Source organism: Curvibacter soli (assembly GCF_029211125.1).
Lineage (GTDB): Bacteria > Pseudomonadota > Gammaproteobacteria > Burkholderiales > Burkholderiaceae_C > Curvibacter_A > Curvibacter_A soli.
Window position 1 is genome coordinate 1 of the sequence record NZ_JARGEN010000039.1, and the last position, 54,546, is coordinate 54,546.

Genomic DNA, 54,546 nt, shown 5'->3' on the forward strand with positions numbered 1-54,546 from the left:
CTGTCAGACTACTTGCGTCAGGAACTCAGAAGTCCATCGCTCTCCATGGCTTTTGCGTAAGTCCTAGTGATGCTGAACTCCACCTTCGGGTTCACTTCCCTGGCGCCGGCCATGAAGGCGTTCATCAGGCGGTTGACTTCGGGGATCGGGAAGCCGCCGACCATGCCGATCTTGTTGGTCTTGGTCATGCCGCCCGCAATCATGCCGGTCAGGTAGGCGGGCTCCTGGATGTAGTTGTCGAACACGCTGAGGTTGGGCGCCTGCGGCTTGCCCGAGGATCCCATGACGAACGCGGTCTTGGGGAAGTCCTTGGCTACCTTGCGCGCGGCGGCCTCGACGCCGAAGATCTCGCCGAAGACGAGCTGGTTGCCCGCGTTGGCGTATTCGCGCATCACGCGCTCGTAGTCGGCGTTGGAGACGTTCTCGGTGGCCTGGTACGCGATCTCGCCGCGCGCCTCGGCGGCCTTGAGCGCCAGGTGGATGCGGCTCACCCACTGCTGCTCGAACGGTACGGTGTAGATGGCGGCGACCTTGAGTTTGGCTTGCGCGAAGGCCATGCCAGGGGTTGCGGCCAGGGCGCCGGCGATGGCCAGCGAGGTGGCCAGCAGGTGGCCGGTGAAGAAGCGGCGGGTGCTCATGGTTAACGGTCCTCAGGGTTGGTTGACTATATTTTTCATAGCTGCAATCGCAGGTTTTGCCTGCGCTGCGGGGCTATTTGGTACCGAAAATTCGGTCGCCGGCATCGCCCAGGCCGGGCAGGATGTAGCCGTGGTCGTTGAGCTGGCGGTCGATGGCGGCGGTGTAGATCGGCACGTCCGGGTGCGCGGCCTGCAGCGTGGCCACGCCCTCGGGCGCGGCGAGCAGGCAGACGAACTTGATGGACTTGGGGTTCAGCTCCTTCAGGCGATCCACCGCCGCGACGGCGGAATTGCCGGTGGCGAGCATCGGGTCCACCACCACCACGTCGCGCTCATGCATCTCGGAGGGCATCTTGAAGTAGTACTCGACGGCGGTGAGCGTCTTGGGGTCGCGGTACAGGCCGATGTGGCCCACGCGCGCGCCAGGCACCACGCTGAGCATGCCTTCGAGGATGCCGTTGCCCGCGCGCAGGATGGAGACCAGCACCAGCTTCTTGCCGTCGATCACCTTGCTCTTCATGGCCTCCAGCGGGGTCTCGATGTCGATTTCCTGCATCGGCATGTCGCGCGTGACTTCGTAGGCCATCAGCATGGCCAGCTCGCCCAGCAGGCGGCGGAAGCTGTTGGTGGAGGCATCCTTGCGACGCATCAGCGTGAGCTTGTGCTGCACCAGCGGGTGGTCGATGACGTGTACGTTGCCCATTGTGGTTCTTGTCCTCTCCAGGTTGCCAAAAATCGGTAGGACTTGCGCAAACAAGGCCGCGCCAGCCATTGCGACCAAAGGGCAGGCGTCTAGCCCGGACCCGTTTTGCGGAAGTCGTGATCAGAAAACAGTGCCGTCGCTCTCGATGTTCAGCGGCGGCGTACCGCCACGCAAGCGCTGTGCCAATTCGCGCCCCGCGGCCCAGGTGCCGCCTTCGAGCACGCAGGCCAGCGGCATCTGCGCCTCGCTCAGGCCCAGTTGCGTGCGCACCAGCGGCGCCAGCTCGTCGAGCAGCGCGACGGTGAGGGCGCGCCATTCCACGATGGGTTCGTCGCCCGCGTGCAGGCGCTGCTCGGGCAGGCTGGCGTCCCTGGGTTCGAGCACGCGGGCGTCGAGGAACAGGCCGCCGTTGCGGTATTCGGGCAGGCCGGTGAGCTGGTCGAGTCCGCGCACCTTCACGCCGGCCCACTCGAACGGCTCCAGCAGCGAGTAGGTGAGCCACTGCGAGAGCTTGTGGAACGGCATCCAGCCATCCGACAGGCCCGGCCCGCGTGCTTCGGGGTGGCGCCAGCAGTCGCCCAGATAGGCGGTGGCCCCTTGCGCGCCGCCGATCGCGTTCTGCGCCGGCCAGATGGGGCCCAGCGACTGCAGCAGCGTGGAGAGGATGTCGTGCGCCTGCACTTGCGCGGTGGGCGGCACGGCGTGGTGGTCGGTGCCGCTGAGCTCGTCGAAGATGTGGCCGGGGCGGCCTTCCTCGCCGAAGTTCGCGGCGTCCTCGGACAGCACTTCGCCCAGGCGGCGCAGCAGCGTGGCGCGGCCCTCCAGGCCCACCAGCGGATTGTCGCCGCGCACCTGCAGCGCCTGCGCCAGCCGGTCGGCGTCCAGGGCGCGCAGGCCCTGCGCATCCACCCGCAGGGGGTTGCGAGGGTCGCTGGAGAACAGGCCTGCGGTGAAGGCGTGGAAGCTGGCCACGCCCAGCCCTTCGGAGCGCGCGAAAGTCTTGCCCGTGGCGTTTTCGGTGTAGCGCCATTGCGGCCCGGCGCCCGCGTCGAGCAGCACGCTCGCCACGGCGAGATCGATCTGCGCGCGTGCGCGTTCGGGCGGCAGCGCGCTGCCCAGCAGCGCATCGAGCTGCGCGCGGCGGTCCACGCCGCCGGCCTCGAAGTGGCGCCAGCGGCTGTGGAAGGGTATGGCGCCACCGGGGTAGCGGCGGTGCGTGGCCTCCACCACGGCATTCACGGCGGCGGGCATGGCCGTGTCGCAGACCGTGAACCAGCGCGACTGGCCGGCGCGGGCGTGCGCCAGCAGCGCCTGGGCGCGGCGGCGCACTTCGCGCGTGGTGGCCAGCAGCGCGGCGGCATCGCCGGGCGTGGCGGCCAGCGCCGCGGGGTCGTCGGCGGAGAAGGCGGAGACGGCGGAGGCGCAGACGGGGTCGGGGTCGGGTGCGGTGGGTGCGCGGGTCATTCGCCGAGCCCTCGGCCCTTGACCTGCTTGAGTTCTTCCGCATCGGGCACATGGCCGGGCGTGAAGTAGCCGGCGGCCATCTTGGCGTCGATCTCCACGCGCGCGTCGGCGGGTACCAACTCGTCGGGAATGTTGACGCGCTCGCCCACCTCGATGCCGGAGCCGGTGATGGCGTCGTACTTCATGTTGCTCATCGAGACCAGGCGGTGGATCTTCTTCACGCCCAGCCAGTGCAGCACGTCGGGCATCAGTTCCTGGAACCGCATGTCCTGCACCCCGGCCACGCATTCGGTGCGGGCGAAATACTGGTCCGCCGTGTCGCCGCCCACCTGGCGCTTGCGCGCGTTGTAGACCAGGAACTTGGTCACCTCGCCGAGGGCGCGGCCTTCCTTGCGCGAATAGGCCACCAGCCCCACGCCGCCGCGCTGCGCGCCCTGTATGCATTCCTCGATGGCGTGCGTGAGGTAGGGCCGGCAGGTGCAGATGTCGGAGCCGAACACGTCCGAGCCGTTGCATTCGTCGTGCACGCGCGCGGTCAACTCGACCGCGGGGTTGGCCAGGTCCTGCGGGTTGCCGAAGATGTAAATGGTCTGCCCGCCGATGGGCGGCAAAAACACCTCCAGGTCGGAACGCGTGACCAGTTCGGGGTACATGCCGCCGGTTTCCTCGAACAGCACGCGGCGCAGGTCGGTTTCGCTGCAGCCGAAGCGCTGCGCCACGCCGGGCAGCCACCACACGGGCTCGATGGCGGCCTTGGTCACCAGGGCCGCGCCGCCTTCGGTGAGGAATTTGCCGTCGGCCTTCAGCCGGCCCTTCTGCAGCGCCTCGATGACCTCGGGCAGGATCACGTGCGCCTTGGTCACGGCGATGGTGGGGCGGATGTCGTAGCCCGCCGCCAGTTCGGTCGAAAACACGTCGGCCACCATGGCGCCCCAGGGGTCGAGGCTCACGATCCTGCCGGATTCGCTCCACTGCGGGTAGGGGCCGATCACGTCGGTGGGCGAGGTGTTGGTCAGGTCGGCCCTGTGCTGCGGGTTCAGCGCTCCGGCGGCCACGGCCAGCGCCCGGTACACGCTGTAGCTGCCGCTGTGCGTGCCGATCACGTTGCGGTGCGCGCGCCTCGTCGTGGTGCCCACCACGGGCCCGCGCTCGGCGGCGGTGGCCGCGCCCCAGTGGATAGGCAGGGCGCCCAGGCCGCCGCTGTGCGACGTGAGCCGGATATGGCGCGGAGCGGCGGGGGAGGCGGCAACTTCAGCAGACATGACGTGTCCTCAAAAAATGCAATGTAGCGATGCCGGACGGGCCTGGCAAGGCGTGTTGACCATCTGGTCAAAATACACGCAAGAACGGTGCCACGCTGGAGTGCCCAGCGGGTGCGCCTTGGCCGACAACCCTCGGCGCGCCGGTGTGCAGTGTTCAACGCCAAGCAGCACATGAAACCGCGCCTTTTGCCGCATGGCGGCGTTGCAAATCCTCGCGATAGCGACGGCTATCGCTGTGATCGCCGTGGTTTGCGCCTTGCCCTGCGCCAAAACGCATCGCTTTTATTGGTGCCGCCAAGCATCGAACACTGCACTAGTCGGTGAGGAAGCGCGCCAGCCGCCCCAGGTCCACGTTGCCGCCGCTGATGATGATGCCCACGCGCTTGCCGGCCAGTTCCAGCCCGCCGTGGCGGGCGCCCGCATAGGCCAGCGCGCCCGTGGGCTCGACCACCATCTTCATGCGTTCGGCGAAGAAACGCACGGCCTCGACCAATTGCGCGTCGCTGGCGGTGAGGATGCCGTCCACGTCGCGCCGCAGGATGGCGAAGGTGAGGTTGCCCAGCGCCTGCGTCTGCGCGCCGTCGGCGATGGTCTGGGGCACGGGGATGCGCACGATTTCGCCCTTGGCGAGCGACTGCTGGGCGTCGTTGCCGGCTTCGGGCTCCACGCCCCAGACTTGGCAGCCGGGGCTCCGGGCGCGCGCGACCAGTGCGCAGCCCGACAGCAGTCCGCCGCCGCCGAGGCAGACGAACAGGTGGTCGAGCGGACCGGTTTCCTCGATCAGCTCCATGGCCGACGTGCCCTGGCCGGCGATGATGTGCGGGTGGTCGAACGGCGGCAGCAGCGTCATGCCACGCTCCGCGGCCAGCCGGCGGCTGATGGCTTCACGGTCTTCCTTGACGCGGTCGTAGGTGACCACCTGGGCGCCGTATTCGCGCGTGGCAGCGAGCTTGGCGGCGGGCGCGTCCTCGGGCATGACGATCACGGCGGGGATGTCGAGCAGGCGCGCCGACAGTGCGACGGCCTGCGCGTGGTTGCCCGAGGAGAACGCCAGCACGCCGCCCTTGCGCTGCGCGTCGCTGAACTGCGAGAGCGCGTTGAAGGCGCCGCGGAACTTGAAGGAGCCTGCGCGCTGGAAGTTCTCGCACTTGAAGAACACCTGGGCGCCGAGCAGCGCGTCGGCCATGCGCGAGCGCCGCACGGGCGTGCGCTGGGCATGGCCTTGCAGGCGCCGCGCGGCGGCTGCTACGTCGTCGTAGGTGGGCAGGGTAGGCGGCATGGGGACTCCTTGGGACGAAAGATGGCGGCGCAAGGGTCAGCGCTTGCCGCCGAAGATGCCACCCAGCACGCCGCGCAATATCTCCTTGCCCACGGACGTGCCCATGGTGCGCACCGCCGACTTGGCCATGGTCTGCACCAGGCCGTCGTGCTTGGCGCCGCGCGGGCCGGTGGCGCCGAACAGCAGGTCGTTGAGTACGCCGCCCATGCCCGGGCCTTCCGGCGCCGCTCCGGGTCTGGGCGCGGCAGTGGATGTGCTTTGCGTGCGGGCCCGGAGCTTCTCGTAGGCCGATTCGCGGTCCATGGTTTTCTCGTACACGCCCGCCACCAGCGAGCCCGCGATCAGCGTCTGCCGCTGCTGTGGCGTGATGGTGCCGATCTGGCTGCCCGGCACCAGTACGTAGACGCGCTCGGTCACGCCGGGGCGGCCCTTCTCGTCGAGCAGGCTCACCAGCGCCTCGCCCACGGCCAGTTCGGTGATGGCGCGCTCGATGTCCAGCCCGGGGTTCTGGCGCATGGTGGTGGCCGTGGCCTTCACCGCCTTCTGGTCGCGCGGGGTGAAGGCGCGCAGTGCGTGCTGCACGCGGTTGCCCAGTTGCGCCAGCACCGTGTCGGGGATGTCCAGCGGGTTCTGGGTGACGAAGTACACCCCCACGCCCTTGGAGCGCACCAGGCGCACCACCAGCTCGATGCGCTCGACCAGCACCTTGGGCGCCTCGTTGAACAGCAGGTGCGCTTCATCGAAGAAGAACACCAGCTTGGGTTTCTCGGGGTCGCCGATCTCGGGCAACTGCTCGAACAGCTCGGAGAGCATCCACAGCAGGAAGGTGGCATAGAGGCGCGGCGCGTTCATGAGCTTGTCGGCGGCCAGGATGTTCACCACCCCCTTGCCGCCCACCGACTGCATGAAGTCACTGATATTGAGCATCGGCTCGCCGAAGAACTTGTCGCCTCCCTGGCTTTCGATCTGCATCAGCCCGCGCTGGATGGCGCCCACGCTGGCGGCACTGATGTTGCCGTACTGGGTGGTGAACTGGCTGGCGTTGTCGCCGATGTATTGCAGCATCGCGCGCAGGTCCTTCAGGTCGAGCAGCAGCAGGCCGTTGTCGTCGGCGATCTTGAACACCAGGTTCAGCACGCCGGCCTGGGTGTCGTTGAGGTCCAGCATGCGCGCCAGCAGCAGCGGCCCCATGTCGGAGACGGTGGCGCGCACCGGGTGGCCCTGCTCGCCGAACACGTCCCACAGCGTGGCCGGGCAGGCCAGCGGCACGGGCGCGGGCAATCCGCGCTCGGCCAGCGTGGCGGCCAGCTTTGGCGCCAAGCTGCCCTGTTGGCTGATGCCGGTCAGGTCGCCCTTCACGTCGGCCATGAACACCGGCACGCCGATCTTCGAGAAGCCTTCGGCGAGCGTTTGCAGCGTCACCGTCTTGCCGGTGCCGGTGGCGCCGGTGATAAGGCCATGGCGGTTGGCCAAGCCGGGCAGCAGAAAGCATTCGGCGCTGCCGTGCTTGGCGATCAGCAGTGGTTCGGTCATGGAAACTCCCGCGGCAAGGGGCAAAAGTAAAATCAGGCTCCAAGGTTAAATCAAGACAGAAGGAATTTCCCGTGGCTGGACACAGTAAATGGGCGAATATTCAGCACCGCAAGGGGCGCCAGGATGAAAAGCGCGGCAAGGTGTGGACGCGCGTCATCCGCGAAATCATGGTGGCCGCCCGCGCTGGTGGTGGCGACCTGAACGCCAACCCGCGCCTGCGTCTGGCCGTGGACAAGGCCAAGGCGGCCAACATGCCCGCCGACACCATCAAGCGCAACATCGACAAGGCCACGGGCAACCTCGAAGGCGTGACGTACGAGGAAATCCGCTACGAGGGCTATGGCATCGGCGGCGCCGCCATCATCGTGGACACCATGACCGACAACCGCGTGCGCACTGTGGCCGAGGTGCGCCATGCGTTCAGCAAGTACGGCGGCAACATGGGCACCGAGGGCTCGGTGGCGTTCCAGTTCAGGCATGTGGGCCAGCTCGTGTTCGCCCCCGGCACGAGCGAGGACAAGGTGATGGAAGTGGCGCTGGAGGCCGGCGCCGAAGACGTCATCGCCGACGAGGACGGTGCCATCGAAGTGCTGGCGCCGCCCGCCGGCTTCGAGGCCGTGCGCGACGCGCTCGAAGCCGCGGGCCTGAAGCCCGAGGTGGCCGAGGTGACGATGCGCGCGGAGAACACCATCGACCTCGAAGGCGACGACGCCGCGCGCATGCAGAGGCTCATCGACATACTGGAGGACCTCGACGACGTGCAAGAGGTCTTCCACAACGCTGCCATCTGACCATGCGCCGCGACAACGTTTGCAACCGGAGGCCCGCATGAAGGTTCTCGTCATCGGCGGCGGCGGCCGCGAGCATGCGCTGGCCTGGAAGCTGCGCCAGTCGCCGCGCGTCACGCAGGTCTATGTGGCGCCCGGCAACGGCGGCACGGCGCGCGACGAGCACTTCGCCAACGTGCCCGTCACCGACCCGGCGGCGCTGCGCGCATGGGCCCAGGCCGAGAAAGTCGCGCTGACCGTGGTCGGCCCCGAGGCGCCGCTGGCCGCCGGCGTGGTGGACGAGTTCCGCGCCCATGGCCTGCGCATCTTCGGCCCCACCAAGGCCGCCGCGCAGCTCGAAAGTTCCAAGGCGTTCAGCAAGGACTTCATGCAGCGCCACGGCATTCCTACCGCCGAATACCAGACGTTCACCGATGCGGCAGCGGCGCATGCGTACGTGGACCGCAAGGGCGCGCCCATCGTCGTCAAGGCCGACGGCCTGGCCGCGGGCAAGGGCGTGGTGGTGGCCCTGACGCTGGCCGAGGCGCACGAGGCCATCGACTTCATGCTGCTCGGCAACAGACTGGGCGTGGTGCACAACGATGGCGGTGCGCGCGTCGTCATCGAGGAGGTCCTGCAGGGCGAGGAAGCCAGCTTCATCGTGCTCTGCGACGGCAAGAACGTGACCGCGCTGGCCACCAGCCAGGATCACAAGCGCCTGCTGGACGGCGACCAGGGCCCCAACACGGGCGGCATGGGCGCCTATTCGCCCGCGCCGGTGGTCACCGCCGACGTGCACGCGCGCGCCATGCGCGAGGTGATCCTGCCCACCATCCGCGGCATGGAGCAGGACGGTATTCCGTACACGGGCTTCCTCTACGCCGGCCTGATGATCGACGCCCAGGGCCATCCGAAGACGCTGGAGTTCAACTGCCGCATGGGCGACCCCGAGACGCAGCCCATCCTGATGCGGCTCAAGAGCGACCTGGCGGAGGTGCTGGGCGCCGCCGTGGACGGCAGGCTCGACCAGGTGGAACTGCAATGGGACCGCCGCACCGCGCTGGGCGTAGTGCTGGCCGCGCACGGCTACCCGTTCGACCCGCGCAAGGGCGACACCATCACCGGCCTGCCTGCCGATACCGACGACGCCATGGTCTTCCACGCCGGCACGGTGCGGCAGGCCGACGGCAGCATCGCCACCAGCGGCGGGCGCGTGCTGTGCGTGACCGCGCTGGCCGAAAGCGTGCGCCAGGCGCAGCACCGCGCCTACGAGGTGGTGCGCGGCATCCACTTCGACGGCATGCAGTACCGCCACGACATCGGCCATCGCGCGGTGAAATGACGCTCACCCCCGAAGCAGCGCACGCTGCCGCGTGCAGCCGCTCCATGCGGCCACCAGAGGCGGCTGCTCCTGCGGACCGTCCGCGCCTGCGCGGGCAGGCTTGGAGCCGCGGCCCTCGCCCCCGCAAGTGGGCACACCCGGCAGGCCGGCAAAGTCGGGCCTGCGGGTGCCGCTGGATGGGCGCGCGCCGGTTTCAAGCCCTGTTTTACCAATGATGACTTCATCCATGGACGACATGCGCGGCTGGCTGCTCGGCTTGCAGCGGCGCATCACCGGCGCGCTGGCAGCCATCGAGGCGGCGGGCGAGGGTGCCGCCGCCTTCCTGTCCGACCCCTGGCACAAGCCGCCCGGCGAGGCGCTGCAGGGCGACGGCGTGACCATGATCCTCGAAGGCGGGCGCGTGTTCGAGCGCGCGGGCTGCGGCTTCTCGCACGTGCGGGGGCCACGGCTGCCGCCTTCCGCCACCCAGCATCGGCCCGAGTTGGCCGGCGCGCCCTTCGAGGCCCTGGGCGTGTCGCTGGTTTTCCACCCGCGCAATCCCTATGTGCCCACGGTGCACATGAACGTGCGCATGATCGCCGCCACGCCCGCCGGTGGCGCGCCCGTGTGCTGGTTCGGCGGCGGCATGGATCTGACGCCGTTCTATGGCTTCGACGAGGATGCCGTGCATTTCCACCATGCCTGCCGCGCTGCGCTCGCGCCCTTCGGCGCGCACCTGTACCCGCGCTTCAAGCAGTGGTGCGACGAATATTTCTACCTGCAGCACCGCGGCGAGCAGCGCGGCGTGGGCGGCATCTTCTTCGACGACTTCGCCGAACTGGGCTTCGCGCGCAGCATGGAGATGACGCAGGCCGTGGGCGATGCCTTCCTGGGGGCCTACCTGCCCATCGTGGAGCGCCGCGCGGGCATGCCCCATGGCGAGCGCGAACGCGCGTTCCAGCTCTATCGCCGGGGCCGCTACGTCGAATTCAATTTGGTGTGGGACCGCGGCACGCATTTCGGCCTGCAGTCGGGCGGGCGCACCGAATCCATCCTGCTGTCCATGCCGCCGCTGGCCGCGTGGGCCTACCAGCGGCCCGTGGAGCCCGGCTCGCCCGAGGCCGAGCTGGCCCGCCGCTATCTGGTGCGCCGCGAATGGGTGTGAGCCCGCCCGCCAGTGCCGGGGAGCGCATCGGCAAGGCAGAAGAAGCGCCGGCTGCGCAATTGCGCATCGGCGTGTATGGCGGCGCGTTCGACCCCCCGCACCGCACCCACGTTGCGGTGGCGCGCTGCGCCGTCGAGCAGATCGGGCTCGACGCGCTGCACGTGCTGCCCACGGGCCAGGCCTGGCACAAGCCGCGCGCGCTGAGCCCGGCGAAACAGCGGCTGGCGATGACGCAACTGGCCTTCGCCGGCCTGCCGCATACCGTGGTGGACGGGCGTGAAATCGCGCGCCGGGGCCCTACCTACACCATCGACACGCTGGAGGAGCTGCAGGCCGAACATCCCGCCGCGCAGCTCTACCTCGTGATCGGCGCCGACCAGGCCGATGCGCTGCACACCTGGCACCGCGTCGGCGACATAGCGCGCATCGCTATAATTTCGGTAGCTGCACGCGCAGATGGAACAAGCGCTGCAGGCCCATTTGGCATCAAGAATCTGCCGCAGGCGCGCTGCCTGCGCCTGCACCTGCCGCCCACCGACGTGAGCGCCACCGACATCCGCAGCCGCATTGCGCAGGGCATGGGAATCGACCAACTGGTTCCCTGCGCCGTTGCGCGCTATATTGAACGACATCACCTCTACCAGACCGCCTGATGACGACACTCCTCCAATCGGAATCCGCCACCAAGAAAGATACCCAGAAGCTCCAGCGCGCCATCGTCGATGGCCTGGAGGACGTGAAGGGGCAGGATATTCAGGTCTTCGACACCGAGCACCTGTCGCCGCTGTTCGAGCGCGTGATCATCGCCTCGGGCACCTCCAACCGCCAGACCAAGGCGCTGGCCGCGAGCGTGCGCGACGCGGTGCGCGGCGCCGGCTTTCCCAAGCCGCGCGTGGAGGGCGAGGAGAACGGCGAGTGGATCATCGTGGACTGCGGCCAGGCCGTGGCGCACATCATGCAGCCGGCCATCCGCCAGTACTACCACCTCGAGGAGATCTGGGGCGACATGCCGGTGCGCCTGAAGCTCGGCGCGCCCAAGCCCGTGGCGGCCGAGAAGCCCGCGCCGCGCAAACCCGCGGCGAAGAAGGCGGCTGCCGCGCCCAAGGCGCAGGACAAGCCCAAGGCCAAAACCAAGGCCGCACCCGTGACCAAGGCCGCGCCCGTGAAGAAAAGCGCTGCCAAGCCTGCCGGCAGGACGGTTGCCAAGAAGGCCGCCGCCCCCAAGCCCACGGCTCCCGCCAAGGCCATGAAGACACTGGTGGTGAAGCCCGCGACCAAGAAGTTGGCGACCAAGAAGTTGGCGACCAAGAAGAGCGCCGCCAAGCCCGCAGCCAAATCTGCCGCCAGGAAGACCGCCACGCGCAAACCCGCCGCGCGCTGAGGCCCGCGCGCCATGAAGCTGGTCATCGTCGCCGTCGGCCAGCGCATGCCCGAATGGGCGCAGACGGCCTGCGACGACTATGCCAAGCGCTTCCCGCCCGAACTGCGCGTGGACATCCGCACCGTCAAGACCGAGCCGCGCGGCGCCAAGTCGCAGGGCACACTGCTTGCCGCCGAGCGCGAGCGCATCGAGGCGGCCATCCATTCCGGCACGAACCGCGGCGCGCGCATCGTGGCGCTCGACGAGCGCGGCACCGCCCTCACCACCCTGGCGCTCGCCGCGCGGCTGCGCGACTGGCAGCAGGGCGGCGACGACGTGGCGCTCGTGATCGGCGGGCCCGACGGGCTGGAACCCGCATTGCGCCAGGCCGCGCACGAGCGCATCCGCCTGTCCGACATGACCCTGCCGCACGCCATGGCGCGCGTGCTGCTCGTCGAGCAGCTCTACCGCGCCTGGTCCGTCAACGCCGGCCACCCGTACCACCGGGAATGATCCTAAAAACGGCAGTTGACCGCTTTGTATTCCTTGACAAGCCGCATGCAATCGAGCGTTGACGGCGCCGATGGGGTTCACCTCGTGGGTGAGAGCGCCATGCACCTGCCAGCACCGCGCTCGGCGCGCCATGCGGCGTTGCTCCTCCTTGCGGGCACCAAGCCCGCCGCGTCGTCGCGTCTTGCCTGGCACCCCGATCACGGCACCGGCAGGCGCATCCAACCGCCGTTTCCAGGATGATCGGGGTATTGCTCCTGTATCGATAGCTGCCACCGCAGGTAGGTAAAGCGCTGGGGGCCGATTTGGCTTATAAGAATTCACCATCCATGACCGGTTTCATCTACCTCGCCTCCCAAAGCCCGCGCCGCCGCCAGCTGCTCGACCAGCTCGGCGTGCGCCACGAACTGCTGCTGCCCAATGTGTCCGGCGAGGTGCCGGGCGACGTGCAGGAAGATGCCGAGGCCATCGAGGCCGTGCTGAAGAACGAAGCGCCCGCCGCCTACGTGGAGCGCGTCACGGGCCTGAAGCTCGACGCCGCCATGGCGCGCCGCGCAAGGCGCGGGCTGGCCGACGCGCCCATCCTGTGCTCCGACACCACGGTGGCGCTGGGCCGGCGCATCTATGGCAAGCCCGCCGACGCGGCGGACGCGGCGCGCATGCTGGGCGAGCTGTCGGGCACCACGCACCGCGTGCTGACCGCCGTGGCGCTGCAGCGCGGCACCAAGCGGCTGCAGGCACTCAGCGTGTCGCAGGTGCGCTTCGCCCCGCTCACGCCCGCGCAGATCGGCGCCTACGTGGATTCCGGCGAGCCCATGGGCAAGGCCGGAGCCTATGCGGTGCAGGGCAGGGCGGCGGCCCATATCGCCCATATGAGCGGCAGCTACTCGGGCATCATGGGCCTGCCCCTGTACGAGACGGCGCAGTTGCTGCGCGCCGCAGGCTTCGCTGTTTGATGGCGAAGGTTTACCCTGGAAACGGCAGTTGACCGCTTCGTATCCCTTGCCAGGCCGCATGCAATCGAGCGTTGCCGGCTTCGATGGCGTTCACCTCGTGGGTGAGAGCGCTATGCACCTGCCGTTTCCAGGTTTACTCGATGTCCAGATGGTGCAGCGAGAACGCGCCCGCCTTGCGGTCGGCGAAATAGCATTCGAGCGTGGTGCGCACCGTACGGAAAGCCAGCTCGTCCCACGGAATCTCGTCCTCGGCGAACAGCTTCGCCTCGATGGTTTCGTGGCCCGGGTAGAAGCTGTCGTCTAGCAGCCGCGCCAGATAGAACAGGTGCACCTGGCCCACGCGCCGCACGCTCAGCAGCGTGAACAGGCGGCCCATCTCGATCTGCGCGCCGGCCTCCTCGTCGGTCTCGCGCTGCGCGCCCTCGGCGGTGGTTTCGCCCAGCTCCATGAAGCCTGCGGGCAGCGTCCATTTGCCCCAGCGCGGCTCGATGTTGCGCTTGCACAGCAGCACCTTCTGCCCCAGCACCGGCACCGTGCCCACCACGGTGAGCGGGTTTTCGTAATGGATGGTGTGGCACTGCGGGCACACGGCGCGCTCGCGCGTGTCGCCGTCGTCGGGGATACGGTACGCCACGGCGGCGCCGCAGTTGCGGCAGTGGCGGATGGGCGTGCGGCCCATGACAACCGGCGGCGGCTGCAAGGGGCCGGGCGAGTCGGGCGCGGGCGGCTGCGCGGGGGCGGAATGCTGCATGGCATGGAGTCTACCGGGCGGCGGCACGGAACGCGCTATCCTTGGTGTCTCCATGAAGCTCTACAGCTATTTCCGCTCCTCGGCGTCGTACCGCGTGCGCATCGCACTGCAGGTCAAGCAGATCGCCTACACCTACCTGCCCGTGCATCTGGTGCGCGGCGAGCACCGGCAGCCGCCCTACAGCGCGCTGGCCGCCGACACCCTGGTGCCCCTGCTGGAGCTAGACGATGGCACGCGCATGGGCCAGTCGATGGCCATCATCGAATACATCGACGAAACCTGGCCCGCGCCGCCGCTGCTGCCGCCCGATGCCCTGGGCCGAGCCCGCGTGCGCGCGCTGGCGCAGATCGTGGCCTGCGAGATCCACCCCCTCAACAACCTGCGCGTGCTGAAGTACCTGACGCGGGAGGTCGGCGTGGACGAGGCCGCCAAGACGGCGTGGTATCACCACTGGGTGCGCGGCGGGCTGGAGGCGTTCGAGCGCCAGTTGGTCCTGCTGGCCGAGGCGCGGGCCGCCGTGGGGCTGCCGCCATCGAGGCTGTGCTATGGCGAGCAGCCCACGCTGGCCGATTGCTGCCTGGCGCCGCAGATCTTCAACGCGCAGCGCTTCGGCGTGGATCTGTCCGGCCTGGAGCGCACGATGGCCGCATATGCGGCCTGCATGGCGCTGCCGGCGTTCCAGCAGGCCCACCCGGCGGCTTGTCCGGACGCGCAATGACCATGGCGCGGCCTGCCGCCATTGCGGACTGGCTGGTGCCCAACTGGCCCGCGCCACCCGGCGTGCGCGCGCTGTGCACCACGCGCGCGGGCGGCGCCAGCGCGGCTCCGCGCGACAGCCTGAACCTCGGCGACCACGTGGGCGACGCGCCCGAGGCGGTGCGCGCCAACCGCGAGTTGCTGCGCGGCGTGGTGCCCGGGCCGGTCTTTCTGCGGCAGGTGCATGGCACGCAGGTGGTGGAACTCGCCCCCGGCACGCCCGACGGCACGCAGGCCGACGGCTGCACCGCGCACCGGCCAGGCGTGGCCTGCACCATCATGGTGGCCGATTGCCTGCCCGTGCTATTTGCGCGCGGCGACGGCACTGCCGTGGGCGCGGCGCACGCGGGCTGGCGCGGGCTGGCCGGCGGCGTGCTGGAGGCGGTGGCCGGAGCGCTGGGCGCCGGTGGCGAATGCATCGCATGGCTCGGGCCCTGCATCGGCCCCAGCGCCTTCGAGGTGGGGCCGGAGGTGCGCGATGCCTTCACGCGGCACGATGCCGCGGCCGCCGCGTGCTTCGCGCCGCACGCCGCGCATGCGGGCAAGTGGCTGGCCGACCTGCCCGCGCTGGCGCGGCGGCGGCTGCGCGCGGCGGGCGTCGCGGCGGTCCATGGCAACGACGGCGGCCCCGCGTGGTGCACGGTGGCGAATCCGCTACGGTTCTTCTCGTACCGGCGCGACGTGCCCGCCCTCGGCGGCGCGGGCCGCTTCGCCGCCTGCGTCTGGCGCGAGTGAGGGCGCAGGCGCCCGGCGCGCGCGCCGGGCGCGGCGGCGCGCGGGCGTGCCCAGCACATAAACCACGATGGCCAGCGGCAGCAGGCCATACAGCACGAACGTGACCGCCGCGCCCAGCAGGCTCCCCTGCGGGCTCGCCGCCTCGGCGACGGCCATCATCGCGGTCACGTACAGCCAGGCAATGACAACCAAGTGCATGACATGCTCCAAAGGCTCTGCAACAATGGTATACATGTCGCGCAGCATGCTGCGGCACTACATTCAGCAAGGAGACAGCGCTCGTGCATTCCAATGCGGCCTGGGCCCAAGGCGCCCAGCAATTCCAGCGGACCATGGAAGACGGGTGGAAGCAGGCGCTGGATGCACTCCAGCATCTGCTGCCGACCACGGGCACCCAGCCGCCCTTCGTGCCGCCGGCCAAGGCCGAAGCCCTGCGCCTGCAATACGTCGAAGAGGCTGCCGCGTTGTGGAACGAGTGCCTGCGCGGCAACCCCGTGAGCCACGACCGCCGCTTCAGCGGCCCGGCCTGGGCGCACAACCCGGTGGCTGCGTTCTCGGCAGCGGTCTACTCCCTCAACACGCGCACGTTGCTGGCCCTGGCCGACGCCGTGGAGGCGGACGACAAGACGCGCGCGCGCATCCGCTTCGCGGTGGAGCAGTGGGCGGCGGCGCTGGCGCCGAGCAACAGCCTGGCCGGCAACGCGGACGCGCAGCAGCGCGCCATAGAAACCCATGGCGAGAGCATCGCCCAGGGCGTGCGCAACCTGCTGCACGACCTGCGCCAGGGCCACGTGAGCCAGACCAACGAGAGCCTGTTCGAGGTCGGACGCAACGTTGCCACCACCGAGGGCGCCGTGGTGTTCGAGAACCCGCTGTTCCAGCTCATCGAATACAAGCCGCTCACGCCCCGGGTGTACCAGCGCCCGCTGCTGCTGGTGCCGCCGTGCATCAACAAGTACTACATCCTCGACCTGCAACCCGACAACTCGCTGATCCGCTACGCGGTGGAGCAGGGCCACCGCACCTTCGTCGTGAGCTGGCGCAACCCGGACGAATCGCTGGCCGACAAGACCTGGGACGATTACGTGCAGGACGCAGTGATCGAGGCCGTCGAGCGCGTGCGCGCGCTGACGGGCGCCGACGCCATCAACGCGCTGGGCTTCTGCGTCGGCGGCACGCTGCTTGGCACGGCGCTGGCGGTGCTGGCGGCGCGCGGCGAGAAACCCGTGGCCTCGGCCACCTTCCTCACCACCTTCCTCGACTTCAGCGACACCGGAGTGCTCGACGTGTTCATCGACGAGGCGTTCGTGCGCTTCCGCGAGATGCAACTGGGCGAGGGCGGGCTGCTCAAGGGGCAGGAGCTGGCATCCGCCTTCAGCTTCCTGCGGCCCAACGACCTGGTGTGGAACTACGTGGTGGGCAACTACCTCAAGGGCGAGACGCCGCCGGCCTTCGACCTGCTGTACTGGAACAGCGACTCCACCAACCTGCCCGGGCCGTTCTACGCCTGGTACCTGCGCAACACGTATTTCGAGAACAACCTCGTCAAGCCGGGCCGCGCGGTGGTTTGCGGGCAGAAGGTGGATTTGCGCAAGGTCGATATTCCCGTCTACATCTACGGCTCGCGCGAGGATCACATCGTGCCCATCGGCATGCATGGCGGGGGGGCCTATGCATCCACGCAATGCCTGCCGGGCCCCAAGCGCTTCGTGATGGGGGCTTCGGGCCACATCGCGGGCGTGATCAACCCTCCATCGAAGAACAAGCGCAGCCACTGGCTGCGCCCAGACGGCAAGCTACCGCCCACGCTGGCGCAGTGGCTGCAGGGCGCGCAGGAGCACCCCGGGAGCTGGTGGCCCGACTGGGCCGCCTGGCTCAAGGCGCATGCCGGCAGGCAGGTTGCCGCGCCGAAGTCATACGGTGCCGAGCCCATCGAGGCTGCGCCGGGCCGCTACGTGCGGCAAAAAGCCTGATGCATGGCCCGGACCGCAACGAGGGGCAATCCCCGCAGCTTGCATCGCAACGACAAATCAACGACAAAGAAAGACGCCATATGGAAGACATCGTCATCGTCGGGGCCGCCCGCACCGCTGTAGGCAAGTTCGGCGGCAGCCTGGCCGGCATCCCCGCCACGGCGCTCGGCGCCACCGTGATCCGCGCACTGCTGAACCGTACCGGCGTGGGGGACGAGCAGATCGGCGAGGTCATCATGGGCCAGGTGCTGGCCGCGGGCGTGGGGCAGAACCCGGCCCGCCAGGCGCTGCTGGGCGCCAAGCTGCAGCACCAGACGCCGGGCCTGACCATCAACGCCGTCTGCGGTTCGGGCCTCAAGGCCGTCATGCTGGCGGCGCAGGCTGTGGCAACCGGCGACAGCGAGGTCGTGATCGCCGGCGGCCAGGAGAACATGAGCGCCGCGCCGCACGTACTGCCACATTCGCGCGATGGCCAGCGCATGGGCGACTGGAAGCTCGCCGACAGCATGATCGTCGACGGCCTGTGGGACGTCTACAACCAGTACCACATGGGCATCACCGCCGAGAACGTGGCCAGGAAGTACGGCATCAGCCGCGCGCAGCAGGACGAAATGGCGCTGGATTCGCAGCGCAAGGCCGTCGCGGCGCAGGAGGCTGGCAGGTTCAAGGACGAGATCGTGCCCGTGCCCATCCCACAGAAGAAGGGTGAGCCGCTGCTGTTCGACACCGACGAATACATCAACCGCAAGACCAGCGCCGAGGCGCTCGCCGGCCTGCGGCCTGCCTTCGACAAGGAAGGCAGCGTGACGGCGGGCAATGCCTCGGGCATCAACGACGGCGCCGCCGCCGTGATGGTGATGACCGCGCGCACCGCCGACGCACTGGGCCTGAAGCCGCTGGGCCGCATCGCCAGCTATGCCACCAGCGGCCTGGACCCGGCCTACATGGGCATGGGCCCGGTGCCGGCATCCACCAAGGCGCTGCGCCGCGCGGGCTGGACTTCCGCCGACCTGGATCTGCTGGAGATCAACGAAGCCTTCGCCGCCCAGGCCTGCGCCGTGCACCAGGAAATGGGCTGGGACGTGGGCAAGGTCAACGTCAACGGCGGCGCCATCGCCATCGGCCATCCCATCGGCGCCTCGGGCTGCCGCATCCTGGTCACGCTGCTGCACGAGATGCAGCGCCGCGACGCGAAGAAGGGCCTGGCCTCGCTGTGCATCGGCGGCGGCATGGGGGTGGCGCTCACGATCGAGCGCTGAGCAACCGGGGCGCCGTGCGTGCGGCAGGCGGCAGCAGCCGCACAACCGCTGCCGCGTTTCGCCGCTGGACCACCAGGGAGTGTTGTGATTTCCGTGTACTCGGCTTCGTGGGCTGCGTTTCCAGGTTCAAGCGTCGCTCGGAAAACGGCCTGGGCCGTGTGCGTGCGGGCCCCGAACGGTGAGCCGCATCGCCGTGCCGCGTCAACGCTCCGTGTTTTCCTGAGGACGTCGGGGCGTTCTATCCGGTACAGTATTTGCATGGCCCTCGCGGGCACGGCAGTCACCACATATCTTCGGAAAGCATCAAAATGAGCCAGAAAGTCGCATACGTCACCGGCGGCATGGGCGGTATCGGAACCGCGATTTGCCAGCGCCTGCACAAAGAGGGCTTCAAGGTCATCGCGGGCTGCGGCCCCACGCGCGACTACCCCAAATGGCTGGCCGAGCAGCATGCGCTGGGCTACGAGTTCCACGCCTCGGTCGGCAACGTCGGGTCGTGGGATTCCACCGTCGAGGCGTTCACTCTTGCCCGGAAAGAGCACGGCAGCATCGACGTACTGGTCAATAACGCGGGCATCACGCGCGACCGCATGTTCCTCAAGATGACGCCCGAGGAGTGGACGGCGGTCATCGAAACCAACCTCAACAGCATGTTCAACGTGACCAAGCAGGTCGTGGACGACATGGTGGAAAAAGGCTGGGGCCGCATCATCAACATCTCGTCCGTGAACGGCGAGAAGGGCCAGGCCGGACAGACCAACTATTCCGCCGCCAAGGCCGGCATGCACGGCTTCACGATGGCGCTGGCGCAGGAGTTGGCCGGCAAGGGCGTGACGGTCAACACCGTGAGCCCCGGCTACATCGGCACCGACATGGTTCGCGCCATCCGCCAGGACGTGATCGACAAGATCGTCAGCACCATTCCCGTCAAGCGCCTGGGCGAGCCCGGCGAGATCGCCTCCATCATCGCCTGGCTGGCATCGGACGAAAGCGGCTACTCCACGGGGGCGGACTTCTCCGTCAACGGCGGCCTGCACATGGGCTGACGGGGCTTCTCCGCCCGGCGCGGGCGGACGGGCTTGCTTTCCTGCCGCGCCGTCCGGCGAATGCGGTTATAACGGTCCATGCCCCGGTGGCGGCGCCGGGCAGCGCCGCCGCGGCAGTGCCTGCCGCGCATATCCCCCTGCGGAGGAGCCCGGTCCATGCCGCACAACGTCGCCCTGATCCACATCATCGCCGCCGGCCTTGGGCTGGCACTGCTGCTCGGCTTCGTGGCGGCCAAGCTGCGGCTGCCCGCGCTGGTGGGGTACCTGGTGGCGGGCATCCTGATCGGCCCGTCCACGCCGGGCTTCGTGGCCGACGCGGAGATCGCCAAGCAGCTCGCCGAGATCGGCGTGATGCTGCTGATGTTTGGCGTGGGCCTGCATTTCTCGCTCAGCGATCTGCTGGCCGTGCGCTGGATCGCCGTGCCCGGCGCGCTGGTGCAGATGCTGGCCGCCACGCTGCTGGGCACCGGCGTAGCGCTGCTCTGGGGCTGGAACCCGGGTGGCGCGCTGGTGTTCGGGCTGTCGCTGTCGGTGGCCAGCACCGTAGTGCTGCTGCGCGCGCTCGAAACCCTGGGCATCCTGGATTCTTTCACGGGCCGCGTGGCCGTGGGCTGGCTGGTGGTGGAAGACCTCGCCATGGTGCTGGTGCTGGTGCTGCTGCCGCCGCTGGCCGGCTGGCTGGGCGGCAAAGGCGATGGCGCGGGCACCGACGCGCTGTGGCGCTCGCTCGGCATCACGCTGCTGCAGGTGGGCGGCTTCGTGCTGTCGATGCTCGTGGTGGGGCGGCGGCTGTTCCCGTGGGTGCTGTGGCAGGCCGCGCGCACCGGCTCGCGCGAGCTGTTCACGCTCTGCGTGGCGGCTGCGGCGGTGAGCATCGCCTACGCGGCCTCGGCGCTGTTCGGCGTGTCGTTCGCGCTCGGCGCGTTCTTCGCCGGCATGGTGCTGCGCGAGTCGGAGTTCAGCCACCGCGCGGCGGAGGAATCGCTGCCGCTGCGCGACGCCTTCGCCGTGCTGTTCTTCGTCTCGGTGGGCATGCTGTTCGACCCGTGGGTGGTGGTGCAACATCCATGGCAGACGCTGGCGGTGATCGCCATCATCATGCTCGGCAAGACCATCGCCGCCGCGGCGCTGGTGCTGGCCTTCCGCTACCCGCTGGGCACGGCGCTCACCATCTCGGCCAGCCTGGCGCAGATCGGCGAGTTCTCGTTCATCCTGATCGGCCTGGGCGGCACGCTGGGCCTGCTGCCCAAGGAGGGTCAGAGCCTGGTGCTGGCGGGCGCGCTGATCTCCATCGCGCTCAACCCGCTGCTGTTCCGCGCGGTGGTGCCGCTGCAGAGGTGGCTCAGCGAGAATTCCGGGCTGGCGCGGCGGCTGGAGTTGCGCGACGACCCGCTGGCCGAGCTGCCCATGACCACCGACCAGCGCTTTCTGGCCCGCCAGGTGGTGCTGGTGGGCTACGGCCGGGTCGGACAGCGTATCGCCGACGCGCTGGCCGCGCACGACCTGCCGTTCGTCGTGGTCGACCAGAACCGCGACATCGTGGAGCGCCTGCGCGCCGAGGGCCGCGCCGCGGTGTCGGGCGACGCGGCGGACCAGGCGGTGCTGATCCAGGCGCACATCGCGCGCGCGCGCATGCTCGTCATCGCCATCCCCGACACGCTGCACGTGCGCCAGATGGTTGCCGCCACGCGCATGCTCAACCCCGGCATCGAGACCGCCGTGCGCGCCCACGGCGAGGAGGAGGCGCGGCTCATGGAGCGCGAGAACCTGGGCCGCATCTTCCTGGCGGAGGAGGAGCTGGCGCAGTCCATGGTGCGCCACGTGCTGGAGCGCTCCACGCACGCGCCGACCCGTGCCACGATGCCGGGGATTCTGTAGATGAAAAATGCCTCCAGCGCAGGCGAAACAAGCGCTGGATGCTATCTATTCGATAGCGACTGGCCTAGCGCAGTGCTGGCAGGTGCATAGCGCTCTCACCCACGAGGTGAACCCCATCGAAGCCGTCAACGCTCGATTGCATGCGGCCTGGCAAGGGATGCAAAGCGGTCAACTGCCGTTTCCAGGTTCAACGCTGAGCAGCACATGAAACCGCGCCTTTTGCCGCATCGCTTTTCAAGCATCGAACACCGCACTAGCGGTGTCAGCGGGCCGGCGGCTCCGCCTCGTGGCTGCTGTTGGCGAAGATGTCCCAGGCCGCGATGAACAGCGCCGCGATGACCGGGCCGATGACGAAGCCGTTCAGGCCGAACATCGCCATGCCGCCCAGCGTGGAGATCAGCACCACGTAGTCGGGCATGCGCGTGTCCTTGCCCACGAGGATGGGGCGCAGGATGTTGTCCACCAGCCCGATCACGCCCACGCCCACGGCGATCAGCACGATGCCCTGCACGAGCGCGCCCGTGGCCAGGAAGTACACGGCCACCGGGCCCCAGATCAGGCCCGCGCCCACCGCCGGCAGCAGCGACAGGAAGGCCATCAGCACGCCCCACAGCAGCGGCGCCTCGATGCCCAGGGCCCAGAAGGTCAGCCCGCCGATCAGGCCCTGCGTCGCGGCCACCGCGATGTTGCCCTTGACGGTGGCCCGTATCACGGTGGCGAACTTGGCGCCCAGGGCCCGCTTGTGCATGTCGTCGAGCGGCACCGCGTGGAGGATCAGCGCCACCAGCGCCATGCCGTCGCGCAGCAGGAAGAACAGCAGGTACAGCATGATGCAGAACCCCACGAGGAACTGAAACGTGTTCTGCCCGATGTTGAACGCCTGCGTGGCCAACACCTGGCCGCCCTGCACCGCGATGGCCGAGAGCTTTTGCTGCAGCGAGGCGATGCTGGTGATGCCCAAGCGCTCCAGTTGCCCCACCAGCCACGAAGGCAGGGCCGCCACGATCTGCTGGAAGTAGGCGCCCATGTCGATTTCGCCGGACTTCAGCCGCGCGTACACGGTGGCGGCCTCCTGCACCAGCGAGACGGCCACCAGCGCCGTGGGCAGGATGACGATGAGCAGGCACAGCCCCAGCGTCGCCAGCGCGGCCAGCGTGGGCCGCTGCGGCATGCGCGCGACGATGCGGCGGTGCAGCGGCGCGAACACGATGGTCAGCACCACGCCCCAGAACACCGCGCCGTAGAAGGGCCAGAGGATGGCCAGGAAGGCCAGCGTCACGCCGGCCAGCAGCAGCAGGAAGGTCTTGCGCTGGAGGTCTTTCGAATTCATGGGCAAAGCTGTGCTCCTTGCGGTGTGGCGCGGCGCGGAAGACCGCCGGGCCGGAGCTGGCATTGCCCGATGGCGCATTCCCCCGGGCATCAGGCACTCTCCCGCATCGACCGGCTCGGGCGCGCGGGCCTGCTCTGGCTCGGCGGTTGGTGGCGCATCGTACACGTTGGCGCGCAGGCGCCAAGCGCGCGCTTCGCCATTGCCGGGCCCTGCGGGAGGCGCGGCCGGTGCGGGGTGCCGTCAGCGGGCCTTGCCGCCCAGGTAGGTCGAGAGCAGGTCGAAGAACCGCTGGTAGAACTTGCCGTCCGCAATGGTCTGGCCGGCCACCTTCACCAGCGAGTCGGCGCTTTTGGACCACGGCATGGTGATGCTGCCTGCGCCGGCCACGCTGAACCCCGTGGCGTTCGAAGTCTTCTTGAGCTCGTAGGTGGTCTCCACCGCGTTGGCAAACACCATGGCCCCGCCGTCCTGCTCCTTGCAGGTGACGTAGAAATCGATGGTGGTGTTGACCTCGTCATCGGGCTGGAAGTGCTTCTGGGCATGGACGGACAGCCCATCGCTGGCCTCGATGCGGTAGCCCTGGCTGAGCAGCGCCATCTGCGCGGCATCGCAGGCCTTCACGGGGGCGCTGTCCACGGCCCGCTGGAAGGGGGTCTCCTTCTTGAAGTCCTCGTCCTCGTAGACCGGAGAGCTGCCACACCCGGCAAGAGCAGCAAGCAGGGACACCACGACGGCCGGCTTCAGCAACAGTGTTTTCATGCCCCCGATTATCCTGGAACCGGCAGGTGCATGGCGCTCTCACCCACGAGGCGAACCCCATCGAAGCCATCAACGTTTGATTGCATGCGGCCTGGCAAGGGATACGAAGCGGTCAACTGCCGTTTCCAGGATGATCCGGGATTGTTCATTGAGGACGCGAGGGGCGTGGCGAGTTGCGGGGCGGTTGGGGCACTGGTGAGAAGGCAAGCCCTGCCATTGCCGCCCAGGCAGGGGCCAAAATGACCGCGAATCGTCCGCCAAGAAGGCGCCGCCCCTGGCCGCCCGGCCGCCTGCCGCCGCGGCCAAGCAGAAAGAAGACCAGTGGGAAACCTTCTTGAGAGCGGCCCGGTTTCGCTTTCCTTCCGGACGCGCGGGCGGGGTTTTTTTGGATACTATCGGGGAGTATGCCTATGAATAATCCTGTTTACCTGCGGTGGCAGATAGCATGTGGGGGAGTATATCTTCCATGGGCTCCGGAAGGTTGGCGCAAGGGCGGCGCGCCTTGCGCTTGCCTTACATTGCGGCAGTGATCTTCGCCATCCTCCACCGCATCGCGCCTGCGCCGGGCATAGCGCCCGTCGAGCGCCTGCGCGCCAACCCCGCCGCAGGTTGTGCCATGAGCGCCGCGCGCCGTCGGGGCGCCCCGGAAAAGCGCATACCGCAGCCGAAGGCGAAAGCATCCCCATGAACACTTCCGGCGCGCGGATGGCCGCACGGCCCGTCGTCGCCATCCATGGCGGCGCGGGCACCCTCAGCCGGGCCGGCGCCACGCCCGGACAGCAGCGGCGCTACCGCGATGCCCTGTGCGCCGTCCTGCGGGCGGCGCAGGCGCTGCTGGAGCGCGGCGCGCCGGCCCTCGACGTGGTGACCGAGGCCGTGCGGCTGCTGGAGGAATGCCCGCTCTTCAACGCCGGGCGCGGCGCGGTCTACACCGCCGATGGCCGGCACGAGCTGGATGCCTGCGTGATGCGCGGCGCCGACCTCGCCGTGGGCGCCGTGGCGGGCGTCACGCGGCTGCGCAACCCCGTGCTGGCGGCGCGGTGCGTGCTGGAACACCAGGGCCCCGTGCTGCTGATCGGCGAGGGTGCGGAGCGCTTCGCCATGGCGCACGGCTGCGCGACCGTCGATCCGGCCTGGTTCGGTACGCCCGAGCGGCTGGCGCAACTGCAGGCCGTGCGCGCGGCGGCGGGCGAGGCGACGGCGCTGGACCATGACGGCCAACGCCTGCTGGCGACGGCCACGGCGCCGCTGGAGGAGCGCGGCAAGTTCGGCACCGTGGGCGCCGTGGCGCTCGACGCGCAGGGCGGCCTGGCGGCGGCGACATCGACCGGCGGCGTCACCAACAAGCTGCCGGGCCGCGTCGGCGATTCGCCGCTCGCCGGCGCGGGCTGCTACGCCAACGACGCGACGGTGGCCGTGTCGTGTACGGGCGCAGGCGAGGCCTTCATCCGCGGCTTGGCGGCGCATGACCTGTCGGCGCGCATGGCCTACGGTGGCCTGCCGCTGGGCGAGGCCGCGGGGCGCGTGGTGCACGAGATGCTGCCGCCGCTTGGCGGGCGCGGCGGGCTGATCGCCGTGGATCGGCAGGGCAATGTGGCGCTGCCTTTCAACACCGAGGGCATGTACCGCGGCTGGGCGCGGTCGGGCGCGGCGCCGGCCTGCGCCATCTATGCCGACGAGGCCGACGGGAGCGGCGCATGACGGCGGCGCCGCGCGCCGGGCGCGTGCTCGACGTGCGCAACCTCGGCGTGAGCTTCCGCAACGGCGCGGTGCAGGCCGTGCGCGCGCTGGACCTGCACGTCGATGCCGGCGAGACGCTGGCCATCGTGGGCGAATCGGGCTCGGGCAAGTCGGTGGCGTCGCTGGCGCTCATGCGGCTGGTGGAGCAGGGCGGCGGGCGCATCGGCAGCGGCGAGATGTGGCTCACGCGGCGCGGCGGCGCTCGCGTGGACCTGGCGCGCGCCACGCAGGCGCAGATGCGCGGCATCCGCGGAGCGGACATGGCCATGGTGTTCCAGGAGCCCATGACTTCGCTGAACCCGGTGTTCACCGTGGGCGAGCAGGTGGCCGAATCCCTGCGGCTGCACCAGGGCCTGGGGCGCCGCGCCGCCGCCGCCGAGGCGCTGCGCATGTTCGACCTGGCGCGCATTCCCGACGCGGCCAGCGTGGCGGGGCGCCATCCGCACCAGTTGTCGGGCGGCATGCGCCAGCGCGTGATGATCGCCATGGCGCTGGCCTGCAAGCCCGCGCTGCTGATCGCCGACGAGCCCACGACGGCGCTGGACGTGACCATCCAGGCGCAGATCATCGCGCTGATCCAGCAACTGCAGCGCGACATGGCGATGGGTGTGATCTTCATCACCCACGACATGGGCGTGGTGGCCGAGGTGGCCGACCGCGTGCTGGTGATGCTGCGCGGCGACAAGGTGGAGGAGGCGGCGAGCGCGGCCCTGTTCGCCGCACCGCGCGAGGCCTATACCCGCGCGCTGCTGGCCGCCGTGCCGCGCCTGGGCGCCATGCGCGGGCGCGACCTGCCGGCGCGCTTCGCGCAGGCGGGCGATGGCGCGGGGCAGGGCGATGCGGTGGCCGACACGGTGCGCCGCGACGCCGCGCCGGTGCTGCGGGTCGAGGGGCTCACCACCCGCTTCCCGCTGGCGGGCGGCATCCTGGGCCGCGTGACGCGCGAGGTGCATGCGGTGGAGCGGGTGAGCTTCAGCGTGCAGCCCGGCGAGACGCTGGCCATCGTGGGCGAGTCGGGCTGCGGCAAATCGACTACGGGCCGGTCGCTGGCGCGGCTGGTGGATTTCCAGGCCGGCCGCGTGGAGGTGGCGGGCCGCGACATCGCGGGCCTGCGCGGTCGCGCGCTGCAGGCGCTGCGGCGCGACATCCAGTTCGTGTTCCAGGACCCCTTCGCCTCGCTCGATCCGCGCCTGACGGTGGGCTACTCGGTGCTGGAGCCGATGCTGCTGCACGGCCTGGCCGCGCCCGCCGCGGCGCAGGAGCGCGTGCGCTGGCTGCTCGGCAGGGTGGGCCTGCCCGCCGAGGCGGCGCAGCGCTATCCGCACGAGTTCTCGGGCGGGCAGCGCCAGCGCATCGCCATCGCGCGGGCGCTGGCGCTCAACCCCAAGGTGGTGGTCGCCGACGAGGCGGTGTCCGCGCTCGACGTGTCCATCCGCGCGCAGATCATCAACCTGCTGCTCGACCTGCAGCAGGAGTTCGCCATCTCCTTCGTGTTCATCTCGCACGACATGGCGGTGGTGGAGCGCATCAGCCACCGCGTGGCCGTGATGTACCTGGGCCAGATCGTCGAGCTGGGCCCGCGCCGCGCGGTGTTCGAGGACCCGCAGCACGCCTACACGCGCCGCCTGCTGGCGGCGGTGCCGGTGGCCGATCCCGCGCGGCGCCACGCCGTGCGCGAGCTCATGGCCGAAGACGTGCCCAGCCCGATCCACGCCGTGGGCGATGCTCCGCAGGTCGCGCCCCTGCACGAGGTGGCGCCGGGCCACTTCGTGGCGCGGCATCATGTGGGCGGGCGCTACTGATTGACGATGCCCGTGCGCCGCCTTTCGTCGTTTTTCCCCAAGGAGTCCCCAAGCATGAACAAGCGTTTCTCCCGCATTGCTGCCGCCCTGGCGCTGGCCGGCCTGGCCGGCGAGGCGGCCCACGCCGCCGGCGACCTGGTGGTGGCCGTGCAGTCCAACTTCACCACCACCGACCCCTACGACGCCAACGACACGCTCTCGCAGGCGGTGGCGAAGTCGTTCTACCAGGGGCTGTTCGGCTTCGACAAGGACATGAAGATGGTGCCCGTGCTGGCCGAGGGCTACACCGCCAGCAAGGACGGCCTGGTCTATACCGTCAAGCTCAGGAGCGGCATCCGGTTCCACGACGGCACGCCGTTCAACGCCGAGGCGGTGAAGGTCACGTTCGACCGGGCGACCAACCCCGACAACAAGCTCAAGCGCTACAACCTCTACAAGAACATCGCCAGGACCGAGGCGCTGGACGCCACCACCGTGCGCTTCACGCTCAAGGAGCCGTTCTCGCCCTTCATCAACACACTGGCCCATCCCTCGGGCGTCATCATCTCGCCCACGGCGCTGGCCCAGTACGGCAGCAAGGGCATCGCCCAGCACCCCGTGGGCACGGGGCCGTACAGGTTCGTCGAATGGAAGGCCACCGACTACCTGAAGGTCGCCAGGTTCGACGGCTACTGGAAGAAGGGCTACCCCAAGCTCGACAGCATCACCTGGCGCCCCGTGGTGGACAACAACACGCGCGCGGCCATGATGCAGACCAACGAGGCCCACTTCGCCTTCCCCATGCCACCCGAGGCAGTGGCGAGCCTGCAGGCGAAGCCGAGCCTGGAGGTGACCAGCGCGCCCTCCATCATCCAGCGCTACCTGTCGCTGAACACGCTGCAAAAGCCGTTCGACAACCCCAAGGTGCGCGAGGCCATCAACTACGCCATCGACAAGGATGCGCTCGTGAAGGTGGCCTTCGCGGGCTACGCGATTCCCGCCGAGGGCGTGCTGCCCAAGGGTGTGGCCTACAACACCAGGCTCGGCCCCTGGCCCTACAACCCGGCCAAGGCGCGCGAGCTGCTGAAGGAGGCGGGCTACCCCAACGGTTTCGAGACCACGCTGTGGAGCGCCTACAACCACACCACGGCGCAGAAGGTGATCCAGTTCGTGCAGCAGCAGCTCGCGCAGGTGGGCATCAAGGTGCAGGTGCTGGCGCTGGAGGCCGGCCAGCGCGTGGAGCGCGTGGAAAGCGCGCAGGACCCGGCCACCGCGCCGGTGCGCATGTACTACGTGGGCTGGTCGTCATCGACGGGCGAGGCCGACTGGGCGCTGCGCCCGCTGCTGGCGTCGGAATCGTTCCCGCCGCGCCTGTTCAACACCGCGTATTACAGGAACGACGCGGTGGACGCCGACCTTGCCAAAGCGCTCGTCACCACCGATGACGTCGAGAAGACCCGGCTCTACGCCGACGCGCAGCAGCGCATCTGGAAGGACGCGCCCTGGGCCTTCCTGGTGACCGAGCGGCTGCTGTCGGTGCGCGCGCGCAACCTTGTGGGCTTCTACGTGATTCCGGACGGAAGTTTCAATTTCGATGAGGCAGAACTCAAGTAAGCCGCGCCCTGCATGACCCGCTATCTCGCCGGCCGCCTGCTGGGCCTCGTGCCCACGCTGCTCATCGTGGCGGTGCTGGTGTTCCTGTTTGTACACCTGCTGCCTGGCGACCCGGCGCGCCTGGCGGCGGGGCCCGACGCGGGGCCCGAGACGGTGGAGCTGGTTCGGCGCGACCTGGGGCTGGATCTGCCGCTGCCGCAGCAGTTCGTGCGCTTCTTCGGCCATGCGCTGCGGGGCGACTTCGGCCTGTCCATCCGCAGCAAGCGGCCCGTGGCAACCGAGATCGCGGAGCGCTTCTGGCCGACCCTCCTGCTCACCGTGGCCGCCATGGCGTGGTCGGTGCTGCTGGGGCTGGCCCTGGGCATGGCCTGTGCCGTGTGGCGCAACCGCTGGCCCGACCGCGTGGGCATGACGCTGGCGGTGTCGGGCATTTCGTTGCCCTCGTTCGCCCTGGGCATGCTGCTCATGCAGTTGTTCTCGGTGCGGCTCGGCTGGCTGCCGACCGTGGGGGCGGATTCGTGGCGCCACTATGTCCTGCCCTCGCTTACGCTGGGCGCGGGCGTGGCGGCGGTGATGGCGCGCTTCACGCGCAGCGCGTTCATCGACGTCCTGCAGGAAGACTATGTGCGCACGGCGCGCGCCAAGGGCCTGGGCGAGCCGATGGTGGTGGTCAAGCACGGGCTGCGCAACGCGCTGATCCCGGTGGTCACCATGATGGGGCTGCAGTTCGGCTTCCTGCTCGGCGGCTCCATCGTGGTCGAGGTGGTGTTCAACTGGCCCGGCATGGGCCGCCTGCTGGTGGACGCGGTGGAGATGCGCGACTACCCGGTGATCCAGGCGCTGGTGCTGCTGTTCTCGCTGGAGTTCATTCTCATCAACCTCGTGGTGGACGTGCTGTACGCCATCATCAACCCCACCATCCGATTCAAGTGAACACCTCTTCACCTGCCTCTCCGCCGCAGGCCGCGCAAGCGGTACGCACGCCCGCCGCCGAGTTTTGGCGTAAGTTCCTGCGCCAGCGCGTGGCGCTCGCAGCGGGCGCGTTCGTGCTGCTGCTGGTGCTGGTGGCGGCGCTGGCGCCCTGGTTCGCGCCCTACGATGCCGAGAACTTCTTCGACTACGACGCGCTCAACGCGCCACCCTCGGCGCAGCACTGGTTCGGCGTGGATGCGCTGGGGCGCGACATCTTCAGCCGCATCCTCATGGGTGCGCGCATCTCGCTGGCCGCAGGCCTGGTCTCGGTGGCCGTGGGCGCCGTGGCGGGCACGCTGCTGGGCCTGCTGGCGGGCTACTACGAGGGCTGGTGGGACCGCATCGTGATGCGCATGTCCGACGTGCTGTTCGCCTTCCCCGGCATCCTGCTGGCCATCGGCATCGTGGCCATCCTGGGCAACGGCATGCTCAACGTCATCATGGCGGTGGCGGTGTTCAGCGTGCCGGCGTTCGCGCGGTTGGTGCGCGGCAACGTGCTGGCGCTCAAGCACCAGACCTTCATCGAGGCGGCGCGCTCCATCGGCGCATCGGACGCGGTCATCATGCTGCGCCACCTGCTGCCGGGCACGGTGTCGGCGGTGGTGGTGTACCTCACCATGCGCATCGGCACTTCCATCATCACGGCTGCCAGCCTGTCGTTCCTGGGGCTGGGCGCGCAGCCGCCCACGCCGGAATGGGGGGCGATGCTCAATGAGGCGCGCGCCGACATGCTCAACGCGCCGCACATCGCGCTGTTCCCGAGCCTGGCGATCTTCGCGACGGTGCTGGCGTTCAACCTGCTGGGCGACGGGCTGCGCGATGCGCTGGACCCCAGGATCGGCAGCCTTTGATCCTAGAAACGGCAGTTGACCGCTTCGTATCCCTTGACAAGCCGCATGAAATCGAGCGTTGACGGCTTCGATGGCGTTCACCTCGTGGGTGAGAGCGCTATGCACCTGCCAGCACCGCGCTCGGCGCGCCATGCGGCGTTGCTCCTCCTTGCGGGCAGTAGCCCGCCGCGTCGTCGCCCTTGCAGGGCGCAGGCCTGCCGGAGACAGGCCTTCTTCGCGCTGTCCAACAGCACGCAGGTGCTGTTGGAGCCGCTGCGCTCAGCCTTGCCTGGCACCCCGATCACGGCACCGGCAGGCGCATCCAACTGCCGTTTCTAGGTTGATCCTGGGCAGCCGGGCCGCGGATTCTTCGGGATGCCAGCGGTCCGCCGGTGCAGGCGCGTGCGCCGTCAGGCGCGCGCGGCGGCGAGACGGCTGGCATAGCCGATGGCGGCCTGGAGGCTGCCGGGGTCGGCGCTGCCGCGCCCCGCGATGTCGAAGGCGGTGCCGTGATCGGGGCTGGTGCGCACGAAGGGCAGGCCGAGCGTGATGTTCACGCCTTTTTCCAGACCCAGGTATTTCACCGGAATCAGGCCCTGGTCGTGGTACTGCGCCACCACCACGTCGAACCGGCCCCGGCGCGCCTGCATGAAAACCGTGTCGCCCGGCCAGGGGCCGCTGGCATCCATCCCCTCGCGCCGCGCGGCTTCGATGGCCGGGCCAATGATGCGCGTCTCTTCGTCGCCGAACAGGCCGCCTTCGCCCGCATGCGGGTTGAGCCCGGCCACGGCGATGCGCGGCGCGGCGATGCCCAGCGCCCGGCCGCCTTCGTGGGCGAAGCGGATGGCCGACATCTGCGCGTCGAAGTCCGCGCGGCGGATGGCGTCGAGCAGCGAGCAATGGATGGTGACGAGCACCGTGCGGATCTCGTCGTTGGCCAGCATCATCGCCACGCGCCGGGCGCCGCCCTGTTCGGCCAGGATCTCCGTGTGGCCGGGATAGTGCAAACCGGCGGCTGCCAGCGCCTCCTTGTGGATCGGCGCGGTGACGATGCCCGCGACCTGGCCTGCCTTCGCCAGCCGGATCGCCGCCATGATCGCGTCGAAGGCGGCCTGGCCGCTGGCGGCGTTGACCACGCCGATGGGCGGCAGGGCATCGAGCCGTGACGCTGCAAAGACGTTCACCGTGCCTTCGTCGAGCAGCGCCTCGCCGACGTCGCCCAGGGTGCGCAGGCGCACAGGCGTGCCGAGCGCGTCGAAGGCATGGCGCATGACCAGCGGGTCGCCCACCACGATGCAGGTGCGGGCGTAGGGGGCTTGCAGAAGTGTCTTGGCCACGATCTCCGGGCCGATGCCGGAAGGGTCGCCCATGGTCACGGCCAGGGGCCGGGGGGTGGGGGCGGGGTTGCTGCGTGGCATGGCATCAAACCTGGTGTGGGGGGTGCCCCGGCAGCCATCCAGGCGGATGGCCTATGAACGGCAGATAAACGAGGACGGCATTGCCTTTGTGTGCTCGACGATCCAAGTATCGAATCCTGATCCAACGAGCAGGCAATGCCGAAACCAAAGTGTACCGAAGAAGTTGACGGTGGAACTGACCGTGCGCTTCGACGCGCCCGATCATGCGTGCGGTGAATGGGTCTTTATTCGCCGCACTCAATGCGCAGAATGTATTGTGTCTGCGGCGGCTTTTCGGCTGGCACGCGGCTTTGTTTTCCACCGGCTACTCCGGCATGACCCGTATCGCGGTGGGCCAGTGGCGTACCGATGCCGAGGGGCCCATGCAAGTGGCGTCTGGGCAGTTGGGGGCCGACGCAAGGTGCACTTTCAAGCCCCTCCTGCGGAGGCCCTGGTCGCCGAGACCGACCGCTTTCTGGCCTGGGCCAATGCCGAGACGGGTGAGGCCAAGCCAAGATCATGGAAGCTGGTCACTGGAAATCTTTCTTAGAGCGTCTACGTCAACGGCGTCTCGGGACACGCAGGCCGTTCACCGTCCGGCGCGGACCGTACCGGCTATACCGATCCGGCGCCGTCGTCTGCCGCAGGCTCAATGCGGTATCCGCGCCGCCGCTCGAATTCGCGGTACTGCTCGGAGACTTCCGCGTCCCTGTAGTTGCCTGCGACGGCGTCGTCCACCCCGTTACCGTCGCGGCCAGGCAGTCCGCCGATCATGCCGCCCCAGGCCTGGCGCTCCTGGCTCTCGCCCACGACTGGCAGCAGGTAGGCGTCCAGGATGCCCTTGCCCGGCGTAGCGATCTCGGCGCTCAGTGCCGTCAGGTAATCCGACTTGTTCGTGCGGTGCCACTCGATGCAGAACCCGGCGCGATGGCACAACTCGGTGTGGACCACCAGCATGGTGCGGCCATTGCCATCCAGAAACGGATGACCATAGGCGAACAGCCCCATCACCTCGCCGGGACGCTGCCGCAACAGGCGCTTGTCGCTGCCGATGCGCAGTCCTTCATGCACCGCCAATTGCGCATGCGCGGGATGGCAGAACCAGGTTCCAGCCTTGGTCACGGCGATCTCCGGAGCCGTGGCCGCACGGTCCTGGCCGGCCCAGGGATAGAAGCCCTCGAAGAGGATGCGATGGGCGGCGAGGAAATCTTCATAACGCAAGGCGCCTCGCCGCTTCGCCAAGTGCGTGATGGCTTCGTCCAGACTGGCGCGGAACAGCTGGTGTTCCAGTTCCTGGACGATCTGCGGATCCTTCTCGGCGAACTTGTTGCGCAGGTAGCCGGACGTCTCGCAATCCTTGAACGGATCAAACACCCTGCTTGCGCTCCCGCAGGTAGTTCACGAGCAACCTCGCCATGTCGTCCTTGGTCAGCTTGCCTGCACGCTTGAGGGCGACCAGCAGATCCTGCACCGGGCCGGAACGTACTTCGTCTCCGGCCAGGCGGGTCACCGTCTCGGCCCATTGATCGGCGGCCGTCGGCACATACTGGACGCCGTGAAAGCCAGCTAGCCGGCGCACATAGTCGCCCACATCGGAGGTCGGGAACGTCGCCATGTCCCACGGCTTCCTTCTGGTTGCGGTGAAGGCCCTGCGACTGCGGTTGTTGACGTATTGAACGGCGCCATTGCCCAGGGCCAGCTTGCGGGAGACACGACGGTCGCCCGTGTCCAGCACCAGGGTGCCATCCCCGCCGTCTGTCACCTGAGCCTTGAGCTTGCGCGCAACCTCGCGCCCCAGCGTCTCGACATCCACCACCGCCGTCACCTCGTGCGTGGTTTCGTCCCGGCGGGCCTTCGCATAGACGCCTGCGCCCAAGCGAAGCAATTCCCCGTCGCGCTGAAGCGTCTTCAGGGCTTCCGAAACCTGCGATGCACTTCCCAGTGGTGCGAGTTCGGCACGCAGCACGACATGGCCAGAGCGACGTCGAATCGACTGGCGCATGCGGTCGGTGAGCTTCATCGTGGAACCCATGCATCCATTTTAACAGCTTAGCGATGAATTCTTCGAAAAATCAAACACCATCAACCACATAGGCGTGCAATACATGCCGGACATCAGGCAATTCCTGCGCACTTTCCGCCAGGCATCTAACAACTCGGCCGGCAGACGTCAAGTCCGTCCGCTGGCGCAGATCCAGCGCAGATCCAGCGCAGATGGCGTCGATTGAGCAACCTATGTTTGACCCGGCGAATGGCCAAGCTGGCGGTGCCAGCCTTCTTCGCGGGTGTCCATCACGAGAACGATACCGACCCTGACCTGCGCTTTGCTCTGCTGATTTGCAGCGAGTTGACCAACATCAGCCACCGCGCTGCCCTTCGCGGCAAGGTTGATGCACTGTTCGTGCCCGAGTGGAACCAGGACACCGAAACCTTCAACGCCTTGGTGGAGTCTGCTGCACTGGACATGCAAGCCTACATCGTCCAGTGCAACGACCGCCAGTACGGCGACAGCCGCATTCGCGCCCCGTTCAAGGAGAGCTGGCAGCGCGACCTGCTGCGGGTCAAGGGCGGCATCACCGACTACTGCGTGATAGGCGAGATCGACGTGCATGCGCTGCGCCAGTTCCAGAGCAGCCACCGCTCACCAGCTCAACCGTTCAAGCCGGTGCCAGACGGATTCGAAATTGAGTTTGTCCGCAAGGTGCTGCCAGCGGGAGAGGGGTGAGAACCAGCGGCTCAGTGTCCGGCCAGGGCACACCTGGCATCGTTTCCACGTGTCTTCCGCCTTTTCGCTCGCCTCGTCGATCAAAACCGCCAGGTCAGCGAGCTTAACCATGTACGGTGCTTTCTGGGACTTGCCGACGCGGAAAACCTTGACGGGTAGTTCGCCGCATGCGGCTTGTCGCATCGCCTCCTGGCGGCTCGGCCCAAAGTAGGGACCGCAAATCAGATCCAGCGGCGCTGGGGGGCCGCCGTAGACAGCCATGAGGGCAAGTACAGTGATCACAGTTGCACACTCTCGCAGAGGTAAGGGCGGGTCGGGTTGATCGAGACACCGTTAGGCAGTCGGCGGACTGGCTCCAGCAGCGTGCAGCGGAAGGCCGGCGGTTGCGCAGCCAAGTTGCACTTATTCGTTGCACTTGAGGCGTTTTTATCTCGTTAAACGCCCTTAAAAGCGCAGGCGACGCTCGAAGGAAAAAGAATGAAATCAGAAAAAATCAACAAATTACGGATAAATTGTCACCTTGGCGGGTCTGCGTGGCGCCCATGATGGACAGTTGCGATTAACCAACATTCATGCGGGTTTGCGGGGTAGTCGTGTGCACGCCGTGTGCATCAGCTTTTCACATTGTGATATTTGAATGTAACCACAGTCGGTTTTTGGTGCCGATAGAAAAGGCGTTTGCACACGCCTGCCCTACCCCACCGCCTTGCACATCAACACCAGCTCCCGGTGGTCTGAGCGCACGTCGATCAGGCTCTCAATGCCGTAGGTGGTGCCGTTATGGATCACGCGATCCTCGGCAGTCATCCATGGGCGAAAGCGCATCCTGATTCTGGCCGTCACCTCACTGACAGCAGCTTGCGCGGCCAGGTACTCCCGGCCCGTCAATGGCTCCACAGCGGCCCAGCAGGTGAACAGGGGGGCCCAGGACTCGATTGGCTGGCCTAGCTCGTCCTGCGTGCTTGTGTAGCGCTCCACCGTCACGCGCTGGTCAAGTTGTCCGGCCTTCATGCGTGTGCCCTGTAGGGGTTCAGCAAAGCCTCAAAGGCCGGGTTCTTGTGGAATGGGCGCTCGCCCTGGCTTTCCCTGTTTTCGTAGAGTGCGCCCACCAGCAGCAAGGCGGCAGACTTCACCGGCGCGGGCACTGCCACCACGAGATCAGCAGCGGGCATATTCAAATAGTCCGCGCTTGCCGCAATGGCGGTATCTATCAAGGCCAGCAGCAGCGCATCCTCGTCGTTGTGGTCGATACGGCAGTGCCGCTTTACTTCTTCTAGTGTCAGCATTTGAATCTTTCAAATGGTTGGAATAGGTGCCAGCACCGTGGTGAAAGGTCAGGGCCACAGGTACGCATCAGAGAATCACTCACCTTTGCGAACCCATGCCGCGATGCCCACTTGCTGGCTGTCGGGGTTTTTCGATATGCGGCACTGCCCGACTAATCCGCATCCGGGCTATGCCTTGCGGCCCCTCCCGGCTAGGGTGATATTCAAACGAACGTGAAGGAATCAAACGCGATCCCCTGCGCTTCGGTGGCTTTGGATGCGATGCCCATACTCATGGCCAGCGCCTGCAATCCGTCAATCCGTCCGGTAGCCTTCGCCTTGTCCAGCTTGCGCCCACCGGCTGGGTCTTTCGTCACCACGGCATTGGCTGCGCACATGGTCAGCACCGGGTTGCCACCGTGGGCGATGCGCCCATTCAGCAGCTCGGCTTCCAGGGCATCAAGTGCCACGGACATATCACGGAACCCCTGGCCGTGTTCCACCAGGGGAAGATCCACGCCCAGGCGGTCAAACTCTTTCTTCAGCAGGTCGATTCGCCATCTGTCAAAAGCTATCCCACGAACATCAAGATCAGCAAGAATTTCGGCAATGTCGGCTGCAACGTGCTCATAGTCCACGCTGGCACCTGGCGTTGTGCGCATGTAGCCTTGGCGGTGCCATACCTCATAGGGGGCACGGTCACGGCGGGCACGGTCTGCCAGTCCTACTTCGGGTGTCCAGAAGTGCGCCTGCACATGCCACACCTCATCCACCTGGCCGACGATCACCATGGCCGTGAGGTCTAGGCGGGCGCTGAGGTCGATACCGCACCACACCGGGCCATCAAAGGGCTGTACCGGGCCTGCGCAAGTCTTCCAGGCGGTGGGCGATATGAATGGCGAGACAGTCGAAACCCGCATGTTCAGCAGCAGATTCATTGCGGAATTGGCCATGCTCGGCATCCGCTGCGCCTGCGTCAGTTGCTCGCGCAGGTCATCAAGGCTGCGGAATGTGCCCAGTGCTGGATTGGCGGCGCGCCATGCGCTTTCGTCTAGCAGATCACACCCGGCAGGCGCTTCGTAGACGTGGCAGACGATGCGCGGGTCTTTGCTGTTGCGGGCGTCATCAATCCACGTTGAAAGCAAGTCCGCGTCGTTCGCTGCGGCGGTACTGATGGCGATCAGCAGCGGCGCTTCGTGTGCGCCCTGGCTGGTGGTGATAGCGTCGATAAAGTCAGACTGCGGGCCACGCACCTGGCCGATTTCGTCCAAGATGGCCAGCACCGGGCTTAGGCCGTGGGCGGTCTTGCCGTCAGCAGCAAGGGCCTTGTATTCGGTGTTTAGCGGCAGTCCTAGCAGGCGCTTGCCGCTCGGGATGATGCGCACGATGGCCGATAGCTTCGGGGAAAGCTGAACCATCTTGCTGGCCAGATTGAACACCAGAGCGGCTTGATCCCGGCTCATGGCACCGCTCACGATTTGCGCGTTTTGCTTCGCCTCGGGGCCCACCAGGTGCGCCAGTAGCAGGCCAGCAATCAAACCGCTCTTGCCGTTCTTGCGGGCCACGCTCAGGATGGCGCGGCGCGTGCCGTGGGGGTTGTCGTACACATCCCGAATGAACTTCTTTTGAAACTCAGCCAGCACCAGCGGCTTGCCCACGTCCGCGCCTTCGGGCGTCACACAGTAACGCTCGATGAACTCGATGATGCGGGCGGCGCGGGTCATGTTGGATTTGAAATCTGACTTAGACAGCGCGCAGCCTCATGCGAAACCTTCCGCCAAATTTGGCGGAATGTCCATCGCGGGCGCGTGCGCGGCTGGGCACGTTCTCGGCGGTTCCAAAGTGGAACTGCCGAACCTCGCGGGCGCGTGCGTAGCTCATACCGCGCGGAGCCTCGGGATAAGGTCGTCGCCATCTTCCTGGCGTGCCTGACGTTCCAGCTCGGCACCCTTGGCAATGTCTGCCGACCGTCCGACCGTGGCCACCGTGTTGACGGCAATGGCGCGAGTCAGGGCAAGGGCAAGGCGGGTCAGCTTCATATGCTCATCTGAGCCTACGGGCGCGGCCTCCAGGGCGCATTGCACGCGGGCAAGGTTTGCCGCCGATGCCAGATCAACCGGGTTCCATGTATCGCGGGGCCTGGCCTGCACGATGGCATCCCAAAACGGGCGGGCCTCGGGTGGCACCAGCACATGGGCGGGCGGCTCCAAGGGCGGCAGGGCTGCGGCTTGGGTGGCGGCGATGGCTGCGGCGGCAGAGTCTGAGCGTTTGCGCTTGGGCGTGAGCTTCATGATTGCCTATTTTTTAAGCAGTCAGCGTTAACGTAAGGGGAACAGGTCGGTTCGGCGTCCTCGGTTGCTGGTGATTTCTGGTTGACGCTCTCAGCATCCCCGGCAAGGCCCGTAGCGGCCTCCACAGTCGATTTGTTCCAATGGCTTGAGGGGTTGGCAGGCCAGCCGCTTACATCGCATCCATGGTTCACCCGCTTGCCCAGGTCGTGGGCGGTGTGTCGGCTATGGCACGGAGCACACAAGCCGACAAGGTTCGAGCGGCTGTTGTCCATGGCGTTGTCGTTGATGTGATGAACTTGGGTCGCTGGCTCGATCAGTCCACGCGCTTCGCACTCGGGGCACAGCGGCTGCTCGGCCAGTACCATGCGGCGCAGCTTTGCCCAGGCGTCCGAGTTGAGGGGCAGCAGCCGCCCATTCTTGGCCGTGGTGTAGCGCTTGGTGCGAATGTCTGCCAATGTCAGCGGCTTGCGTTGCAGCTCATGGGCCATCGTCAAGCCCTTGGGGTTGGCCGTGTCCAGCATCTTCAAGCCTCGGGCCTTCCAGGGGTCTAGCATCTTGAGCTTCACGCCATGGCCTCCTGTTGCTTGCTCGGGTATGGCTGCGGCGCGGTGGTAGTTCCCGAAGTTTTGGGAGCTGCATCGTCGATACCGTCGAACAGTGGCATGTTTTCCAGGCGGGCGGCATAGGATGGTTTCATCCACCCCGATTCAATGGCGCTTGCATAGAACTGCGCACGGTTCACGCTGTCGCCTCTCAGCAGGCCTTCTACGCTGTGCTCGGCAAAGTAGGTTCTACGTCCGGCGTCCGTCAGGCACTTGGCTGCAATGGCTTGTTCCCAGGCGATCAAGTGACGGCGCAATGTCATCGTGACGAACTGCCGTGCCAGCTCCACGCTGTTGCTGTAGTTGGCAGACTCCATAGATTGCACGATCAGCGGCGGGCAGCGGAACAGGCGGCACACCTCAATTACGGACAGCTTGCGGGCCTCGATCCAGCTTGCATCCTCCAGGCTCATGCTCAGGGCTTGGAAGTCAACACCTTCTTCAAGAATCGCCGTGCGGCCTGCATTCGCAGCACCTGCATGTTGACTTGCCCACGATGCGCCGATGGCCTGGCGTTGCTCGGGCTTGAGCTTGCCGGGGAACTTCAACACCCCCAGGAGCTTTGCGCCGTTGGTGAAGGTGCTCACACCGTGCTGATTCTCTGCAATGGCCAGTTCCACCACACCACGGGCGGCAGCGATAGGCGACACACCCAAAACACCGTCATCACCCAGGCGGTGGCGCAAGTGCAGCACCTCGTGAGACAGCAGGCGGGTTAATACCCCGTCCTTCGTGTAGTCGTACACCAGGCCGGATGCCGTGCGCTGCACTTGCACGTTGTCCGGGTTCAGCGGCCACAGCTCCCGCACCTGGCCATCCCAGCCACGCACCAGGCGGGCAAAGGCGTTACCCCTAAGCAGGACACACGCTTGCATGTACTCGCGGGCCTCCAGGGCGGTTTGCTCGGGGTTGGCCATGTCGTGCAACACGCGGTACAGCGGGTGGTCTGTAGCTCGCTCCCGGTCGTCGCCGTTGCGCTTGAACAGGATCAGCGGCAGGGATGCCGTGGTCTCTGCGATGGCTTGGACGCAGGCATAGACTGCCGATACGCCTTGCGCGGTGGCAGGCGTCACGCTCGTGGCAGACAGCGGCACAGGCCAGCCGTTGACGCCCAGGACGGCGCGTTCCTCCATGCCGATGGCGGATTTGATGCGGGTGATGATGCTCATCGGCAAGTCTCCAGCCACACGCGGTTGCAGTCCCAGAAAGAGCGCTCAGGCGGGCGGCTGCGCTTCGCTACTTCGGTGTCCGCATAGGCGGGCGTCGCCGTCACAGTGACCTCGTGCAATTCCACGTTGCGCAGCTCGCGCAGCATGGAGCCGTCGCCACGGTCTAGCCAGGTGTCGCCACCAGGCGGAACGATGAAGCCAAACGATGCACCTTGGATAACCCGGCTCTCCACCAAAACGGCAATATCACGGGCCACTGAGGTATCAGGCAAGCGAAGCTCAAAAGCCAATCCATGCTCATCTTCCCGAAGTTGCAATGTGCCGGAGGCGGTGCTTCCCAGCAGGGCGCGGCGGTCGTGGTCGGCAAGCGCCACGATGTTGCGGCCGTCTGCCAGCGATGCGCGAAACGCACCAGGCATAACGCGCTCGAAGAAGTCGCCTATCCGGGTTTCCGAGCCGAAGCGCGCAACATATCCTGTCAGCCGTCCGGGCGATGACGCCCGAAGCTCGCCAGTACGAATTTCAAGCGTCATCGTCTGCTCCTTAGATGCCCAGGTCGTCTGCCACCACGAACGCCTTTGGATGGCGTACCACGGCATCCATGGTGTGCATGATCCGCAGTTGAACGTCGCCCTTTTCGTAGTAGCCAGCCGCATACGGATTGGCCAGCACCTCGGTCACACCCCATTCACCAATCACGATTTGCGAGAAGTCGCCAGCGATCACGCGGCCCTTGTCTGGTGTGCCGCTCTTGGCGTCCAGTTGGTTGGTGACGTAGGCGGGCAGGCCAGCCACGCGGCCGCCGTCCATCAAATACACGCTACCGGCGCTGGCGTCCTTGAGGGTGGTTTGCAGCTTCGTGGCGGCCTTGGCATGGGTCAGCACGGCATTCGGAGTGATGTTCTCCAGGCCCAGCTTTTCCAGCATCGCCACGATGGTGGCCCAGCTCAGAGTGGCAAGGTTTGCCGTCTGAATGCCGCTCACGTTCAGGATGCCCACCGGCTGCTTTGCCACTGCGGTTCCATGCAGCAAAGCTTTGTCCACTGCCAAGCCCACCACGGCGCTGATGTCGTCGCGCAGCAAGGCTTCGATGCTGGGATTGCTCTGCAATGCCAGGTTGCGGGAGAAGGCCGTCAGCGCGCCCACGGTCTTGGGTTCCAGCTTGATGGAGCTGTACGTGGTGTTGCTCTCGGTCAGGCTGTCGCCTTCGGCCACCCAGTAGGCGGTGGCTGCGCCGGTCGCCTTGGGCAGGACGGTATCGCCACGCAACCCAGTCAGCACGCGGGCGCCCAGGCTGCGCACGATCAGGCTGTTGCGCAGCAGGCCGATGAATTGATCCGCACGGTAGTCGTCGGGCACCACAGCAGCCGCGCCGGTGGTGGTCATGGTGGTGCGCTTTTCAAAGATGCTTGTGGGCACCAGCACGCCACCGTTGCGGGCGGTCAGGCCCTGGCGCTTGGCTTCGGCTTGGAACTCGGCCAGTGCGCCGGTAACGCTGCGGTTTTCAATCTGAGCGGCGATGGCGTCCAGCACGTTGACCTGGCCTTCCAGCTCGTTGCGGGCCTTGTCCACCGGGGCACCCAGGCTGCGGCGCTCGGCGTCCTCGATGAACTGGGCGCGCTGCTCGTCGGCTTCCAGATTCTGAATCTCGATCTTGAGCTTGTCGAACTTCGCCTGGCCTTCGGCGTTGAGCTGGGGAGTGCTGGCCAGCAGGGAGCGGGCTTCGGAGACTTTGGCGGCGCGGGCTTCACGGATTTGGTGCAGTTGCATTTGTGGGCTTTCTTGAAAAGGTGCCCATGCAATCGCCGGGCGGGTTGTGATAGTTATTGCCTATCAATTAGGCGTGATATATAGCCTTTATCAATCGTCGTGTCAAGAAAAAACCCGCTCGGGGCGGGCCGTTATGCTGCAACCTCTCAACACAAAGGAGAGTCATGAAGTCAGCAACTATCCTTGCCGCGCTTTTCATGTTTGCCGCAGGCCCTTCATTTGCGCAGAGCGCTGCGCATGATGCGCTCCTAGCTCAGTTCAAAAGCAAGGCAGAACCAACAGTCAAAGACGCAATCTGGACTTCCCCAAAAATGCTCAAGGTAGGCGTAATCGACAACGGGACGAATCGAGACGGCTTCGCTGCGTATGTGTGCGGCGAAGCCGCCTCTGCCGGTCTAAAGGGCATCAGCGTCCAAGTCATAGATATCGCCAAACTCAAGAGCACTGGCAAATGGGTGAAACTCGGTGAGATGCACTGTAGGTAGCAAGGGCCACGTCACCCCTTATTGCCCTCAGTGCTGCATTCGACTGCCTACAGATGGCATCTCTAGATGGTCTACGGGAGACGTAGTAGGCGGGGGCACAAAAACACCTCTGATAGCACCGTGAGACGTAGTAGGCGGGGTGCCTTCTACTACGCGAGACGGTGCTATACGCGGTGTCTGTACTACGCGAGACGGGGTAAGGGGTGCGTTTTTTTGGTAGGCACCACGCACAAACGTCTCAGCCGCACCAGGGTCATAACCGGGGATTTTGTCGAGCGCCCGCCATGTAACGGCATACCAGCTCGCCTTGTTGGGGCGGTGGCCCTTCACAGTCTCATGGATGAACCCGGCTTCGATCAGCTTGCGCTTTGCCCGCAATGTCACGTCCGGGCTGTTCCAGCCGCGTTTTGCTAGGTACGCGTCTGACAGCAGCAACCGCCCATTGTTGTCTCGCACAAACTGGCGTGCCAGCTCAAAAAGCAGGGCACGCGCAGGATGGCTCAGAGCAGCGTAGGCGGGGCAATCCAGCACACTCCAAGGCAAGGCTACAAACCCGCCTGCGTCGCGCCCTGAATCGCCCTTGTGGCCTCGGTTGCGGCCGTTCGCCATTACACGGCACCTTGTTGGAAAAGGCCCGCCATCTTGGCGATGTGCCTGCGTTCGCTCTGCTCTGCCACCTTGGCAACGTGAAGGGCGTTTTCTGGCAGCAGAGTTTCCACATGCAGACGCAGCAAGGCCCGCAGATCACGCGCAGGCATGGCCTCGGCCTCCACGGTGTAGGTCAGGTGCTGGCTGCGCTTATCGCCCTCCTTGCGCGGCTTCGTGGGCAGTTCGTACTGTTCCACCTGTTCCTCGTTGATGGCGATCCGGCGGAAGTCCATGTCGATATCGGCGCGCAGGTGTTCGCGCAGCTCACGCTCCAGGGACTGGTCGATCAGCACGCCAGCGGGGTCGTAGTCGCCCACGTAGAGCACGATCAGCGGGCGGGTGTCCTGGCTGGCGTTGTGCTGTTGCGCGGCCTCATGGATGAATGACAGGCTGGAGAACCCGCCACAGGGGAACAAGTCCACAGCCAGCTCCTGGCAGTCATCCAAGATCACCGAAGCAATGCTTCGTGACTCTGCCCACACCTCACAGCGGTAGTCCGAATCGCGCCACAGGTCGGCGCGGTACAGGTGGCCCATGCGCCGGAGAAAATCACCGGCGTCGTCGTAGGTGTTGACAAAGTAGCCCCTGCGGCTCATGTCCGCAATCCAGTGATATGGGATCAGGCCGGAGCGGCGAAGTGCAACACACCGGGCCTGCACATGGCGATAACCACGATCAGACTTCTCCACCGGCTCACCCAGGCGCGGGTCTGTCATGCGGTAGAACACATGCCGGACAGACTGGGGATGATCTTCGCGCAGGACGGCAATGATTTGCTCGTCGAGCTGTGCCATGCGGGTTTTGGTGCGGCGATCTCGTTTTATGGTGCTGGCACGTTTAATTTTCATGCTGCACCTCCGGCTCACTCACCAGCGTGTAGAGCGCCACACGCGCATGGTGATAGCCGTCACGGTCCACGATGACCACGGGGTCAGTGGTGATGTGATAGCCCTTATCGCGCAGCCCCTTGATGCGGGCAGGAGCCTGATAGATACCCAGACGGCGCAGGTCATAGGAGGTATGCGGGCGAATGCGCAGCACTTCCAAAATGCGCTTGAACTGCGCTTCTGTGGCGGTGGACTTGTCCATTACAGCGCCTCCTTTGCGGCCACGCTGTTGCGCTCGCGGGTAATGCCCTCCAAGTACTTCGCCACCGCCTTGCGCGGGTACAGGTAGCGATTACCCAGCAGGATATAGGCAGGGCCGGTGCCGCGCTTTCTCCACGCCTCCACGGTGCTTTGGGACAGCTTGCCCAGCAGCATGATGTCGGTTTCTGTCAGGCAGTCGAGTTTGTCCGCCAGTGTGCGCAGGCGGTCGAGTTGATTTTCTGCGGCGGGTTGCAGTGTAGCTTCCATTTCCCATTACCTTTCTGGCGTAGGCCAAAAGTGATTGATGGGTAATGGTGCTTTGCATTAGCTATTAAATCTATAGCATCGTACTAGCATAGTACGTACTAAACCTGCAAAGTACGTACTATGCTAGTAAGGTACAGATTCCCATTCTTTGCACCAGCGTTCAATTACGCGTTGGCTCTCCAGTGACTCGTATTTGTCGAGCATGGCCCTTGCAAATGCAGATTTGCTCTTGTACTCATGCTTGTTCTTTTGCCAACGCTCCCAGCATTCGCGCACGTTCTGCTTTGCCACCTGCTTCGGATCTCGATGGTGTCTTACCATCGCTCGCATTCCAGCTCTAGCACTTACTCCTTTTTCATTTGCGAGTTGCGCGAAATGCCAAAGTGAATTTGCGTCCAAATTGTTTTTGACGATTAGATTTAAACGCTCGATATGCGACTCATATATTTTTGCGTTTTCCTCTGGAGTAGATTCAAAATCCGGAAAAGGAAGGCCATCATATAGCTCGTCAATGACTGCTTGCGCGCGTTCTCTATGGAGCGCCTCTTTTTCCATATCCTCCCAGTTCACGGGTGGTAATGGGCATTCTTCATCTAAATCTGATTCATCGATAAAACGAACAATTTTTCTCATCGCGTTCCCTCACGCTCCCTGAAAAGGTGCCAGCCCAGCCCGTCAGGGGAAACGGGTTTTCGGGGATCAGTCTAGGGCTGGCGAATGGGGTTTTAGGCCGTGGCGACTGCGCAAGGCTGTGCAAGCGCGGCGCGGTGGGCAGCCCTGGCGGCTTGGCGGCGAGTGAGGGCGGGATCGACGTAGTTGCAGCCGACTTGCTCGGCCTCGCTGTTGATGCAGTTCGCGATGTTGTCGGCCTTGCCCCAGATGGCGCGCAGAGCCTGGGCAATGATTTCCGGGTGAAGGTAGCCGTCGGGGTGTTCGAACTGTGCCAATGCGAGCTTGGCGATGGCGCTGATTTCGGAAAAACCATCTTGCGCAAGGCTGTCCATGAACTCCACAGTGTCGCGGAGCGTCTTGATGTCTTCGGGTTTGGCGGTTTGATTTACAGTTTCGGTAGCCATGGTGAAAGTCTTTCTTTCGTTGATGGTCAGACAGCCTTGGCGGTCGAATCGCCTTGGCTGTCGCCTTGTTGCCCTGCATGATCCGGCGCAGGGCTTGCCGGTTTCTTGATAGCGTCGTGCACGTCCGATGGCTTGATGGCCGTGTACCGGCGCAGCATGGCCCACGTCTTGTGCCCAGTCAGTAGCGCCACCTGCGGGATGCCAAGGCCCATGCGGAAAAACTGAGCGGCGGCGCGGTGGCGCAGGTCGTGAAAGTGCAAGTCCTCGATGCCCAGCGCAGTGCAGGCGCGGGTGAAGGATGCCGATACGCTACGCGGGTCATAGGGAAACAGGAACCCGGTCTTGCGCTCGGCAATGATGGGTTCCACGATGGCCCAGGCATCCGGCAATAGCGGCACCGTCTGGTCGTTGCCTTTCTTGTTGCGCGGGTCTTTGCGGTCGCGGATCACCACGGTCTTGGCCTCGGTGTTGATATCCTCGATTTCCAGCCGCGTGATTTCGCCTTGCCGCATCCCGGTTGCCAATGCGAACTGACACAGGGTCTGCATGGGGATTTGCTGGCGCTTCAAGGTAGCCCAATGGCCATAGATGCGCCCTAGCTCGTCGTCTGTCGGCTCCCGGTCACGCTCCTGGCTGCGGGTGTTGAGGCCACGGTGCATGAGGCTGGCGCGGGCGTCCAATGCAAGGCGCTCGGGCAAGTCGAGCTGGCGGGCATGGCGGCCCCACTTGAGCACGGCAGACAGATAAGACAGGTCTGCGGCGATGGTCACGCCCCCTGCCCCGTCATCCTGGCGGCGGTCGATAAAGTCGCGCAGCACCACAGCGTTAAGGTTCGCCAGCTTCACTTTGCCCAGCTCGCGTTTGAGCATGGCAAGGGTTGCTTCCTTCGTCTTGCCGGGTAGCTTGGTGCTGCTCTCGTTGTATTTGTCGATCAGGTCGCCAAGCGTTGCGCCCTTGGGGACGGGCGCATAGCCACCAGCGGCGATGTGGCTGGCCTGAGCCTCCACGGTGATGGCCCAATCCTTCGCTTCGCGCTTGGTGGCGAAGGTGGCAGCGCGGTACATGCTGCCCCTACGGATTTGAGCACGCCACTTGCCGGACGGTAACTGAGAAAATGAGGCCATGTGTGTGCAGTCGTGTGCATTGGTTAATGCTCAGATTCTGCACTTTTTAGGCACTTCGTGTGCACACCGTGTGCACTTTATCTTGCACACGGGGTAAAAAGCAGGTTCTACAGTTGGAAAATACCCTTATAAATCAATCACTTAGCCCATGGCGTATGTCCGTTGCGCCGATGATGGACTGGACCGATCGCCACTGCCGCTACTTCCACCGGCTGCTTTCGCGCCATGCGCTGCTCTATACCGAAATGGTGACGACGGGCGCGCTGCTCCATGGCGACGTGGCGCGTCACCTGCGCTTCAACGCTGAGGAATACCCCTTGGCGCTGCAACTGGGCGGCAGCGAGCCCGCCGACCTGGCGCACTGCGCGCGGCTGGGTGCGCAGTGGGGGTACGACGAAATCAACCTCAACTGCGGCTGCCCGTCCGAGCGCGTGCGGCGTGGTGCGTTCGGCGCCTGCCTGATGAAGGAGCCCGCGCTGGTGGCCGACTGCGTGAAGGCCATGGTGGACGCGGTGGACCTGCCAGTGACTGTGAAGCACCGCATCGGCATCGATAGAGCGCAGAGCTACGCCTTCGTGCGCGACTTCGTCGGCACGGTGGCCGATGCCGGCTGCAGGGTGTTCATCGTCCACGCGCGCAACGCCTGGCTGCAGGGTCTGAGCCCCAAGCAGAACCGCGAGGTGCCGCCGCTGCGCTATGAAGTGGTGCACCAACTGAAGCGCGACTTCCCGCACCTGGCCATTGTCGTCAACGGCGGCATCTCCACGCTGGACCAGATGGCCGCGCAATTGCAGCACCTCGATGGCGTCATGGTGGGCCGCGAGGCGTACCACAACCCCTGGTTCCTGGCGGGCTGGGACGCAGCCTTCCACGGGGCCTCTGCCGGCGCTTCCACGCGCGAATCGGTCGAGGCGGACATGGTGGCGTACATGGAGCGCGAGGCCGCCGCTCACGGCACGCCCTGGTACGCCATCGCCCGCCACATGCTCGGCCTGCGCAACGGCCTGCCGGGCGCGCGCCCCTGGCGCCAGGTATGGAGCGATCACCGGCTCAAGCTCTTGCCTGCGCGCGAGGTGCAGGCGCTCGCGCATGGCGCGGTACGGAAAGCGGCTTGACGGGGCCTCGAGGGAAGGGTGGGTCTTGCCGAATACGACGACGGGCGTGGCGTCCCGTCATCACTCGTCGTGACGGGAGCCAACACGCTCGACATGACGCAGATCGAGGCCGTGCGCGATGCCATCGCGGTCAAGCGCCCGCTGCACCAGCAGCGCCGCTCCAGGCGCTTGTGTGCCGATGCCGGGTACCCTCGTCACCATCGCCGCAGCATGGCTGGAGTACCATAGCTGCCTGTAACTAAGTTACCTGATTGCAGGCCCATCCGATGAAACTCCATCCCACCGTCCACGCGGTCACCGAACGCATCCGCGCCCGCAGCGCGCCCACCCGCGCGCCCTACCTGGAGCGCCTCGCGGCCCTGGCCGCGCGCGCGCCCGGCACCGACCGCATGGGCTGCGCCAACGTGGCCCACGCGTTCGCGGGCATGCCCGAATCCGATCGCGCGCGCGCCGTGCCCGCCCTGGGCAGGCTGCGCGTGGTGGCCGCGCGCGCGCCCAACATCGGCATCGTCACGGCCTACAACGACATGCTCTCGGCCCACCAGCCGTTCGAGGGCTTCCCGGCCCTGATCCGCGACGAGGCGCGCCGCCACGGCGCCACGGCCCAGGTGGCCGGCGGCGTGCCGGCCATGTGCGACGGCGTGACCCAGGGCACGCCTGGCATGGAGCTGTCGCTGTTCAGCCGCGACGTGATCGCCATGGCCACCGCCGTGGCGCTGAGCCACGACGTGTTCGACGCCGTGCTGATGCTCGGCGTGTGCGACAAGATCGTGCCGGGCCTCTTGATCGGCGCGCTGCACTTCGGCCACCTGCCCACGGTGTTCGTGCCCGCGGGGCCCATGCCCAGCGGCCTGTCCAACAACGCCAAGGCCAAGGTGCGCGAGCAGGCCGCGCAAGGGCTGGTGGGCCGCGCCGAGCTGCTGCAGGCCGAGGCCCAGGCCTACCACGCGCCGGGCACCTGCACCTTCTACGGCACGGCCAACAGCAACCAGATGCTGCTCGAAGCCATGGGGCTGCACGTGCCGGGCACGGCTTTCGTGGCGCCGCAGAACGCCATGCGCGCCGAACTCACGCGCGAGGCGGCCCGGCTGGTGCTGGGCGTGCCGCACACGGGCGGCGCCGGGCCGTCGGCAGCCGGCCCGCGGGCCTGTCCCGCCATCGGCCACGTGGTGGACGAGCGCGCCATCGTCAACGCCATGGCCGCGCTGCTGGCCACGGGCGGCTCCACCAACCACCTGATCCACTGGGTGGCCGTGGCGCGCGCCGCGGGCATCGCAATCGACTGGGACGACTTCGCCGCGCTTTCCGCCGTGGTGCCGCTGCTGACGCGCGTCTACCCGAACGGCAGCGCCGACGTGAACCAGTTCCAGGCCGCGGGCGGCCCGGGCTACGTGATCCGCGAGCTGCTCGACGCCGGCCTGATGCACGCGGACGTGCTGGCCGTGCGGCCCGAAGGCATCCGCGCCTATACCGCCGAGCCGGTTCTGGAAGGCGGCCATCTGCACTGGGTGCCGGTCGGCGCGAGCCGCGACGAGTCCGTCGTGCGCCCGGCCAGCGCGCCGTTCAGCGCCACGGGCGGGCTCAAGCTGCTGCAGGGCAACCTGGGGCGCAGCGTCATCAAGGTCTCCGCCGTGCCCGAGGACCGCCACGTGGTGCAAGCCCCGGCGCGCGTGTTCGACTCGCAGGAGGCGCTGCAGGCCGCGTTCAGCGCGGGCGAGCTGGAGCGCCTGTGCGAGGCGAGCCCCGCGCACGGCCTGGTCTGCGTGGTGCGCTGGCAGGGCCCGCAGGCCAACGGCATGCCCGAGTTGCACAAGCTCACGCCGCCGCTGGCCGTGCTGCAGGGCAAGGGCTACCGGATCGCGCTGGTGACGGACGGGCGCATGAGCGGCGCCTCGGGCAAGGTGCCCGCGGCCATCCACGTCAGCCCCGAGGCGCTGGCCGGCGGGCCGCTGGCGCGCGTGCAGGACGGCGACCTGATCCGCCTGGACACCGTGGCCGGCACCCTCGACGCGCTGGTGCCGCCCGCCGAATGGGCCGCCCGCGCCCACGCCGCCATGCCCGAGGCGCTGCGCCAGTCCAGCGGCGCGGGCCTGGGCCGCGAGCTTTTTGCCAACATGCGCCGCAATGCCCGCGCGGCGGAAGAAGGAGCCTGCACATGGTGACCACCCCCGAAGCGGCGCACGCTGCCGCGTGTAGCCGCCTTCCCCTCCAAGGGGCGACGCCAGTGGCCGGGCCAAGCCCGCACCACGGCATCCGCTTGCCTTGGCCGCGCCGGATTCGCGCAGAGCATGCCGCACCCAACGCATGGGAGTAATTGCATGGATACCCTGACCGCCCTGGACGTGATGCGCGACGCGCCCGTCATTCCCGTCATCGTGCTGCACGACGCGGCCCACGCGGTGCCGCTGGCGCGCGCGCTGGTGGCCGGCGGCATCCGCATGCTGGAGATCACGCTGCGCACGCCGCAGGGGCTGCCCGCCATCGCGGCCATCGCGCGCGAGGTGCCCGAAGCCGTGGCCGGCGCCGGCACCGTGCGCACCGCCGCCGAGGCGCGCGCCGTGGCCGACGCCGGCGCGCGATTCGCCGTGAGCCCGGGCTACACGCCGGCGCTCGGCGCCGCCTGCCGCGAGGCCGGGCTGCCGCTGCTGCCCGGCGTGGCCACGGGCGGCGAGATCATGATGGCAGCCGAGGACGGCCATGCAGCGCTCAAGTTCTTCCCCGCCATGCAGGCTGGCGGGGCGGCCATGCTCAAGGCTTGGGGCGGGCCGTTCGGCGACATCGTCTTCTGCCCCACGGGCGGCATCAGCGCGCAGAACGCGGCGGACTTCCTGGCGCTGCCCAACGTGGCCTGCGTGGGCGGCTCGTGGCTTACGCCGGGCGACGCCGTGGCGCAGGGCAACTGGGCGCGCATCGAAGGCCTCGCGCGGGCTGCCGCGGCCTTGCCGCGCGCCTGATGATTCATATACTCCCCACATGCATGGCTGCCAGCGCAGTAAATTTGTGCGATGGAGATTGATACTCCTGGGGAGTATATGATTCATGCCTTGGCGGCGCGCGGTTTTACCGGCGGCCCGCCTTCTTCCTCGGGGCGCCGGGCATAGCGCTGCGCCAGCACCGCGCAGACCATGAGCTGCATCTGGTGGAACAGCATGATGGGCAGCAGGATCGCGCCCACCGACGGGGCGGCGAACAGCACCTTGGCCATGGGAACGCCGCTCGCCAGGCTCTTCTTGGAGCCGCAGAACACGATGGTGATCTCATCGGCCTTGCCGAAGCCCAGGCGCCGGGCGAGCCAGGTGCTGCTCAGCAGCGCCAGCGCCAGCAGCACGGCGCAGACCACCAGCAGGCCCGCCAGTGCGCGCAGCGGCACCTGCTTCCACAGCCCCTCGATCACCGCGGCGCTGAAAGCGGTGTAGACCACCAGCAGGATGGAGCTGCGGTCCACCTTGCCGAGCACGGAGGAATGGCGCTTGATCCAGCCGGCGATCCACGGGCGCAGCAGGTGCCCCGCCACGAAAGGCGCCATGAGCTGCAGCAGGATGCGCCCGATGGCGTCGAGCGCCGAAGGCCCCGCCACGCCGTGCTGCGGCACGACGAGCAGGTTCGCCAGCACGGGCGTGATGAACACGCCCAGCAGGGTCGATGCCGATGCGCTGCACACTGCGGCGGGAATGTTGCCGCGCGCGATCGACGTGAACGCGATCGACGACTGCACCGTCGACGGCAGCACGCAGAGGTAGAGCACGCCGGTGTAGAGCGCGGGCGTGACCAGCGGCGCCAGCACGGGCTTGAGCACCAGCCCCAGCACCGGGAACAGCGCGAAAGTGCTGGCCAGCACCAGCAGGTGCAGCCGCCAGTGGCCGATGCCCGCCAGGATGGCCTCGCGCGAGAGCTTGGCGCCGTGCATGAAGAACAGCAGGCCGATGGAGAGGGTGGTCAGCGCCTCGAAGAAAGGCGCCGCCGCGCCGGCGGCGGGCAGCAGGCTGGCCAGGGCCACGGTGGTGGCCAGCGTCAGCGTGAAGTTGTCGGGAAGGTATGCGGGGCGTGCCATGGCTGTGCATTGGAGCGCAGGGCCATTCAAAAGAGAAATGGATTTTTTGGATAGATATATGATCATCCCGGCATGAATGTGAGCCTTCGGCAACTGCGCGTATTCCAGGCCGTCGCGCAGGAGCGCAACTTCAGCCGGGCCGGCACCCGCATCGGCCTGACGCAGCCGGCGGTGAGCCGCACCGTGCGCGAGCTGGAGTCGCAGCTCGGCGTGCGCCTGCTCGACCGCACCACCCGCGAGGTACACCTGACCGACGCCGGGCGCTCCCTCGCCGCGCGCCTGGAGCGGGCGCTGGAGGAGCTGGAGATGGCTCTGCAGGACGTGCGCGGCATGGCCAGCGGCCTGCGCGGGCGCGTGCGCGTGGCCAGCAGCCCCACGCTGTCGGCCAGCCTCATGCCAGCCTGCATCGCCGAATGCGCGCGCGTCTACCCCGACGTGCAGCTCGTGCTGCTGGACCGCATCCAGCAAGACGTGCTCGACAGCGTGCGCGCGGGCGAGGTGGACTTCGGCGTCGTCATCGACCCGCCCGACCCCGCGGACCTGTACTGCGAGCGCATCCTGACCGATCCGTTCTGCCTGGTGCTGCCCACCGCCCACCGCCTGGCGCGCCGCAAGCGCATCCCCTGGGCCGCCCTGGCGGGCGAGAAGCTGGTGCTGCTGGACCACGCATCGGGCAGCCGGCGGCTGATCGACGCCGCGTTGCTGCAGCACCATGCGCCGTGCGAGGTGGTGCAGGAGGTGGGCCACCCCACCACTGCGTTCTCGATGGTCGAGGCCGGGCTGGGCCTGAGCGTGCTGCCCGCGCTGGCGCTGCCCGCGGCCCGGCTGCAGGGCCTGGCGGTGCGGGCGCTGTCGCCCGGCGTCACGCGCGACATCATGCTGGTGCACCGCCGCAACCGCGCGCCGGGCCCGCTGGCGCAGCGGCTGTGGACGCTGGTGGCCGGGTTCGCGCACAGCAATGCTCCTGAAAAGATAGCTGAAGATTATTGATACACAAGCGCTGGAAGCATATTAGGCTCATGGCCCTAATTGCATGCAAAGTAAGTGGATGACATACAATCTGTTGCATCGCCTAGCTTTTTTTGCATGCCATGCCCGCCACCGACTCCCCGCACGCCGCCTTCGGCGCCCTGATCGGCCAGACCGCCCGCCAGTGGCGCCGCGCGGCTGATTTCCACTTGCAGCCCTTCGGCCTGACCGAAGCCACCTGGCTGCCGCTGCTGTGCATCGCGCGCGCGGCCGAGCCGATGTGGCAGAAGGATCTGGCTGCCGCGCTGTCGCTCGACGGCTCCTCGGTCGTGCGCCTGGTGGACACGCTGGAGCAGGCGGGCCTGGTGGCGCGGCAGGAGGATGCGGGCGACCGCCGCGCCAAGGCCATCGCGCTGACGGGGCCGGGCCAGGCGCTGGCGCGCAAGGTCGAGGCGGTGGTCCGCCGCGTGCGCGAGGACGCGCTCGCCGGCCTGCCGCAGGCCGATGTCGACACCACGCTGCGCGTGCTGCGCCAGGTATGCGACGCGCTCGCCGCATCGATGGCCGCGAAGGGCGAGGAGGGCGCCCGTGTCTGACTCCGCCCACGCCGCCGCCATGCCGCCGCACGCCGGCGCGCACCGCCGCCACGCGCCGCTGTGGGCGCTGGCGCTGGTCACCTTCAGCGGCACGCTGGCCATGCACATCTTCGTGCCCGCGCTGCCCCTGGCCGCCGCCGACCTGGGCAGCAGCCCGGCGCTGATGCAGATGTCGATCAGCGTCTACATCTTCGGCCTGGCGCTGGGCCAGCTCGTTTACGGCCCACTGGCCGACCGCTATGGCCGCCGGCCCATGCTGCTGGTCGGGCTGGCGCTCTACACCGTCGCCGGGCTGGCCTCGGCGCTGGCGCCCAGCGCGCACGCGCTCATCGTCGCGCGGCTGCTGCAGGCGCTGGGCGGCTGCGCCGGGCTGGTGCTGGGCCGCGCCATCGTGCGCGACACCGCGCTGCCGCAGGAGGCCGCGCGCCGCCTGGCGCTGATGAACCTGATGGTCACCGTGGGCCCCGGCGTGGCTCCGCTGATCGGCGGCCTGCTGGCGCCCGCGCTGGGCTGGCGCGCCATCCTGGCGGCGCTGTGCGTGCTGGGCATGGTCGGCTTCATCTGCACCTGGCGGCTGATCCCCGAAACCGGCACGCCGGGCGCGCAGGTGAACACCCGCGCGCTGGCGCGCCACTACAGGCAGTTGCTGGGCTCGCCCGTGTTCCTGGGCTATGCGCTGGGCGGCGGCTGCGCCACCACGGCCATGTACGCCTTCATCGCGGCGGCGCCGTTCATCTTCGCGGGCGAACTGCACAGGCCACCGCACAAGGTGGGGCTGTACCTGTCGATCCTGGTCTCCGGCGTCTGGCTGGGCAGCATGCTGGCCAGCCGGCTGGTGACGCGGGTGCGCATGGGCCGCATGCTGGTGAGCGCCAACGCCGTCAGCGTGCTGGCCGCGTTCGTGCTGCTGGGGGCGGTGCTCGCGCATCACCTGTCGGTGCCGCTGGTGGTGGTGTCGATGTTCTTCTTCACACTGGGCAGCGGCGTGGCGGCGCCCGCGGCGCTGACCCAGGCGCTGAGCGTGAACCCGCACGTGACCGGCTCGGCATCGGGCCTGTACGGTTTCGCCCAGATGTCCATCGGCGCGCTGTGCACGGTGCTGGCGGGCATCGGGCCCGACCCGGCGCTGGCCGCCGCGCTGACGCTGGCCGGCGCGGGTGTGGTGTCGCAGGCGGCGTTCTGGGTGGCCGCGCGGGCGGCGCGCAGCAAGCCTTAGAACACACGCAATCCTGCGCCGCTCTGGCCCTCGGCGCGCTGGATCAGCTCGATCTTGTAGCCGTCGGGGTCGGTCACGAAGGCGATGACGGTGGCGCCGCCCTTCACGGGGCCGGCCTCGCGCGTCACGTTGCCGCCGGCGGCCTTGATCTTCTCGCAGGCGGCATAGGCGTCGGGCACGCCCACGGCGATGTGGCCATAGGCCGTGCCCAGGTCGTAGCTCTCGGTGCCCCAGTTGTAGGTCAACTCGATCTCGGCCTGCGCCGGGTTGCCGCCGTCGAAGCCGAGGAAGGCCAGGCTGTACTTGTATT

The 54,546-nt window shown here is 67.3% G+C and carries 59 protein-coding genes and 1 pseudogene (1 of these 60 only partly in view); 29 read left to right on the top strand and 31 right to left on the bottom strand.

Annotated elements, in window-relative coordinates; all coding sequences use genetic code 11:
* Positions 1 to 65: 65 nt before the first annotated feature.
* The 6 genes and pseudogenes from PY257_RS09775 to PY257_RS09800 form a co-directional block, all read right to left on the bottom strand.
* Positions 66 to 638, bottom strand: a pseudogene (locus PY257_RS09775) (BMP family ABC transporter substrate-binding protein); the annotation flags it as partial.
* Positions 639 to 711: 73 nt separating this feature from the next.
* A complete protein-coding gene (gene upp, locus PY257_RS09780; protein WP_275741203.1) occupies positions 712 to 1,341 on the bottom strand; it encodes a uracil phosphoribosyltransferase in 630 nt (209 codons plus the stop codon).
* A gap of 120 nt (positions 1,342 to 1,461) precedes the next feature.
* Positions 1,462 to 2,805, bottom strand: coding sequence for a URC4/urg3 family protein (locus tag PY257_RS09785; RefSeq protein WP_275741206.1), 1,344 nt, complete (start codon positions 2,803 to 2,805; stop codon positions 1,462 to 1,464).
* Positions 2,802 to 4,067 carry a GTP cyclohydrolase II gene (locus PY257_RS09790; RefSeq protein WP_275741208.1) on the bottom strand — a complete coding sequence of 422 codons (1,266 nt, stop codon included), beginning with the start codon at positions 4,065 to 4,067 and terminating at the stop codon, positions 2,802 to 2,804. Before PY257_RS09790 ends, PY257_RS09785 begins: the two co-directional genes overlap by 4 nt.
* Positions 4,068 to 4,380: 313 nt before the next feature.
* Positions 4,381 to 5,346 (bottom strand): threo-3-hydroxy-L-aspartate ammonia-lyase, encoded by a 966-nt coding sequence (locus tag PY257_RS09795; RefSeq protein WP_275741210.1) that lies wholly within the window; start codon positions 5,344 to 5,346, stop codon positions 4,381 to 4,383.
* Positions 5,347 to 5,382: 36 nt separating this feature from the next.
* Positions 5,383 to 6,879 carry a helicase HerA-like domain-containing protein gene (locus PY257_RS09800; protein WP_275741212.1) on the bottom strand — a complete coding sequence of 499 codons (1,497 nt, stop codon included), beginning with the start codon at positions 6,877 to 6,879 and terminating at the stop codon, positions 5,383 to 5,385.
* Between the two features lie 71 nt (positions 6,880 to 6,950).
* Between PY257_RS09800 and PY257_RS09805 the strand changes: the two genes are divergently transcribed.
* The 8 genes from PY257_RS09805 to PY257_RS09840 all read left to right on the top strand — a co-directional run bounded on the left by PY257_RS09805 (position 6,951) and on the right by PY257_RS09840 (position 12,958).
* The gene (locus tag PY257_RS09805; RefSeq protein WP_275741215.1) at positions 6,951 to 7,670 is read left to right on the top strand and encodes a YebC/PmpR family DNA-binding transcriptional regulator; all 720 of its coding nucleotides are present in this window, start codon (positions 6,951 to 6,953) and stop codon (positions 7,668 to 7,670) included.
* Between the two features lie 37 nt (positions 7,671 to 7,707).
* Positions 7,708 to 8,988 (top strand): phosphoribosylamine--glycine ligase, encoded by a 1,281-nt coding sequence (purD, locus tag PY257_RS09810; RefSeq protein WP_275741218.1) that lies wholly within the window; start codon positions 7,708 to 7,710, stop codon positions 8,986 to 8,988.
* Between the two features lie 211 nt (positions 8,989 to 9,199).
* The gene (hemF, locus tag PY257_RS09815) at positions 9,200 to 10,132 is read left to right on the top strand and encodes an oxygen-dependent coproporphyrinogen oxidase (RefSeq protein ID WP_275741220.1); all 933 of its coding nucleotides are present in this window, start codon (positions 9,200 to 9,202) and stop codon (positions 10,130 to 10,132) included.
* A complete protein-coding gene (gene nadD, locus PY257_RS09820) occupies positions 10,123 to 10,785 on the top strand; it encodes a nicotinate-nucleotide adenylyltransferase (RefSeq protein WP_275741222.1) in 663 nt (220 codons plus the stop codon). Before hemF ends, nadD begins: the two co-directional genes overlap by 10 nt.
* Positions 10,785 to 11,513, top strand: a complete 729-nt coding sequence (gene rsfS, locus PY257_RS09825; RefSeq protein WP_275741224.1) for a ribosome silencing factor — start codon at positions 10,785 to 10,787, stop codon at positions 11,511 to 11,513. Before nadD ends, rsfS begins: the two co-directional genes overlap by 1 nt.
* 12 nt (positions 11,514 to 11,525) lie before the next feature.
* A complete protein-coding gene (gene rlmH, locus PY257_RS09830; RefSeq protein ID WP_275741226.1) occupies positions 11,526 to 12,005 on the top strand; it encodes a 23S rRNA (pseudouridine(1915)-N(3))-methyltransferase RlmH in 480 nt (159 codons plus the stop codon).
* A 45-nt stretch (positions 12,006 to 12,050) separates the two neighbouring features.
* Positions 12,051 to 12,245 (top strand): hypothetical protein, encoded by a 195-nt coding sequence (locus PY257_RS09835; RefSeq protein WP_275741228.1) that lies wholly within the window; start codon positions 12,051 to 12,053, stop codon positions 12,243 to 12,245.
* Positions 12,246 to 12,331: 86 nt separating this feature from the next.
* A complete protein-coding gene (locus tag PY257_RS09840; protein ID WP_275741231.1) occupies positions 12,332 to 12,958 on the top strand; it encodes a Maf family protein in 627 nt (208 codons plus the stop codon).
* A 133-nt stretch (positions 12,959 to 13,091) separates the two neighbouring features.
* Here PY257_RS09840 and PY257_RS09845 read toward each other — a convergent pair whose 3' ends face one another.
* A complete protein-coding gene (locus PY257_RS09845) occupies positions 13,092 to 13,637 on the bottom strand; it encodes an NUDIX hydrolase (RefSeq protein ID WP_275741318.1) in 546 nt (181 codons plus the stop codon).
* A gap of 124 nt (positions 13,638 to 13,761) precedes the next feature.
* Here PY257_RS09845 and maiA point away from each other — a divergent pair, with 124 nt between their 5' ends.
* Positions 13,762 to 14,427: a maleylacetoacetate isomerase gene (maiA, locus tag PY257_RS09850; protein ID WP_275741320.1), complete on the top strand. Its 666-nt coding sequence runs from the start codon at positions 13,762 to 13,764 to the stop codon at positions 14,425 to 14,427.
* Positions 14,428 to 14,429: 2 nt separating this feature from the next.
* A complete protein-coding gene (pgeF, locus tag PY257_RS09855) occupies positions 14,430 to 15,200 on the top strand; it encodes a peptidoglycan editing factor PgeF (protein ID WP_419095685.1) in 771 nt (256 codons plus the stop codon).
* Here the strand turns inward: pgeF and PY257_RS09860 are convergent.
* Entirely contained in the window at positions 15,120 to 15,398 is a 279-nt protein-coding gene (locus PY257_RS09860; RefSeq protein ID WP_275741235.1) for a hypothetical protein, read from the bottom strand. The two genes, pgeF and PY257_RS09860, sit on opposite strands and share 81 nt — an antisense overlap.
* An 83-nt stretch (positions 15,399 to 15,481) precedes the next feature.
* Here PY257_RS09860 and PY257_RS09865 point away from each other — a divergent pair, with 83 nt between their 5' ends.
* The 4 genes from PY257_RS09865 to PY257_RS09880 all read left to right on the top strand — a co-directional run bounded on the left by PY257_RS09865 (position 15,482) and on the right by PY257_RS09880 (position 21,356).
* Complete coding sequence (locus PY257_RS09865; RefSeq protein ID WP_275741237.1) at positions 15,482 to 17,173, top strand: PHA/PHB synthase family protein; 1,692 nt, start codon at positions 15,482 to 15,484, stop codon at positions 17,171 to 17,173.
* Between the two features lie 80 nt (positions 17,174 to 17,253).
* A complete protein-coding gene (locus PY257_RS09870; protein WP_275741239.1) occupies positions 17,254 to 18,432 on the top strand; it encodes an acetyl-CoA C-acetyltransferase in 1,179 nt (392 codons plus the stop codon).
* Positions 18,433 to 18,740: 308 nt separating this feature from the next.
* Positions 18,741 to 19,478, top strand: coding sequence for an acetoacetyl-CoA reductase (phbB, locus tag PY257_RS09875; RefSeq protein ID WP_275741240.1), 738 nt, complete (start codon positions 18,741 to 18,743; stop codon positions 19,476 to 19,478).
* A gap of 156 nt (positions 19,479 to 19,634) precedes the next feature.
* Complete coding sequence (locus PY257_RS09880; RefSeq protein ID WP_275741242.1) at positions 19,635 to 21,356, top strand: cation:proton antiporter domain-containing protein; 1,722 nt, start codon at positions 19,635 to 19,637, stop codon at positions 21,354 to 21,356.
* Between the two features lie 262 nt (positions 21,357 to 21,618).
* On the opposite strand, the gene PY257_RS09885 is transcribed toward PY257_RS09880, so the two are convergent.
* The 3 genes from PY257_RS09885 to PY257_RS16340 form a co-directional block, all read right to left on the bottom strand.
* Positions 21,619 to 22,686: an AI-2E family transporter gene (locus PY257_RS09885; RefSeq protein ID WP_275741244.1), complete on the bottom strand. Its 1,068-nt coding sequence runs from the start codon at positions 22,684 to 22,686 to the stop codon at positions 21,619 to 21,621.
* Positions 22,687 to 22,926: 240 nt separating this feature from the next.
* A complete protein-coding gene (locus PY257_RS09890) occupies positions 22,927 to 23,307 on the bottom strand; it encodes a DUF2242 domain-containing protein (RefSeq protein ID WP_419095689.1) in 381 nt (126 codons plus the stop codon).
* The gene (locus tag PY257_RS16340; protein ID WP_419095686.1) at positions 23,201 to 23,515 is read right to left on the bottom strand and encodes an SWIM zinc finger family protein; all 315 of its coding nucleotides are present in this window, start codon (positions 23,513 to 23,515) and stop codon (positions 23,201 to 23,203) included. Before PY257_RS16340 ends, PY257_RS09890 begins: the two co-directional genes overlap by 107 nt.
* Before the next feature lie 614 nt (positions 23,516 to 24,129).
* On the opposite strand from PY257_RS16340, the gene PY257_RS09895 reads away from it, so the two are divergent.
* The 6 genes from PY257_RS09895 to PY257_RS09920 are packed head-to-tail and all read left to right on the top strand — an operon-like array spanning position 24,130 to position 30,721.
* Positions 24,130 to 25,146, top strand: a complete 1,017-nt coding sequence (locus tag PY257_RS09895) for an isoaspartyl peptidase/L-asparaginase family protein (RefSeq protein ID WP_275741247.1) — start codon at positions 24,130 to 24,132, stop codon at positions 25,144 to 25,146.
* Positions 25,143 to 26,987: a dipeptide ABC transporter ATP-binding protein gene (locus PY257_RS09900; RefSeq protein WP_275741249.1), complete on the top strand. Its 1,845-nt coding sequence runs from the start codon at positions 25,143 to 25,145 to the stop codon at positions 26,985 to 26,987. Before PY257_RS09895 ends, PY257_RS09900 begins: the two co-directional genes overlap by 4 nt.
* A gap of 54 nt (positions 26,988 to 27,041) precedes the next feature.
* On the top strand, positions 27,042 to 28,580 hold the full coding sequence (gene gsiB, locus PY257_RS09905; protein ID WP_275741250.1) for a glutathione ABC transporter substrate-binding protein GsiB: 1,539 nt from the start codon (positions 27,042 to 27,044) through the stop codon (positions 28,578 to 28,580).
* Between the two features lie 12 nt (positions 28,581 to 28,592).
* Complete coding sequence (gene gsiC / locus PY257_RS09910; RefSeq protein ID WP_275741252.1) at positions 28,593 to 29,513, top strand: glutathione ABC transporter permease GsiC; 921 nt, start codon at positions 28,593 to 28,595, stop codon at positions 29,511 to 29,513.
* Complete coding sequence (gsiD, locus tag PY257_RS09915; protein WP_419095687.1) at positions 29,510 to 30,403, top strand: glutathione ABC transporter permease GsiD; 894 nt, start codon at positions 29,510 to 29,512, stop codon at positions 30,401 to 30,403. The genes gsiC and gsiD overlap by 4 nt, the downstream gene beginning before the upstream one ends.
* A 45-nt stretch (positions 30,404 to 30,448) precedes the next feature.
* Positions 30,449 to 30,721 (top strand): hypothetical protein, encoded by a 273-nt coding sequence (locus PY257_RS09920; protein WP_275741254.1) that lies wholly within the window; start codon positions 30,449 to 30,451, stop codon positions 30,719 to 30,721.
* A 71-nt stretch (positions 30,722 to 30,792) separates the two neighbouring features.
* On the opposite strand, the gene pdxA is transcribed toward PY257_RS09920, so the two are convergent.
* From pdxA to PY257_RS09940, 3 genes are all read right to left on the bottom strand, one after another.
* Complete coding sequence (gene pdxA, locus PY257_RS09925) at positions 30,793 to 31,800, bottom strand: 4-hydroxythreonine-4-phosphate dehydrogenase PdxA (protein ID WP_275741256.1); 1,008 nt, start codon at positions 31,798 to 31,800, stop codon at positions 30,793 to 30,795.
* Positions 31,801 to 32,394: 594 nt separating this feature from the next.
* The gene (locus tag PY257_RS09935) at positions 32,395 to 33,153 is read right to left on the bottom strand and encodes a Fic/DOC family protein (RefSeq protein WP_275741258.1); all 759 of its coding nucleotides are present in this window, start codon (positions 33,151 to 33,153) and stop codon (positions 32,395 to 32,397) included.
* Complete coding sequence (locus tag PY257_RS09940) at positions 33,146 to 33,799, bottom strand: hypothetical protein (RefSeq protein ID WP_275741260.1); 654 nt, start codon at positions 33,797 to 33,799, stop codon at positions 33,146 to 33,148. Before PY257_RS09940 ends, PY257_RS09935 begins: the two co-directional genes overlap by 8 nt.
* Positions 33,800 to 34,030: 231 nt before the next feature.
* On the opposite strand from PY257_RS09940, the gene PY257_RS09945 reads away from it, so the two are divergent.
* A complete protein-coding gene (locus PY257_RS09945) occupies positions 34,031 to 34,504 on the top strand; it encodes a carbon-nitrogen hydrolase family protein (protein WP_275741262.1) in 474 nt (157 codons plus the stop codon).
* Here the strand turns inward: PY257_RS09945 and PY257_RS16345 are convergent.
* From PY257_RS16345 to PY257_RS09985, 9 genes are all read right to left on the bottom strand, one after another.
* Positions 34,421 to 34,786 (bottom strand): pyocin activator PrtN family protein, encoded by a 366-nt coding sequence (locus PY257_RS16345; protein WP_419095688.1) that lies wholly within the window; start codon positions 34,784 to 34,786, stop codon positions 34,421 to 34,423. The two genes, PY257_RS09945 and PY257_RS16345, sit on opposite strands and share 84 nt — an antisense overlap.
* A gap of 411 nt (positions 34,787 to 35,197) precedes the next feature.
* Entirely contained in the window at positions 35,198 to 35,515 is a 318-nt protein-coding gene (locus PY257_RS09950; protein WP_275741264.1) for a phage head closure protein, read from the bottom strand.
* Complete coding sequence (locus tag PY257_RS09955; RefSeq protein ID WP_275741266.1) at positions 35,512 to 35,790, bottom strand: head-tail connector protein; 279 nt, start codon at positions 35,788 to 35,790, stop codon at positions 35,512 to 35,514. The genes PY257_RS09950 and PY257_RS09955 overlap by 4 nt, the downstream gene beginning before the upstream one ends.
* A 203-nt stretch (positions 35,791 to 35,993) precedes the next feature.
* A complete protein-coding gene (locus PY257_RS09960) occupies positions 35,994 to 37,493 on the bottom strand; it encodes a terminase large subunit (RefSeq protein WP_275741268.1) in 1,500 nt (499 codons plus the stop codon).
* Positions 37,494 to 37,646: 153 nt separating this feature from the next.
* The gene (locus PY257_RS09965) at positions 37,647 to 38,060 is read right to left on the bottom strand and encodes a terminase (protein ID WP_275741270.1); all 414 of its coding nucleotides are present in this window, start codon (positions 38,058 to 38,060) and stop codon (positions 37,647 to 37,649) included.
* A complete protein-coding gene (locus PY257_RS09970; RefSeq protein ID WP_275741272.1) occupies positions 38,057 to 38,626 on the bottom strand; it encodes an HNH endonuclease signature motif containing protein in 570 nt (189 codons plus the stop codon). The genes PY257_RS09965 and PY257_RS09970 overlap by 4 nt, the downstream gene beginning before the upstream one ends.
* Positions 38,623 to 39,831 (bottom strand): phage portal protein, encoded by a 1,209-nt coding sequence (locus PY257_RS09975; protein ID WP_275741274.1) that lies wholly within the window; start codon positions 39,829 to 39,831, stop codon positions 38,623 to 38,625. Before PY257_RS09975 ends, PY257_RS09970 begins: the two co-directional genes overlap by 4 nt.
* Complete coding sequence (locus PY257_RS09980) at positions 39,828 to 40,364, bottom strand: HK97 family phage prohead protease (RefSeq protein ID WP_275741276.1); 537 nt, start codon at positions 40,362 to 40,364, stop codon at positions 39,828 to 39,830. The genes PY257_RS09975 and PY257_RS09980 overlap by 4 nt, the downstream gene beginning before the upstream one ends.
* Before the next feature lie 10 nt (positions 40,365 to 40,374).
* On the bottom strand, positions 40,375 to 41,601 hold the full coding sequence (locus PY257_RS09985) for a phage major capsid protein (RefSeq protein WP_275741278.1): 1,227 nt from the start codon (positions 41,599 to 41,601) through the stop codon (positions 40,375 to 40,377).
* A gap of 164 nt (positions 41,602 to 41,765) precedes the next feature.
* On the opposite strand from PY257_RS09985, the gene PY257_RS09990 reads away from it, so the two are divergent.
* Positions 41,766 to 42,086 carry a hypothetical protein gene (locus PY257_RS09990; RefSeq protein WP_275741280.1) on the top strand — a complete coding sequence of 107 codons (321 nt, stop codon included), beginning with the start codon at positions 41,766 to 41,768 and terminating at the stop codon, positions 42,084 to 42,086.
* A gap of 608 nt (positions 42,087 to 42,694) precedes the next feature.
* On the opposite strand, the gene PY257_RS09995 is transcribed toward PY257_RS09990, so the two are convergent.
* The 6 genes from PY257_RS09995 to PY257_RS10020 all read right to left on the bottom strand — a co-directional run bounded on the left by PY257_RS09995 (position 42,695) and on the right by PY257_RS10020 (position 46,229).
* Complete coding sequence (locus tag PY257_RS09995; RefSeq protein ID WP_275741282.1) at positions 42,695 to 43,582, bottom strand: hypothetical protein; 888 nt, start codon at positions 43,580 to 43,582, stop codon at positions 42,695 to 42,697.
* The gene (locus PY257_RS10000) at positions 43,572 to 43,823 is read right to left on the bottom strand and encodes a helix-turn-helix domain-containing protein (protein ID WP_275741284.1); all 252 of its coding nucleotides are present in this window, start codon (positions 43,821 to 43,823) and stop codon (positions 43,572 to 43,574) included. Before PY257_RS10000 ends, PY257_RS09995 begins: the two co-directional genes overlap by 11 nt.
* On the bottom strand, positions 43,823 to 44,089 hold the full coding sequence (locus PY257_RS10005; protein ID WP_135149223.1) for a helix-turn-helix transcriptional regulator: 267 nt from the start codon (positions 44,087 to 44,089) through the stop codon (positions 43,823 to 43,825). Before PY257_RS10005 ends, PY257_RS10000 begins: the two co-directional genes overlap by 1 nt.
* A 123-nt stretch (positions 44,090 to 44,212) precedes the next feature.
* Entirely contained in the window at positions 44,213 to 44,722 is a 510-nt protein-coding gene (locus tag PY257_RS10010) for a hypothetical protein (RefSeq protein WP_275741289.1), read from the bottom strand.
* Positions 44,723 to 44,814: 92 nt separating this feature from the next.
* The gene (locus PY257_RS10015) at positions 44,815 to 45,165 is read right to left on the bottom strand and encodes a hypothetical protein (protein ID WP_275741291.1); all 351 of its coding nucleotides are present in this window, start codon (positions 45,163 to 45,165) and stop codon (positions 44,815 to 44,817) included.
* A gap of 26 nt (positions 45,166 to 45,191) precedes the next feature.
* The gene (locus PY257_RS10020) at positions 45,192 to 46,229 is read right to left on the bottom strand and encodes a tyrosine-type recombinase/integrase (protein ID WP_275741293.1); all 1,038 of its coding nucleotides are present in this window, start codon (positions 46,227 to 46,229) and stop codon (positions 45,192 to 45,194) included.
* A gap of 188 nt (positions 46,230 to 46,417) precedes the next feature.
* Here PY257_RS10020 and dusA point away from each other — a divergent pair, with 188 nt between their 5' ends.
* From dusA to eda, 4 genes are all read left to right on the top strand, one after another.
* Positions 46,418 to 47,404, top strand: coding sequence for a tRNA dihydrouridine(20/20a) synthase DusA (gene dusA / locus PY257_RS10025; protein ID WP_275741325.1), 987 nt, complete (start codon positions 46,418 to 46,420; stop codon positions 47,402 to 47,404).
* A gap of 18 nt (positions 47,405 to 47,422) precedes the next feature.
* Positions 47,423 to 47,632, top strand: a complete 210-nt coding sequence (locus PY257_RS10030; protein WP_275741295.1) for a hypothetical protein — start codon at positions 47,423 to 47,425, stop codon at positions 47,630 to 47,632.
* Positions 47,633 to 47,670: 38 nt separating this feature from the next.
* A complete protein-coding gene (edd, locus tag PY257_RS10035; RefSeq protein ID WP_275741297.1) occupies positions 47,671 to 49,566 on the top strand; it encodes a phosphogluconate dehydratase in 1,896 nt (631 codons plus the stop codon).
* 156 nt (positions 49,567 to 49,722) lie between these two features.
* Positions 49,723 to 50,358 carry a bifunctional 4-hydroxy-2-oxoglutarate aldolase/2-dehydro-3-deoxy-phosphogluconate aldolase gene (gene eda, locus PY257_RS10040; RefSeq protein WP_275741299.1) on the top strand — a complete coding sequence of 212 codons (636 nt, stop codon included), beginning with the start codon at positions 49,723 to 49,725 and terminating at the stop codon, positions 50,356 to 50,358.
* An 83-nt stretch (positions 50,359 to 50,441) separates the two neighbouring features.
* Here eda and PY257_RS10045 read toward each other — a convergent pair whose 3' ends face one another.
* The gene (locus tag PY257_RS10045) at positions 50,442 to 51,455 is read right to left on the bottom strand and encodes a bile acid:sodium symporter family protein (RefSeq protein WP_275741301.1); all 1,014 of its coding nucleotides are present in this window, start codon (positions 51,453 to 51,455) and stop codon (positions 50,442 to 50,444) included.
* Positions 51,456 to 51,527: 72 nt separating this feature from the next.
* On the opposite strand from PY257_RS10045, the gene PY257_RS10050 reads away from it, so the two are divergent.
* The 3 genes from PY257_RS10050 to PY257_RS10060 all read left to right on the top strand — a co-directional run bounded on the left by PY257_RS10050 (position 51,528) and on the right by PY257_RS10060 (position 54,236).
* On the top strand, positions 51,528 to 52,445 hold the full coding sequence (locus PY257_RS10050) for a LysR family transcriptional regulator (protein WP_275741303.1): 918 nt from the start codon (positions 51,528 to 51,530) through the stop codon (positions 52,443 to 52,445).
* Between the two features lie 101 nt (positions 52,446 to 52,546).
* A complete protein-coding gene (locus PY257_RS10055) occupies positions 52,547 to 53,020 on the top strand; it encodes a MarR family winged helix-turn-helix transcriptional regulator (RefSeq protein WP_275741305.1) in 474 nt (157 codons plus the stop codon).
* Between the two features lie 19 nt (positions 53,021 to 53,039).
* Positions 53,040 to 54,236: a multidrug effflux MFS transporter gene (locus tag PY257_RS10060; RefSeq protein WP_275741327.1), complete on the top strand. Its 1,197-nt coding sequence runs from the start codon at positions 53,040 to 53,042 to the stop codon at positions 54,234 to 54,236.
* On the opposite strand, the gene gloA is transcribed toward PY257_RS10060, so the two are convergent.
* On the bottom strand, positions 54,233 to 54,546 hold the 3' portion of the coding sequence (gene gloA / locus PY257_RS10065; RefSeq protein WP_275741307.1) for a lactoylglutathione lyase. The gene runs 106 nt beyond the window's last position; only the last 314 of its 420 coding nucleotides appear in the window; the start codon falls outside the window, past its right edge — the gene reads right to left on this strand; the stop codon is at positions 54,233 to 54,235. The two genes, PY257_RS10060 and gloA, sit on opposite strands and share 4 nt — an antisense overlap.

Coding starts and splice junctions, on each gene's coding strand:
- upp (WP_275741203.1), bottom strand. CDS start 1,341: ATGGGCAACGTACACGTCATCGACCACCCGCTGGTGCAGCACAAGCTC.
- PY257_RS09785 (WP_275741206.1), bottom strand. CDS start 2,805: ATGACCCGCGCACCCACCGCACCCGACCCCGACCCCGTCTGCGCCTCC.
- PY257_RS09790 (WP_275741208.1), bottom strand. CDS start 4,067: ATGTCTGCTGAAGTTGCCGCCTCCCCCGCCGCTCCGCGCCATATCCGG.
- PY257_RS09795 (WP_275741210.1), bottom strand. CDS start 5,346: ATGCCGCCTACCCTGCCCACCTACGACGACGTAGCAGCCGCCGCGCGG.
- PY257_RS09800 (WP_275741212.1), bottom strand. CDS start 6,879: ATGACCGAACCACTGCTGATCGCCAAGCACGGCAGCGCCGAATGCTTT.
- purD (WP_275741218.1), top strand. CDS start 7,708: ATGAAGGTTCTCGTCATCGGCGGCGGCGGCCGCGAGCATGCGCTGGCC.
- hemF (WP_275741220.1), top strand. CDS start 9,200: ATGATGACTTCATCCATGGACGACATGCGCGGCTGGCTGCTCGGCTTG.
- nadD (WP_275741222.1), top strand. CDS start 10,123: ATGGGTGTGAGCCCGCCCGCCAGTGCCGGGGAGCGCATCGGCAAGGCA.
- rsfS (WP_275741224.1), top strand. CDS start 10,785: ATGACGACACTCCTCCAATCGGAATCCGCCACCAAGAAAGATACCCAG.
- rlmH (WP_275741226.1), top strand. CDS start 11,526: ATGAAGCTGGTCATCGTCGCCGTCGGCCAGCGCATGCCCGAATGGGCG.
- PY257_RS09835 (WP_275741228.1), top strand. CDS start 12,051: ATGCAATCGAGCGTTGACGGCGCCGATGGGGTTCACCTCGTGGGTGAG.
- PY257_RS09840 (WP_275741231.1), top strand. CDS start 12,332: ATGACCGGTTTCATCTACCTCGCCTCCCAAAGCCCGCGCCGCCGCCAG.
- PY257_RS09845 (WP_275741318.1), bottom strand. CDS start 13,637: ATGGGCCGCACGCCCATCCGCCACTGCCGCAACTGCGGCGCCGCCGTG.
- maiA (WP_275741320.1), top strand. CDS start 13,762: ATGAAGCTCTACAGCTATTTCCGCTCCTCGGCGTCGTACCGCGTGCGC.
- pgeF (WP_419095685.1), top strand. CDS start 14,430: ATGGCGCGGCCTGCCGCCATTGCGGACTGGCTGGTGCCCAACTGGCCC.
- PY257_RS09860 (WP_275741235.1), bottom strand. CDS start 15,398: ATGCACTTGGTTGTCATTGCCTGGCTGTACGTGACCGCGATGATGGCC.
- PY257_RS09870 (WP_275741239.1), top strand. CDS start 17,254: ATGGAAGACATCGTCATCGTCGGGGCCGCCCGCACCGCTGTAGGCAAG.
- phbB (WP_275741240.1), top strand. CDS start 18,741: ATGAGCCAGAAAGTCGCATACGTCACCGGCGGCATGGGCGGTATCGGA.
- PY257_RS09880 (WP_275741242.1), top strand. CDS start 19,635: ATGCCGCACAACGTCGCCCTGATCCACATCATCGCCGCCGGCCTTGGG.
- PY257_RS09885 (WP_275741244.1), bottom strand. CDS start 22,686: ATGAATTCGAAAGACCTCCAGCGCAAGACCTTCCTGCTGCTGCTGGCC.
- PY257_RS16340 (WP_419095686.1), bottom strand. CDS start 23,515: ATGGCTTCGATGGGGTTCGCCTCGTGGGTGAGAGCGCCATGCACCTGC.
- PY257_RS09895 (WP_275741247.1), top strand. CDS start 24,130: ATGAACACTTCCGGCGCGCGGATGGCCGCACGGCCCGTCGTCGCCATC.
- PY257_RS09900 (WP_275741249.1), top strand. CDS start 25,143: ATGACGGCGGCGCCGCGCGCCGGGCGCGTGCTCGACGTGCGCAACCTC.
- gsiB (WP_275741250.1), top strand. CDS start 27,042: ATGAACAAGCGTTTCTCCCGCATTGCTGCCGCCCTGGCGCTGGCCGGC.
- gsiC (WP_275741252.1), top strand. CDS start 28,593: ATGACCCGCTATCTCGCCGGCCGCCTGCTGGGCCTCGTGCCCACGCTG.
- PY257_RS09920 (WP_275741254.1), top strand. CDS start 30,449: ATGAAATCGAGCGTTGACGGCTTCGATGGCGTTCACCTCGTGGGTGAG.
- pdxA (WP_275741256.1), bottom strand. CDS start 31,800: ATGCCACGCAGCAACCCCGCCCCCACCCCCCGGCCCCTGGCCGTGACC.
- PY257_RS09940 (WP_275741260.1), bottom strand. CDS start 33,799: ATGAAGCTCACCGACCGCATGCGCCAGTCGATTCGACGTCGCTCTGGC.
- PY257_RS09945 (WP_275741262.1), top strand. CDS start 34,031: ATGGCCAAGCTGGCGGTGCCAGCCTTCTTCGCGGGTGTCCATCACGAG.
- PY257_RS09950 (WP_275741264.1), bottom strand. CDS start 35,515: ATGAAGGCCGGACAACTTGACCAGCGCGTGACGGTGGAGCGCTACACA.
- PY257_RS09955 (WP_275741266.1), bottom strand. CDS start 35,790: ATGCTGACACTAGAAGAAGTAAAGCGGCACTGCCGTATCGACCACAAC.
- PY257_RS09960 (WP_275741268.1), bottom strand. CDS start 37,493: ATGACCCGCGCCGCCCGCATCATCGAGTTCATCGAGCGTTACTGTGTG.
- PY257_RS09965 (WP_275741270.1), bottom strand. CDS start 38,060: ATGAAGCTCACGCCCAAGCGCAAACGCTCAGACTCTGCCGCCGCAGCC.
- PY257_RS09975 (WP_275741274.1), bottom strand. CDS start 39,831: ATGAGCATCATCACCCGCATCAAATCCGCCATCGGCATGGAGGAACGC.
- PY257_RS09980 (WP_275741276.1), bottom strand. CDS start 40,364: ATGACGCTTGAAATTCGTACTGGCGAGCTTCGGGCGTCATCGCCCGGA.
- PY257_RS09985 (WP_275741278.1), bottom strand. CDS start 41,601: ATGCAACTGCACCAAATCCGTGAAGCCCGCGCCGCCAAAGTCTCCGAA.
- PY257_RS09990 (WP_275741280.1), top strand. CDS start 41,766: ATGAAGTCAGCAACTATCCTTGCCGCGCTTTTCATGTTTGCCGCAGGC.
- PY257_RS09995 (WP_275741282.1), bottom strand. CDS start 43,582: ATGAAAATTAAACGTGCCAGCACCATAAAACGAGATCGCCGCACCAAA.
- PY257_RS10000 (WP_275741284.1), bottom strand. CDS start 43,823: ATGGACAAGTCCACCGCCACAGAAGCGCAGTTCAAGCGCATTTTGGAA.
- PY257_RS10005 (WP_135149223.1), bottom strand. CDS start 44,089: ATGGAAGCTACACTGCAACCCGCCGCAGAAAATCAACTCGACCGCCTG.
- PY257_RS10010 (WP_275741289.1), bottom strand. CDS start 44,722: ATGAGAAAAATTGTTCGTTTTATCGATGAATCAGATTTAGATGAAGAA.
- PY257_RS10015 (WP_275741291.1), bottom strand. CDS start 45,165: ATGGCTACCGAAACTGTAAATCAAACCGCCAAACCCGAAGACATCAAG.
- PY257_RS10020 (WP_275741293.1), bottom strand. CDS start 46,229: ATGTACCGCGCTGCCACCTTCGCCACCAAGCGCGAAGCGAAGGATTGG.
- edd (WP_275741297.1), top strand. CDS start 47,671: ATGAAACTCCATCCCACCGTCCACGCGGTCACCGAACGCATCCGCGCC.
- eda (WP_275741299.1), top strand. CDS start 49,723: ATGGATACCCTGACCGCCCTGGACGTGATGCGCGACGCGCCCGTCATT.
- PY257_RS10045 (WP_275741301.1), bottom strand. CDS start 51,455: ATGGCACGCCCCGCATACCTTCCCGACAACTTCACGCTGACGCTGGCC.
- PY257_RS10050 (WP_275741303.1), top strand. CDS start 51,528: ATGAATGTGAGCCTTCGGCAACTGCGCGTATTCCAGGCCGTCGCGCAG.
- PY257_RS10055 (WP_275741305.1), top strand. CDS start 52,547: ATGCCCGCCACCGACTCCCCGCACGCCGCCTTCGGCGCCCTGATCGGC.
- PY257_RS10060 (WP_275741327.1), top strand. CDS start 53,040: ATGCCGCCGCACGCCGGCGCGCACCGCCGCCACGCGCCGCTGTGGGCG.